Source organism: Kluyvera genomosp. 3 (assembly GCF_011765685.1).
Taxonomy (GTDB): Bacteria; Pseudomonadota; Gammaproteobacteria; order Enterobacterales; family Enterobacteriaceae; genus Kluyvera; species Kluyvera georgiana_A.
Genome location: NZ_CP050321.1, coordinates 452566 through 509665 on the forward strand (window position 1 = coordinate 452566; position 57100 = coordinate 509665).

Sequence of the window (57100 nt, forward strand, 5' to 3'; positions counted from 1 at the left end):
TGACTTCTTCACGCCACCGTCTGTTGTATGACTCAGACAAAGGATAGCTGGCTATTTATTTAACGCGGTGGTGTGTGTTGCGATGATACGGGTAACATGTGGAGGTTGAGAATAACCCTGTGCATTGAAATGTGAAATCTGCGACGGTAGTCAAATAATTGGTAGGGTTATTGCCGTTTTTCGGGCGGAAATTTGCGAGGAATGTTGCGCGGTAACATTACGCTATGGCGAAAGATTGTGCAGCCGGAGAGCAGAGAAAATCCCCGGGGTCGGCGTAAGCGCCTCGCCCGGGACGATCGCGAAACATCTTAGTAGTAAGAGTGCTCGCCGCGCTGGTGTTCGGTCAGATCGCGTACGCCTTTCAGGTCCGGGAACTCGGCCAGCAGCTGCTTTTCAATGCCATCTTTCAGGGTGACATCGATCATTGAGCAGCCGTTACAACCGCCGCCAAATTGCAGAATGGCATAGCCATCTTCGGTGATTTCCATCAGCGACACGCGACCACCGTGGCCGGCGAGCTGCGGGTTAACCTGTGATTGCAGCATGTACTCCACGCGCTCCATCAGCGGGGCGTCGTCGGACACTTTGCGCATTTTGGCGTTCGGTGCTTTCAGCGTCAGCTGAGAGCCGAGCTGGTCGGTGACAAAATCGATTTCCGCATCTTCCAGATACGGAGCGCTCAGCTCGTCGACATAGGCGGTGAGCTGTTCAAATTTCAGGGCTGTATCACTTGCTTCCACCGCATCCGGCGGGCAGTAAGAAACGCCGCATTCTGCGTTAGGCGTACCAGGGTTAATCACAAATACGCGGATTTGTGTCCCTTCTTCCTGATTTTGCAGAAGTTTGGCAAAGTGCGCTTGCGCAGTATCGGAAATACGGATCATAGCTTTGACCTAATAGTTGACTACTTTAGTTGGTTATAATACGCCCATCGCTGGGGGTCTACAAGGTGCGGCACAGACACCATACCTGAACGCTCGCCGCGCCGTTTCGCAAAAGCAGGCGGGAAATTTCAGCCACGGTACTCCCCGTCGTGACCACATCATCCACAATCACCATATGGCGCCCACGTATGGATAATTCAAGCTGGAAAGCATTTTTCAGGTTGTGCTTGCGCAACCGGGCGCTGAGCTGATGCTGGGTCGCCGTTGGGCGAATACGCGTAAGAGCCCGGGGCTGATAATCGGCGTGTAACCAGTGTGCCAGCGCACGACAGAGCAGCTCGCTTTGATTATAGCCTCGCCGCCAGTGACGGCGTTGCCACAACGGAACGCTGATAAGCTGCACAGGAGCGGGTAGGTCGGTTCGTTGACGAACGGCCAGCAACAGTAGACGCGCCAGCGTGGATGCCAGCTCTGGGTTACCGCTGAACTTGAAGCGGTGGATTAACTGACTGAGCGGAGGACGATAGTCGTTAATCGCCACCAGCCGCTGCCATGGCGGCGGTTTTTGCAGGCAGCGTCCGCAGGGGATTCCGGCGTTTTCTGCCGGCAGGCCGCACTGCGGACAATGGCTCCCTTGCGCAAACAGCGTTTTGGCGCAGCGCGAACAGATGCCCCACGCAGGCATCGCCAGCGGCATTTGGCATAGCCAGCACGCGCCGTGGACTGTTAGCATAATCCCTCCTTAAGCGAAGAAACGAGAACGATAGCTGATGAACGACATCTGGTGGCAAACCACGGGCGAAGGAAATTGTCATCTTGTGCTGCTGCACGGATGGGGGCTGAATGCACAGGTCTGGGATTGCATCACGCCGGAATTGAGCGCGTATTTTACGCTGCACCTGGTCGACCTGCCGGGTTACGGACGTAGCGGTGAATGGGGTGCCATGACGCTGGAAGCGATGGCGGAGAAGGTGCTGGAAAATGCCCCTGAACGGGCCATCTGGCTGGGCTGGAGCCTGGGAGGGCTGGTGGCGAGCCAGATTGCCTTGAATCACCCGACGCGCGTGCAGGCATTGGTTACCGTGGCGTCGTCTCCTTGCTTTAGCGCGCAGGATGAGTGGCCGGGCATTAAGCCGGAAGTGCTCAGCGGCTTTCAGCAGCAGTTGAGCGAAGATTTTCAGCGTACCGTTGAACGTTTCCTGGCGTTGCAAACCTTAGGCACCGAAAGTGCCCGACAGGATGCTCGTGCGCTGAAACAAGCGGTGTTATCGCTGCCGATGCCGTCGTCTGAGGTGCTCAACGGCGGCCTGGAGATCCTCAAAACCGCGGATTTACGCGAGCCGCTGACGGCGCTGGATTTACCGTTCCTGCGCCTGTATGGCCGACTCGATGGCCTGGTGCCGCGCAAGATTGTTCCGCAGTTGGATGCGCTGTGGCCTCGGAGCGAATCGCTCATTTTTGACAAAGCGGCCCATGCGCCGTTTATCTCTCATCCACAGGCGTTTTGCGCACCTTTGGTGGCGTTGAAAAAGCAAATTGAGAAATAATTCTGTGCGGACGTGGTAAAAAAGATATTCATAGCAATACTTAAGCTGTTGCGGCAGGTGATTATTTCGCGCACCCGCGCAGCGCAAATAACAACCCTAAGGAGAGTAGAGGCTATGAAATTTGTTACAGGTATTGTTGCATCTCTGGTGATTGGCTCCCTGTCGTTTGGTGCGTTTGCTGCTAAAGAGATCCAGAAGGAAGATGTTGCCAAGCTTAAGCTGACGAAAATCGGCAACATCACCACCTCGCGTACTACTTCGCCAATGGATGCGAAGCGCGATCTGTCGAAAAAGGCGGATGAGCTGGGTGGTAAGTATTATGTGATTATTGCGGGTGGGAAAAACGAAAAAACCGTCCACGGTAACGCGGACGTCTACAAGTAAGTTTTGCCTTTTACTCCCGACGCTGCTGACAGCGTCGGGGATAACCTCTTAACGTAGCGCCCACCACTCACGCAGGCACGCTTTGCCTTCCGGGCAGCTTTTGCAGCTACCGCTCAGGCAGCCATCAGCGTCTTCCTGAATTTTCACCACTTTTCCCATCGCTTCTAAGCGGCTCAGCATGGCGTCAACTAACGCTTGCGGCGTATGCAGTTGGGCGCTGAGCTGTGAGGCTTCCATGCGTCCTTGCAGGGCCAGCGTGTCGCGTATTTCGATCAATGACGCCATCATCGCTCCTTAGTGGCAATCGCCAGCCGGGCTGGAGCAGCAGGACGTCGGCGTTTTGCGCGTCGCCAGCAGGGAGACATCCACCCGGCTACGGGCGCGGCGCAGCAGACCGAGCACCACAATGTTGAACAGAATCACCGCCAGAATGCACACCAGGCTGTAGCGTGGATGCTGGCTGAAGCTGACTGTCTGGTAGTAGAGCGTGGACAGCGAGTAGGCGATATTCAGCCCCCACAGGATGGAGAACGTCATCCAGCCACGGCTCGATTCACGGGCTATCGCCCCCATTACCGAAATGCACGGAATGTAGAGCAACACGAAAATCAGGTAGCTGTACGCTGCCGCCGCGCTGCCGAATTTGCTGCCCATCACGCCCATTGCGCCGGTTTCCATCTCGCCATCGCCTTTGCTGGCTTCGATGGGGTTGGCCAGTACGCTGAGGCTGAAGGTGTCTTTCAGGCCTTGCCAGGTTTCATCGAGCGCGCCCAGCAGTTCATCACCGAGATGGAATTCCTGCGGGTTGAACGCTTCGTTCTGGATGTCTTCAGCGGTGTAGAGGGTGTTCAGCGTCCCCACCACCACTTCTTTTGCCATCGCCCCGGTAAACAGGCCGACGGTGGCTTGCCAGTTATCTTCATGCACGCCAATCGGTTTAAACACTGGCGTAATCGCGCGGCTGACAGAGGCCAGCGCCGAGTCGTTGATGTTGTCGACGATCTTGCCGCTGAACGAGAAGCTGTTCAGTGCGCTCAGGAAAATACTGACAATCACGATAACTTTACCGGCGCGCAGCACGAAGCCTTTCAGGCGCTGCCAGGTCTGGATGAACAGGCTTTTGATGTGCGGTACGTGGTAGACCGGCAGTTCCATGACGAACGGCGAGGCTTCGCCACGCATGATGGTGTATTTGAGCATCAGGCCGGTGAGGATGGCGATAACGATCCCCAACACATAGAGCGAGAAGACCACCAGCGCGCCGCCCTGGCCGAAGAAGGCCGCGGCGAAGACCGCGAAGATAGCCAGACGCGCGCCACAGGACATAAACGGCGCCATCATAATGGTCATCAGGCGTTCACGCGGGGCATCCAACGTACGGGCGCCCATCACCGACGGCACGTTACAGCCGAAGCCGACGATCAGCGGCACAAAGGATTTCCCCGGCAGACCAAGTGCCTGCATCAGGCGGTCCATGACGAAGGCGGCGCGAGCCATATAGCCGGAGTCTTCAAGGAACGAGAGGAACAGGTACATCATGCCGATTTGCGGCACCAGCGGCAGAACGGTGTTGATACCGCCGCCGAGCCCCTGCGCCAGGAATACGGTCAGCCAGTCCGGGAAGTGCAGGGTGTAGCCAATCCACTGAATACCGTGAATAAAGAGCGCTACCGAGCCGCCGTCGAAGATGGGCTGTAAGGCACCGCCGATATTAATCGCCAGCAGGAACATCAGGTACATCACGAACAGAAAGACCGGCAGCCCCAGCACGCGGTTGAGGACGATTTTATCCAGCGCGGCGGTAAAACGGCTTGGTTCGGCGGTCAGCGTATTGCTGACGGCGTCGCAGATAGCGGCGATGCTCTGGTAGCGAGCGTCGGCGATATGCAAAGCGGGATCGTCCAGCTCTTCGCTCAGGTGCGCCAGCGAAACGTCCAGCTTATGCGCCGCATCGCCGGCGTAGGCGCGGCTGTAGATATCGCCTTCCAGCATCTGCATACCCAGCCAATGGCGCTGGCGCTCCGGAATGTCCTGCGCCATCTCTTTGGCCAGATTATCGGCTTCACGCAGCAGCGGCTGCGGGTAGTGCACCAGCTCCAGCGGCTGATTGCCCTTGTGGCGATCAATCGCCATTTTCAGCGCTTCAATGCCGCGGGCGCGGGTCGATACCAGCGGTACCACCGGGCAGCCGAGACGAGCGGAAAGGGCGTCGACATCGATGCGAATCTGCTGTTTCTCGGCGATATCCAGCATGTTCAGCGCGACCACGCACGGAATGCCCAGCTCGAGTAATTGCAGCGTCAAATACAGGTTACGTTCCAGGTTGGAGGCGTCGACCACGTTAATCAGCAGGTCGGCATCGCCGCTGAGAATGTAGTGGCAGGCGATTTGTTCATCCAGCGAGGTTTGTGACGAGATAGTGGTCAGCGAGTAGGTGCCCGGCAGGTCGACAAGGGTGACCTGATGATCGGTGGTGGCGAAAGACCCTTCTTTACGTTCAACCGTCACACCCGCCCAGTTGCCTACGCGCTGGCGCGCGCCGGTCAGCTGATTGAATAAGGTTGTCTTGCCGGAATTAGGATTACCAATTAGACCGATGGTTAATTTTTTCATTTTTCAGACTCTTATTACCGGGCTGAAGTCATTGCGCGACAGGTTCTAATTCGATTAGCGCGAGATCTTTTTTACGCAGTACCAGGCTTACGCGACGGGTTTCAATATGAATGGGGTCACCCAAGGGCGCAACGCGAACGACATGGAATGATGAGCCAGGCAGCATGCCCAATGAGAGGAGTTTCTGCCGATAGGCTGGGCTAATTTCGCGGGAGAAACCAACAATCTTCCACGCAGTATCCGGTGTAAATTGCATAGAACCTACTTATTTTATCGCTAGCTGGACGAGGGAGTGCCCGCGTGCGGCCAGATGGCGGCAAGGGCATCGTCAACGAATAAAGAATAAAATGCACTGCAAATGATGATAATGAGAATGGTTTTTATCATCAATACATAATATGCGGTTGGTGGGAGTTTTGCGCACTATTTGCACTTTTTTTGATATTACTCAAGCAACGCATTGTAGCGATAAATCAATTAACCGATATTTACATCGCTTAATGTTTAATTAAGGTTTCATTGGTTAATAAAATAAAACGTGATGCAGTTTATTATTAAAAGTTGCGCGAAAATATTAATTACTGAGGGCGAGATAAGGCGCGAAGCGAATGCGTCACGGCTGGTGATGTAAAACGCCTTATCCCCCATGCAGGCTGGATAAGGCGTTTATCGATTAGCGTTTTTTACCCATTGCTGCGGCTAAAGCGTCCATCATGGCGCTGTTACCGGCAGGCTGAGCTTCGCGGCCGCGCGGCTTGGCCGCTTTCGCCGCTGGACGTCCGCTGTTCTGCGGACGGTCATTACCGCCGCCACGACGGGCGTTGGTTTCACCCGGCTGCTCATCCAGACGCATAGTCAGGGCGATACGTTTACGCTGCAAATCGACCTCCAGCACCTTCACTTTGACGATATCGCCTGCTTTCACCACGGTGTGTGGATCTTCGACGAATTTATCCGCCAGCGAGGAGATATGCACCAGGCCGTCCTGGTGCACGCCGATATCGACAAAGGCGCCAAAGTTGGTGACGTTGGTCACCGCGCCTTCGAGGATCATTCCCGGCAGCAGGTCGTTCATGGTTTCGACGCCATCGGCGAACTTCGCGGTTTTAAATTCCGGACGCGGGTCGCGGCCCGGTTTTTCCAGCTCTTTGATGATGTCGGTGACGGTCGGTACGCCAAAACGTTCGTCGGTAAACTCAGAGGCTTTCAGGCCGCGAAGTTCACTGCTGTTGCCCATCAGATCTTTCAGCGCCTGCTGGGTGGCCGCCAGAATGCGTTCAACCACCGGGTAGGCTTCCGGGTGCACGGTGGAAGCGTCCAGCGGGTTATCGCCGTGGTTGATGCGCAGGAAGCCCGCGCACTGCTCGAACGCTTTCGGCCCCAGACGACTTACCTTCAGCAACTGCTGGCGGTTCTGGAACTGGCCATTCTCATCGCGCCAGGCGACGATGTTCTGCGCCATCATGCGCGTCAGGCCCGCGACGCGGGTCAGCAGCGGCACGGAGGCGGTGTTCAAGTCCACGCCGACGGCGTTCACGCAGTCCTCGACGACCGCATCCAGCTTACGCGCCAGCTGCGTCTGGCTGACGTCATGCTGGTACTGGCCCACCCCGATGGATTTCGGGTCGATTTTCACCAGCTCGGCCAGTGGGTCCTGCAGACGACGGGCGATAGACACCGCGCCGCGCAGGGAAACGTCGAGATCCGGGAATTCCTGCGCCGCCAGTTCGGAAGCGGAATACACCGACGCGCCTGCTTCGCTGACGATCACCTTCTGCGCGGTGACTTGCGGGAACTGTTTCTGCACATCGAGGAAGAAACGCTCGGTTTCGCGTGAGGCGGTACCGTTGCCGATCGCCACCAGCTCCACGTTGTGTTTTTCGCACAGCGCCGCCACGGCGACCGCCGCTTTCGCCGCCTGCCCGGTGTGCGGGTAGATGGTATCCGTCGCCACCAGCTTGCCGGTGCCGTCCACCACCGCCACCTTCACGCCGGTACGCAGACCAGGGTCGAGGCCCATGGTGGCGCGCAGACCGGCTGGTGCAGCCATCAGCAGATCGTGCAGGTTACGGGCGAAGACGTTGATGGCTTCATCTTCCGCGCGTTCGCGCACGGTGCCCATCAGTTCGGTTTCGAGGTGCATCAGCACTTTGATGCGCCAGGTCCAGCTCACCACGCCTTTGCGCCAGCTATCCGCCGGGGCGTTGTTCAGGCGCAGGCCGAGGTGGTCGATAATAATCTGTTCGCAGTGGCTCTCTTTCGGCGGCTCGTCGAACTGCGGATCGGCGTTGAGCGAGAGTTGCAGAATACCTTCGTTGCGCCCGCGGAACATCGCCAGCGCGCGGTGGGAAGGGGTGGTTGAAATCGGTTCGTGATGGTCGAAGTAGTCGCGGAACTTCGCGCCTTCTTCTTCCTTACCGCTGACCACTTTGGCCACCAGGTGGGCGTTCTTCCACAGGTAGTCGCGCACTTTCGCCAGCAGGCCGGCATCTTCCGCGAAGCGTTCCATCAGGATATAGCGCGCGCCGTCGAGGGCCGCTTTGGTATCCGCGACGCCCTTATCGACATCGATAAATTTCGCCGCCTCGGTTTCCGGGTCGTGAGACGGTTCGCTCCACAGCAGATCGGCCAGCGGCTCGAGACCCGCTTCAATGGCAATTTGCCCGCGGGTGCGGCGCTTCTGTTTATACGGTAAGTAGAGGTCTTCCAGCTCGGTCTTGTTGAGCGTGCCGTTGATGGCTTTTTCCAGCGCTTCGGTCAGCTTGCCCTGCTCACCGATGGATTTCAGAATGACCTGACGACGGTCTTCCAGCTCACGCAAATACCCCAGGCGAGTTTCCAGATTACGCAGTTGCGTGTCATCCAGTCCGCCGGTGATTTCCTTACGATAACGTGCAATAAACGGCACGGTGTTCCCTTCATCAAGCAGGCGAACGGCGGCTTCCACCTGTTCGGCTCTGGCCTGAAGTTCACCCGCAATAATGCGGCAGAGCGAATCATTCATCATGGCTTGGTTTCACTGTTAGGTCATAAAATCAGGGGACAGTTATACGGATTGACTGGCAAAAATGCCAGTCATCAGCGGGGGCTTCGGATTGTTCCGGCGTTATTTTACGTAATCGATCGCATTTACGTACCAGCTGGCCTCACCCGCTGGCGTGTTGACGACCGCGAGATCGCCGACCTCTTTTTTCAATAGCGCACGGGCCATTGGCGAGTCGATCGAAATGTAGTCCTTGCGGCCAAAAATCTCGTCGTAGCCGACAATGCGAAAACGCTTGGTATCGCCGTCGTCGTTTTCAATCTCTACCCACGCGCCAAAAAAGACTTTGCCTTCCTGCTGCGGCGAGTAATCGACGATACGCAGATTTTCCAGACACTTGGTTAAATAACGAACGCGGCGGTCAATCTCCCTTAAGCGTTTTTTATTATACTGGTAGTCAGCGTTTTCACTGCGATCGCCAAGGCTCGCGGCCCAGGTCACTTTTTTGGTGACCTCCGGGCGCTCTTCGCGCCAGAGATAATCCATCTCTTGTTTGAGCTTTTCGTACCCTTCACGGGTGATCAACGGTGTTTTCATCTTACGTGCTTACCTGGCTGCCGAGGAAATATTGCGCACAATACGTATTACGTGAGCATACCGACAGAATAAATAATGTGTATTAAGATTCATTGTATACTTAACTCGCTGTTAAATATGCTTTGTAACAATTTAGCCTGGAATTTATACCAGATTTAGCTGGTCGCAAGCGCAGGCTTTTTTGAGAATACATGCTGATTAATTGTTGCGAACCTTTGGGAGTAAAAACAATGCAAGAGAATTATAAGATTCTTGTTGTGGATGACGACATGCGCCTGCGCGCGTTACTGGAGCGTTATCTGACCGAGCAGGGTTTCCAGGTTCGAAGCGTGGCTAACGCCGAACAGATGGACAGATTGCTGACCCGTGAATCCTTCCATCTGATGGTGCTGGATCTCATGCTGCCGGGTGAAGATGGCCTCTCCATCTGCCGCCGCCTGCGCAGCCAAAGCAACCCGATGCCGATCATTATGGTGACGGCGAAAGGGGAAGAAGTTGACCGTATCGTGGGCCTGGAAATCGGCGCCGACGACTACATTCCGAAACCGTTCAACCCGCGTGAACTGCTGGCCCGTATCCGTGCCGTGCTGCGCCGTCAGGCGAACGAACTGCCGGGCGCGCCTTCGCAGGAAGAAGCGGTTATTGCCTTTGGTAAGTTCAAACTGAACCTCGGTACCCGCGAAATGTTCCGTGAAGACGAGCCGATGCCGCTGACCAGCGGTGAGTTTGCGGTGCTGAAAGCGCTGGTGAGCCACCCGCGCGAGCCGCTGTCTCGTGACAAGCTGATGAACCTGGCGCGTGGTCGTGAATACTCGGCGATGGAACGTTCCATCGACGTGCAGATCTCCCGCCTGCGCCGTATGGTGGAAGAAGATCCGGCGCACCCGCGCTATATTCAGACCGTATGGGGTCTGGGCTACGTGTTTGTCCCGGACGGCTCTAAAGCATGAGGCGACTGCGCTTCTCGCCACGAAGTTCATTTGCCCGCACGTTATTGCTGATTGTCACCTTGCTGTTCGTCAGCCTGGTGACAACCTATCTGGTGGTGTTGAATTTCGCGATTCTGCCCAGCCTGCAGCAGTTTAATAAAGTCTTAGCCTACGAAGTGCGTATGCTGATGACCGATAAACTGCAGTTGGAGGACGGCACGCAGCTGGTCGTGCCGCCGGCGTTTCGCCGCGAGATCTATCGCGAACTGGGCATTTCGCTCTATTCCGATGAAGCCGCAGAAGAGGCTGGCCTGCGCTGGGCGCAGCACTATGAGTTTCTGAGTCAGCAGATGGCTCAGCAGCTCGGCGGGCCGACCGAGGTGCGCGTCGAAGTCAATAAAAGCTCCCCGGTGGTGTGGTTGAAGACCTGGCTGTCGCCCAATATCTGGGTGCGCGTGCCGCTGACCGAGATCCATCAGGGAGACTTCTCCCCACTGTTTCGTTACACCCTGGCGATTATGCTGCTGGCGATAGGCGGCGCATGGCTGTTTATCCGCATCCAGAACCGACCCCTGGTCGACCTGGAGCACGCGGCGCTTCAGGTCGGTAAAGGGATTATTCCCCCGCCGCTGCGCGAGTATGGCGCGTCGGAGGTGCGTTCGGTGACCCGGGCCTTTAACCATATGGCCGCGGGCGTGAAGCAGCTGTCGGATGACCGTACGCTGCTCATGGCGGGCGTCAGTCACGATCTGCGTACGCCGCTCACGCGTATTCGTCTGGCAACCGAGATGATGGGCGAGCAGGACGGGTATCTGGCTGAATCAATCAATAAAGATATCGAAGAGTGCAACGCCATCATCGAGCAGTTTATTGATTACCTGCGTACCGGTCAGGAGATGCCGCTGGAGTTTATCGATCTCAACACCGTTCTCGGTGAGGTGATTGCAGCGGAAAGCGGCTACGAGCGTGAAATCGCCACCAACCTGCTGGATGGCGATATCCCGGTGCGTGTGCATCCGCTGTCCATCAAGCGCGCGCTGGCCAATATGGTGGTGAACGCGGCCCGTTACGGTAACGGCTGGATTAAAGTCAGCAGTGGTCGTGAAGCGCATCGCGCCTGGTTCCAGGTGGAAGATGACGGCCCGGGCATCAAGCCCGAGCAGCGTAAGCATCTGTTCCAGCCGTTTGTGCGTGGCGATAGCGCCCGTACCATCAGTGGAACAGGGCTGGGGCTGGCGATTGTGCAGCGCATCATTGATAACCACAACGGACTGCTGGAGTTAGACACCAGTGAGCGGGGTGGGCTGTTGATTCGCGCCTGGTTGCCAATACCGGCAGGCCAGATGCCATCGGGCAGCAAAGAAAGCTAAAAAAAACCGCTGGGGAAAACCCCGGCGGTTTTTGCTTGTAGGCCCGGTAAGCATCGCGCCACCGGGCAATCTAACGGTACTTACAGCTGCGGCCCTGCACTGACCAGCGCGGCGCCAGCTGGCGTGTCGGTGTATTTCTCAAAGTTCTCTTTGAACAATTTCGCCAGCGTTTCGGCCTTCTCCTGCCACTGCTCCGGCGAACCGTAGGTATTACGCGGATCGAGGATGTGGGTGTCGACGCCTGGCAGCGCGGTTGGGATCTGCAGGTTAAACATCGGCAGGGTGAAGGTTTCAGCGTTGTCCAGCGAACCGTCGAGGATGGCATCAATGATGGCGCGCGTATTCTGGATGGAGATACGTTTGCCGGTGCCGTTCCAGCCGGTGTTCACCAGGTAGGCCTGAGCGCCCGCCGCCTGCATGCGTTTCACCAGCACTTCCGCATACTGCGTTGGGTGCAGCGACAGGAACGCCGCGCCGAAACAGGCGGAGAAGGTTGGCGTCGGTTCGGTGACGCCGCGCTCGGTGCCCGCCAGCTTCGCGGTGAAGCCAGACAGGAAGTGGTACTGCGTCTGGTCGGCGGTGAGGCGCGAAACCGGCGGCAGTACGCCGAACGCATCGGCAGTCAGGAAGATAACTTTGGTCGCGTGGCCCGCTTTTGACACCGGCTTGACGATATTGTCGATGTGATAAATCGGGTAGGAAACGCGGGTGTTTTCGGTTTTTGAGCCGTCGTCGAAGTCGATACTGCCGTCCTCACGCACCACCACGTTTTCCAGCAGCGCGTCGCGGCGAATGGCGTGGTAGATATCCGGCTCAGCCGCTTCCGACAGCTTAATGGTTTTGGCGTAGCAGCCGCCTTCAAAGTTAAACACGCCGTCGTCATCCCAGCCGTGTTCGTCATCGCCAATCAGACGACGTTTCGGGTCGGTAGACAGGGTGGTTTTCCCGGTGCCGGAGAGGCCGAAGAACACGGCGACATCGCCTTTCTCGCCGACGTTCGCGGAACAGTGCATGGACGCAATGCCCTGCAGCGGCAGCAGGTAGTTCATGATGGAGAACATACCCTTTTTCATTTCGCCGCCGTACCAGGTCCCGCCAATCAGCTGGATACGTTCCGTCAGGTTAAACGCGATGAAGTTTTCCGAGTTGAGACCCTGTTCTTTCCACTGCGGGTTGGTGCACTTCGCGCCGTTCATAACGATAAAGTCAGGTTTAAACGTCTTCAGCTCTTCATCGGTTGGGCGAATAAACATGTTTTTGACGAAGTGCGCCTGCCAGGCCACCTCGGTGATAAAACGGACGGACAGACGGGTGTCTTCATTAGCGCCGCAGAAGGCGTCAATGATAAACAGACGTTTGCCGGACAGCTGTTCTGACACCAGGCCTTTCAGATGTTGCCAGATTTCAGGTGACAGAGGCTTATTGTCATTTTTTCCGTTGCCCTTATCAGACCACCACACGGTGTCGCGGGTTGTGTCATCGCGAACAATGTATTTGTCCTTTGGAGAACGGCCGGTAAAGATACCGGTGTCGACAGAAATTGCTCCCAGGTTCGTCAGTACACCACGCTCATAACCTTCCAGGTTAGGATCGAGTTCTTCTTGATACAATGTATCGTAATCGGGGTTGTAGACGATATCCTGTACGTCGTTAATACCATAAGCCTTGAGGTCCTGCGGGGTTATACCGTTGCGCATTTCACTGCTCCTTAGCCAATATGTACTACCATAAATTCTATGGGTATTTTAGGGGTGTTGACCGCGACCAGGCTCATAGATTTACGTATCCCGACAAACGTCTTACTTACGAAAACATTGTGACTCCTGTCACGAAGCGACAGGGATTATGACAGGAAACACCGCGTATTTGGCACGAATGTTCTTAAATGGTTACAAAATGGTTTAATTGACAGCGTAAATGTGAATGTAATCGCATTTATGAAAGAAAATTACGTAATGCTTTCAGAACAAAAATCGATTCACCTCGCCTGTCGATACAGCGTATTTCGGTTCTGTTTCGTTCAATGAGATACTCTATTTACCCTATCCTGAAGCAGGGACACTGATATGGATACTGTGACACCGCTTTCCTCGCCAACCCGCTGGGGCATGGTGCTAACCGGCCTGGTACAAGGGTTGCTGTGCTACCTGCTGGTGACTGAGCTTATTCCTCACCCTGGTTGGTGGATATTTTATGGATTGCCCGGCAGCCTGGCATTATCTTCTGTGCTGCTGTTTAGCATCATCTCGTTTCGCCAGCGCGCGCTGTGGGGCTGGCTGGCCGTTATTCTGGCGGTCGTCCTCGCCATGAGCGGATGGCTGAAAAGCAACCTCAACGGCGATGATTCATGGCGGCAGTACGATGCCCTGTTCCGTTATGGTTGGTGTTTACTGTTGATGGCGCTAATGATTTTGCCGTGGATACAGTTTCAGCTCCACCCCCATCCGGGAAGCTATCGCTATGTGCATTTCTATGATCAACAGTGGCAGAACGCGCTGACGCTGCTGCTGATTGGCGTCGCTAATGGTCTGGTCTGGCTCATCTTCCTGCTGTGGAGCGGGCTGTTTGAGCTGGCGAATATTACCTTCTTCTCTCATCTGTTCTTTGAGACGGAATGGTTTATTTACCTCGTTATTGGCCTGGTAACGGCGCTGACGGTGATTCTGGCGCGGCAGAACGTGCGGCTGGTGAGCGCCATTCATAAGCTGCTGACGCTGCTTGCTACTGGCCTGCTGCCGTTAGTTTCGCTGCTGGCGATTCTGTTCCTCGTGACGTTGGCGTTTACCGGGCTGACGGTGATTTCGCAGCGCGTGTCCGCCGCACTGCTGCTGATCACCTTAGCGCTGAGTCAGCTGTTGCTGACGGCGATGGTTTGGCAGCCGCAGCAATCGCGATTGAGCTATCCACGGCCGCTGCGCTATCTCATCATTACGGCGATGGTGCTTACGCCGGTGTATGCGGCGATTGCCGGCTGGGCGCTGTGGATGAGAATCGGGCAGTACGGCTGGACGTCGGAGCGCCTGCACGGCACGCTGGTGGTGGTGGTCTTGCTGGTCTGGTCGCTGGGCTATGTGCTGAGTCTGCTGCGCCGCCGGGAAGATCCTTCGCCGCTGATGGGCCAGGTGCATCTGGTGGTCTCGCTACTGGCGCTGGCGCTGCTGGTACTGCTCTATACGCCGGTTCTCGACAGCTGGCGCATTAGCGTGAATAGCCATATGGCGCGCTATCATGAGGGCAAAATTAACGCCGATCAGGTCAGTCTGTATATGCTTTCACACAGCGGTAAACCGGGGCGTGAAGCGCTGCTTATACTGCAAAAAGATCCGGAATTTACCCAGGACGCCAGGCGACAGAGGCAACTGACGCGGCTGCTCAATGGCGATCTCACTCCGACAGAAAAACTGACGCCGCTGATGCTGGCGAAAAACGTCGTCGTGGCGCCTGGCAGCCAGTCACCGGACGCCGCGCTGTGGGCTGCGATTATAGAACGCCGCTATCTGGTGGAATCCTGCAGCGACATCGATAGCTGTGTGCTGGTCAGTCAGGATCTTAACGGTGACGGCCAGCCGGAACAGGTCCTGTACGCGTTTGGCGATCGCACCGTTCTGGTGTTTGGTCAGGGGGCAAAAGGCTGGGAGTTTAAAGCCAGCGCAACGCTGCCTGCGGGGGTAAATAAAGAGAAGCTGCTACGGGCGGCGGAAGAGGGCAAAGTGGGCGCGAAGCCGAAGGCGTGGCAGGATATGACGCTGGGGGATGAAACGGTGGTGCTGGAGTATCGGCGCTAAACTTATTCGATCAGAGTAGGCCTGATAGCGCTACGCGCATCAGGCCTACGTCCCGAACGGCAGAATTAATGCACCTGCGGATCCGCCGGAGAAGCGTTATTACGAATCTCGGAGATATCCATCGCGTTAAACACGTAGTGGCTACCGCAGTAGTCGCAGTGCATATCGATCTCGCCTTCTTCTTCCAGAATGCTGTTGATCTCTTCATCCGGCAGCGTTTTCAGCGCGCCTGCACAGCGTTCGCGAGAACAGGTGCACTTGAACTCTACGCCCTGCGGGTCGTACAGCGTCACCTCTTCTTCGTGGTATAAACGCCACAGCACATCGTTGGCCGGCAGCGTGAACAGCTCTTCGGCCTTGATGGTGTCGGTCAGCGCCGCCAGATGGTCGAAATCGTCCGCCAGGGCGTTCTGCGCGGGCATCACCTGCAATAACATACCGCCTGCGGCTGGTTTACCCTCAGACTCACCGGTACGGATAATCAGACGAGTAGGCAGCTGTTCGGAACGCTGGAAGTAATCTTCCAGGCATGCCGCCAGCGTATCGCCTTCCAGACCGACCACGCCCTGATAACGTTCACCTTCGGCTGGGGTAATGGTAATCACCAGATAGCCGTTGCCGATCAGTGTTTTCAGGTCGGCATCCGCTGGGATCTCACCCTGTACACGGGCTACGCCGCGCAGCTGCTGGTGGTTGTTACCGTTAATCACCGCCAGCGTCATCGGGCCATCGCCCTGCAGCTGAACGGTAATATCGCCTTCAAACTTCAGCGTCGCGGTCAGCAGGCTGGTGGCAACCAGCAGCTCCGCCAGCACGTTTTTTACCGGCTGCGGGTAGTTGTGGCCTGCCAGAATCTGTTCGAGCGTTTCGGATACGGTGACCAGTTCGCCACGTACGGCATAGTTTTCAAACAGATAGCGATGTAATTGATCGTGTTGAGTCATAATATTCTCTCTTGGGGTGGCAGTTATTCACTGTCGCCGTATTTAAATCTCATCAGGTCGCGCCGCTCTTTTTTATCCGGCCTTCTGTCCGGATGCGGCATGGTCAGCGCATTTAGCTTGCGCGCCAGAGCGACTTTTTCGCGCTTTTCGATACTTTCCGCCGTCTCTTCATACAGGGTGACGGCCTCCGTCGCGGGGCGGCGCTGCTCGGTAATGGCTTTCACCACTACGGTGCGTTCGTCATTTCCCTGACGTAGCGTCAATTGGGCGTTCAGTTCGACAACTTTACTGGGCTTGGAACGCTGCCCGTTATAATGAACTTTACCGCCTTCAATCATTTCGCGTGCCAGGGCGCGGGTCTTATAAAAACGCGCGGCCCAGAGCCACTTATCCAGCCTGACGCCGTCAGTGGGCTTCTCTTTCATGGTCACTCCTTCACGTGCAGTGAGGGGATCAGACGACGGTAATCGTTAAGTGCGGGATGACGCAGATACGCTTTTTCCGCCATGCCCGAATCGGGGTTAGTGACGCCGAGGCAATAGCGAATCCCAAAGCGTGCGGCGGCATCCAGAATCGCCTCGCTATCGTCGATGAACAGCGTGCGTTCGGCTTTCAGTCCCGTCTTTTCCGCCACAGCCTGCCATAACCGCTGATCCTCTTTCGGATAACCAAATGTATGGGTGGAAAGTAATAAATCAAGGTGTGCGTCGAGACCCGTGTGTTCCAGCTTCACCGCCAGGTTGTGTGGATGTGCGTTAGTCAGCAAGATACGGCGTTTGCCACTGGCTTTCAGCGCATTCAGGAAGGGGACGGTATCATCACGCAGCACCGCGCGCGGCCCCTGCTCGCTGGTCATCGAGCAGATATCCAGACCCAGTCGCTCGCTCCAGTAGTCCAGACAGTACCAGTTTAGCGTATGTTGCACCGCGTGGTACTCCTGGCGGATGGCTTCCTGCGCCGCCTGTACGCTGATGCCATGCTTAGCGCCGTAGGTTTCCGGTACCAGCTTTTGCCAGAAATAGCTGTCGAAGGCGAGGTCGAGGAGCGTGCCGTCCATGTCCAGAAGTACGGTATCAACCTCTTGCCAGGCGATGTCGAAATGCATGCTGAGTCTCCAGACGGAAGAAATGCGCGACAGAGTAACATAACTCTGTCGCGACGGGTGAGGCGGCTAGTGGGTCGGAAAATCGGACTTAAAGTCATCCGGTGACGAAAGCAGAACCGGATTGATGCAGCTTTCGTAGTATTTCTGGATTTCGGTCAGACGTTCCCGATGGCGATGGTAGCGGCGCAGCGCCTGAATGCCGTTGTAAATTGTGCAGACAATCATCGCCAGCATCAGCAGCGTGGTGGCCAGATAGTGCCACAACCCGCTGCTGTCCGGCATGCGGTGCAGGTTGATGTGCTGGGTGCCGTTGGCATCGGTATAGAGATTTGTCACGATACCTTCGGCGTGGAACGGGGTGTGCATCAGCATACCCGCCAGACGCTGGAACTCGTTCCACTGCTCGCGTGCAGGGTAGTCGTACAGGCTGGTGGTTGGGTACGGCTGGGTCACAAAGTCGCTGCCTTCATCGCTGGTGATGAGGAAACCGCCCGGCGCCGGGCTGTTGAGCGCCTGCGCCGCGCGCGCGGTTTCGCGCAGAATAAACGGGGCGGTAGAGGTCTCTACCAGGTTATCCAGCGATTCGGCGCTGACCGGGCGCAGCAGGACGTTAACGCCGTCGAGCTTACCGGAGTTGGCGCGCTTCACCAGCGCATCCCAGTCGCGGGTGTTGCCAAGGTTGACCAGCGCATTCTTCAGCCGCACGCAGTCGTCGGCCGCTGAGCACAGATCTTTCGTTTTCAGCACAATATCGGCGAAGTCATCCAGCAGGACCATCCCGGATTTCTGAATGGCGGAACGCAGCGCGGGGCTGACGCGGGAATCATCGTCCGCAGAAGGATGCAGTTGACGATTGACCGCTTGTACCAGCGCGGTGGCTTTACTGACGGTTTCGGATTCAGGCAGCGGCAGACGCGGCGCATCGTTCCAGATAATCTGCGAGCAGTCGAATGGCAGGAATGGCGAACTTTCCTGTGCCGTCCACGTACCGGGTGAGTGAATGTTGCACATCCCGATGCCGCTCAGTTGCAGCGTGTCGCCTACGCGTACGCCTGCCTGCGTCAACTGGCGAACGTCTTTGGCTTCTACGGTTTGCGCGCCTTTCAGCCATGAAATCGTAAACTTAAACGGCATATTCAGCGGCACGCTCACCCACATCATGATCGCCACCAGCAACGCGCCGCCAGCGATGACTGCGCTGCGCAGCCAGTGCTGTAGAGGGAAGTTTTTGACTTCATCATGCAGCGAGAGGAAACGCCCCTGACGGACAACGTGTCGGTCGAGGTAGATATCGATATCCGTTTTCTGCCCCAGATCCTGTGCCACAAAAGGCTGCCAGTGACGTGGGTAGATGAGGTCGATAATGCCGAGTGAGATGTTGTTGATCTGTTCCTGATCGTTTTCGCCAAACAGGCCCCAACGCTTGGGGGTGCCGCGCAGACAGTGGATCTCGCGCAGAGAGGATTTGGTAGGAGGAGCAAACAGTCCCCATAGCCCGCCCGCGAGCAGCAGCACCGCACCGCCCAGTACCCACGGGGTAAACACCGACGGGGCAATCAGGCTGCAGTAAAACAGCAAAAACGCCGCGGCAATGAGCAGCGCTTCGCGCAGCCCGTCGGGGCGGCTTAGCGCGTGTTCTTCATGGGTTTCCTGGCGAATGTTAAGTAGTTCAATTTGTTCGCTTTCTTCACCACGAATCGAGGCTTGCGTTGATGTGGTCGACTCCAGCGCGAAATTATGGCTCTCTTGCGAGTAGGACTTAAGTGAATGGCCGTTGAGCCCGATGACCAGTGGCATATCGTCGGTGACGATAAGCTCAATGCTGTTTTCATCGGTAATATGTTGTTCCCAGAATGGCGGCAGGTGTACTTCCACGGAGTCGAGGAAATAGCGCCATTTATTCGGGTCGTCGGTGGTAATACCGTAGCGCGTGATCGCGCGAGTCAGCGTGAACACGGTCCCGCTTTGCGCATTGAGCGTCAGCGCCGTAGGCGCGATCGTTGAGCCGGACGCCGGAACCTGCAAATCGCGGTTCAGATCGCCCAGATAGTTTTCAACGCCCTGGCGCTCTTCATCGGTCAGTTTCCGCGTGGTTGCGCCCGGAAAAAGGTGCAGCCACGGTAATTGAAGGCGTTTTGTTCTTTTACGCAAGAGCCAACCGACCAGCACGGCGCAGATCAGTATCGCTACGGTAAAGATCATCAATGTGCCCATGCTTTTCCCATCATACTTTTTCTTAGAGGTCTCTTGAGTCGCCCGCTTTTCTTATAAACCATCGGCACGTATTACAGAGGTACTATAAAGAGTTTATAGACTCTCGCAAAACGTAAGCATAACAAACCCATCCTCTGACGAGTATCAGTAAATTCTCAATTGCAATTCAAGCTCTTGACATTTATCCAGAAATGAGAGATGGGTGGATAAAGGTTGCAATGATGTAAATAAAACGCTTTATACATTGCCGGAACCTCATCGCTATCGCACAATGATAAAAGTCACCACTGCAAAGACCCGGCCCAATGAGCAAATCATTACAGAAACCTACCATCCTGCATGTTGAAACCGTGGCGCAATCTCGCCTGTTTAATGTGGAAAGCGTTGACCTGGAGTTCAGCAACGGCGTTCGTCGCGTTTATGAACGTATGAAACCGTCCTCACGTGAAGCGGTCATGATTGTGCCGATTGTCGACGACCATATTATTCTGATTCGTGAATACGCGGTGGGTACCGAATCCTACGAGCTGGGCTTTTCCAAAGGGCTGATTGACCCAGGCGAAACGGTGATGCAGGCGGCAAACCGTGAGCTGAAAGAAGAGGTGGGTTTTGGCGCGCATGAGCTAACGTTTCTGAAAAAACTGAGCATGGCGCCATCCTACTTCTCCAGCAAAATGAACATCGTGGTGGCGGAAAATCTGTATCCAGAATCGCTGCCGGGTGATGAGCCGGAACCGTTGCCGCAGGTACGCTGGCCGCTGGCTAACCTGATGGATCTGCTCGACGATCCTGACTTTAACGAAGCGCGTAACGTCAGCGCGCTGTTCCTGCTTCGAGAGTGGCTGAAGGCCCAGGGCAGATTGTCATAAAAAAGGCGCCAGCGGCGCCTTTTTTATTCGTCTGATGGACAGCGGAAATTCCGCCACGACATCAGAACAACTCGTGGGTTTCCCCGTTATCAATCACTTCAGTCCCCACCTCGTGAACCGCCTGTTGTGTCGGCTGCGTTCCGTCAATGAAGTACTCCTGGCGGCTGCTGCCACCGTTGGCAAGCTGCCCGGTGCTGCGGTCGATGTTGACCGTCACCACGCCCGGTGGCGGCGTCAGCGGCTGTTCCGGCACGCCCGCCAGCACCTGTTTCATAAACGCATCCCAGGCTGGCTGCGCGCTCTTCGCGCCGCCTTCGTAACCGGAAATCTGATCTTTGATCGCGCCAGAGGCGGTTGTGCGCCCCAGATCGCGACGATGATCGTCAAAGCCAATCCACACTGAGGTGACCACATCCGGCCCGTAGCCAGAGAACCAGGCATCTTTCGAACTGTTGGTGGTCCCGGTCTTACCGCCGATATCGTGACGACCCAGGTCGCGGCCTGCGCGCCAGCCGGTACCCTGCCAGCCCGGCTCGCCGAAGATGTTGGTATTCAGCGCGCTCTTAATCAGGAACGCCAGCGGGGTGTTAATCACGTGCGGCGCATACTCCTGACCGCCGCTCTGAGCCACCAACTGCTGGTTTGCCTGCTCCAGTTCCGGCATTGGAACGGTGGCGTTTTGCGGGGTCTGCGAGATGGCGACGTCTTCCACGTCCTGATTCTCCAGCACGTTCGACTTCGGCGTATCACCGTAGATTACCGGCAGGTTGCACTCGGCACAGGCAATTTTCGGCTTCGCTTCAAAAAGCACGCCGCCCTGATCGTTTTCAATTTTGCTGATGTAATAAGGATCAACCAGGAAGCCGCCGTTCGCCATCACCGCGTAGCCACGCGCAACCTGTAGCGGCGTGAACGAGGCGGAACCTAACGCCAGCGATTCGGTATGCACGATGTTTTCCGCCGGGAAGCCAAAACGCTGCAGATATTCTGCCGCATAATCCACGCCCATCGCTCGCATCGCGCGCACCATCACTACGTTCTTCGACTGCCCCAGACCCTGACGCAGGCGAATAGGGCCCGCGTACTCTGCCGGGGAGTTTTTCGGCTGCCAGTCTGAACCGGCGCCGGCATCCCAACGGGAGATAGGCACGTCGTTGAGCATACTGGCCAGCGTTAAGCCTTTATCCATTGCGGCGGTGTAGAGGAAGGGCTTGATGTTGGAACCAACCTGACGCAACGCCTGAGTCGCACGGTTGAACTTGCTCTGGTTGAAGTCGAAGCCGCCCACCAGCGCGATGATGGCGCCATTTTTCGGGTTAATCGACACCAGCGCGGAATTGACGTCCGGTACCTGCGCCAGCCACCAGCTGTCGCCGTTCTGACGGACCCAAATTTGCTGCCCAGCCTGTACCACGTCTGTCACCTTACGCGGGGTTGGGCCCTGCGCGGTGTCGGAACGATAAGGACGCGCCCAGCGCATACCTTCCATGCTTATCGACACCGAAGTACCGTCGGCCAGTTCTACCGTCGCTTCCTGCGGATTCGCGGCTGTCACCACGGCGGGCAACAGCGGGCCGTAAGACGGCAGCGGACGCAGCGAGGCACGAATTTTTTTACTGTCCCAGGGCGCTTCACCCGCTTTCCACAGCACGTTGGCCGGGCCGCGGTAGCCGTGGCGCATATCGTAATCCATCACGTTATTACGCAGCGCCTGCTGGGCCGCCTGCTGATTTTTGCGCGTGATGGTGGTGTAAACACGGTAGCCGTCTTCGTAGGCCTGTTCGCCGTATTGTTTCACCATATCCTGACGCACCATCTCGGTGAGATACGGCGCGGAGAAGGCGATTTCCGGCGCGTGATAGTTGGCGTCAATGGCTTCGCTGCGCGCCTGATCGTACTGCGCCTGAGTGATATAGCCTTCACTCAGCATACGCGACAGCACCACGTTGCGACGCGCGGTGGCGCGGTCCAGCGAATAAAGCGGGTTAAAGGTGGACGGCGCTTTCGGCAGACCGGCAATCACCGCCATTTCACTGAGGCTCAACTGGTCGGCTGGCTTACCGAAGTAAACCTGCGCCGCCGCCCCCACGCCGTAAGCGCGGTAGCCGAGGTAGATCTTGTTCAGATACAGCTCGAGAATTTCATCTTTGCTCAGCAACTGCTCGATGCGAATAGCCAGGAACGCTTCCTTAATTTTACGCATCAGCGTCTTTTCAGGGCTAAGGAAGAAGTTACGCGCCAGCTGCTGAGTAATGGTACTGGCCCCCTGAGAGGCGTGGCCGTTCACCAGCGCGACGCTGGCCGCACGGAAGATACCAATCGGGTCAATCCCGTGGTGCTCGTAGAAGCGGCTATCTTCGGTGGCAATGAACGCCTTCACCATCTGCGGCGGGATCTGGCTAAGTGTCATCGGGATACGGCGTTTTTCGCCGTACTGTGCGATGAGCTCGCCGTCTGCGCTATAGACCTGCATGGGCACCTGCAGGCGCACGTCTCTGAGCGTAGCGACGTCTGGCAGCTGCGGCTCAATATATTTGTAGAGGCCATAAATCGAGCCTGCTCCCAGCAGAATGCAACAGACTGCAAGGATGAATAAATACTTTACGAACTTCACCGGAGATTTCCCATTGAGTGTCATTTGGGCAGTTTATAAACAAACGCGCGGTAGTATAAAGGCAAGCCTGATTCATTGATATAGCTGTCACCCTGCGGTGACGTAAGGATAATCGTGAAATGGCTTTCAACTGTTGGCAAATGGGTCTGCATATTCAGCAAGATAATATTTTTATCGTTGCTCTCCAGCGCGCCCGTCAGGGCTGGTCGTTGCGCCGCTGGTGGCAACTGCCGCTGGCTTCCTCCGATGACGATGCGCTGTTCGCCGCCCTCTCGCCATGGCGCCATGAACTTCCCTGGCGGCATGCGGTAAGTATCGCGTTTCCTGCCAATAGAACGTTACAAAAAAGCCTGCCTCGTGCGGCGATCGCATTGCGAGAAAATGAGCAAAACCAGTGGATTGCCAGCGCGATGTCTCAGCAACTTGAGATGCCCGCGCAGGCGCTGTGCTTTGATTACCATCTGGCGGAGCCGCAGGGATGCTGGAACGTCACCGCCGCGCAGCAGCACGACGTCGCGCGATTACAGCATCTGGCGCGCCGCCTGCGTCTTCAGGTAACGGCGATTACGCCGGATGCCTGTGCGCTGCGATCTTTTATGCCGCTGCAAACGGAAGCGGATACCGTGCTGCTCTGGCGCAGCGACGGGCAGTGGCTGTGGGCCTGCGGGGAGCGGTGGGGAAGCTGTGCGCTGCATGAAGCCGCCATGCTGGGCGAACACCTCGAGATGACCACGCCTCGCCTGGTGTGCTGCACGGCTGAGGAAACGCAATACCCTTACTTTGACCCCTGGAGTGCCGTCACGCAAAAGCAGCCGCCGTTGCCTGCCGGCGGCGACGCGTTTGCGGTGGCGATCGGGCTGGCGATGGGGGCGGTGATGTGATGAACCAGACCGTTAATTTTCTACCGTGGCGACGGGTGCGATTTTATCGGCAGCTTCGTCGCTGGGGAGCGGGCGTGGCGGCATGCTGGCTGTGTGGCGCGGCTGTGGTGCTGTTCTGCTGGTTAAACGGGCAAGCCGTGCGGACGGTGAATGCTATGCATATTGCTGCGGAGCGGCAGATAGCTCAGCAGCTGGCGTTGCGCGAACGTGCGCAAGCTGAGCGGGCAAAGCAGCAGGCGCTAAACGCACAAAAGCACGCTCGCCGACAAGCAACACAGGCGTGGTCCGCTCGCCTCACGACGTTGGCAGAAGGCATACCTGCTCAGGCGTGGCTGAATGAACTGGATTATCGCGACCGCACGCTGTCGCTCTCGGCAACGCTGACGCGTTTTCCTGCCCTGACGGAGCTTGAACATCGCCTGGAGACCGTGCCCGGTTTTCAGCCCGCGAAGCCGGGAAAAATTCAGCGTGATAGTACCGGGCGCTGGCTGGTGCGCTATCAGCTTAATGAGGAGATAGCGCATGCGACTCCCTGATGGCTGGCGAGCGGTCTCAATGCTGAACGCGCTGCGTATCGCCGGGATAATGGCAGTGTTGGTGGGCATCGGACTGTGTTTTTACAGGATGACGCAGATCAGCCTGACGCTCGAGAAGGAAAGGGAAGCCCGCCAGCGGCAGCATGCGCTGTATGTGGCGGGCTGGCATCGGCTGATGTCTCTGCCTCGGCAGCAGGCAGGCGTGGAGTCGCCCGTCCCTCCCTCCGTCGCGTTCTCTCCGGCGGCGTTCCAGCGGGCCGGGGCCAGACTGGTGAGCTGGCAGCCTTCAGACAAGGGAGGGGAGCTGGTGCTCGATACGCCCTGGCCGCTGGTTGCTGACACCTTTTCACTGCTGGCGGAGCGCGATATGCAGGTGGCGGCGTTTGCTCTGGCTGGGGAAAACGGCACGCTGCGCTTTACCGTTCGACTGGTGCATGACCATGAACCTTAACATCCCACTGGGCATTCTACTTGCGCTTCCGCTGCTATGCGGTCTGCGTGACCCTTTCGCACCGGTCGACGATCCATGCCACAGCGCGCAGCTCAATCTCTGGCGCTTTGGTGGAACGATTGAAGCGGGGGGACGAACGATGGGCATCGTCCAGCGCGATGATGAGACATGGCAACGTCTGGAAAACGACACCCTACTGAAGACCGGGTGGCGTGTAACGGACATCACGCCGGATGAGCTGACGGTAGACGTTGGAACGGGCTGCGAGCCGCAGCGCTGGCAATGGAAAAGAGAAGGAACGAGCCATCATGAAAAGGATAAGTCTGCTGATACTGCTGCTTCTGCCGCTGCTGAGCCCGGCGAAAAACGTCACGCTGGTGGTGGACGACGTGCCGGTGGCACAGGTGCTGCAAAGCCTGGCCGACCTTGAACAGAAAAACCTGGTGATAGCTCCCGACGTGCAGGGCACGCTCTCGCTTCAGTTGCGTAATCTGCCGTGGAAGCAGGCGCTACAGACGGTCATCACCAGCAGCGGGCTGGTGATGACCCAGGAAGGAAGCGTGATCTACGTTTATTCGCAGCGCTGGCGTGAAGAGAAGCAGGCACGAGCGCAGGCGGAACAAACGCGGCGTCAGCAAACGCTGCCGCTGAGCCACAGTAGCATCGTGTTGCACTATGCCGATGCCGCTGAGCTGGCAAAGTCCGGAGGCAAACTCCTGAGTGCGCGTGGGACGCTGACCGTCGACAAACGCACCAACCGCCTGATTGTCCGTGACGATAGTGAACATCTGCCGGCGTTCAGCGCGTGGGCGAAAGAGATGGATATCCCCGTCGGTCAGGTTGAGCTGGCGGCGCATATTGTCACCATTAATGAAACCAGCCTGCGTGAGCTGGGCGTGAAATGGAGTCTTGCCGATGCGGAAGGCACCGTTGGCGCAGGTAAAATCACCACGCTAAGCAGCAATCTTTCGGTGGCTGACGCCACCACGCGCGCCGGGTTCAACATTGGGCGCATTAATGGTCGTCTGCTTGAGCTGGAGCTTTCTGCATTGGAGCAGAAACAGAAGGTGGATATTATCGCCAGTCCGCGTCTGCTCGCCTCGCACCTCCAGCCTGCCAGCATCAAGCAGGGGAGCGAAATTCCGTATCAGGTGTCGAGTGGGGAAAGCGGCGCGACGTCAGTGGAATTTAAAGAGGCGGTGCTGGGCATGGAGGTGACGCCAACGGTGTTACAGAACGGTCGCGTGCGGCTGAAGCTGCACATCAGCGAAAACATGCCGGGCCAGGTCCTACAACAGGCGGATGGCGAAGTCCTGGCGATTGATAAGCAGGAGATTGAAACGCAGGTGGAAGTAAAAAGCGGTGAGACGCTGGCGCTAGGCGGTATTTTTTCCCAAAAGAATAAAAATGCCAGCGACAGCGTGCCTTTTCTTGGGGATATCCCGTTGTTGGGCCATCTTTTTCGCCGTGACGGTAAGGATAATGAACGACGTGAACTGGTGGTGTTTATCACGCCACGTATTATTTCTGCGCAATAGCAGAGAAGAATCAGGCGAATTTCAGCGGGAAGGCGTGTCCCGAGTTTGACGTGGGGCCAGATTTAGCATACAAGGAGTACCGATTTGAGTGTCAGTACGCACCGCTCCTTCTCCTGTAGTCTGCTGATTTAATCTGTTGCCAAACCAGCCGGAGTATTGAGATAATTTTCAGTCTGACTCTCGCTCTATTGCATAAGAGGTTTCAGTTCATGTCCAGCGACGCGCGATGTTCTGCGGCGCGGATTTATCATTAACGAATAGTCTTAGTAGTACCAAAAAAATGGCAGAGAAACGCAATATCTTTCTGGTTGGGCCCATGGGTGCCGGCAAAAGCACTATTGGGCGCCAGCTGGCTCAACAGCTCAATATGGAATTTTACGATTCTGATCAAGAGATTGAGAAACGAACAGGCGCTGACGTGGGCTGGGTCTTTGATGTCGAAGGCGAAGAAGGTTTCCGTGACCGCGAAGAAAAAATCATCAATGAGTTAACGGAAAAGCAGGGTATTGTTCTGGCGACAGGCGGTGGCTCTGTAAAATCACGTGAAACGCGCAATCGTCTCTCCGCTCGTGGTGTCGTCGTCTACCTGGAAACGACCATTGAAAAACAGCTAGCGCGCACTCAGCGTGACAAAAAACGCCCGCTGCTGCAGGTCGAAACGCCGCCGCGTGAAGTACTCGAGGCGCTGGCTGACGAACGTAATCCGCTGTACGAAGAGATTGCTGACGTCACCATTCGCACTGACGATCAAAGCGCAAAAGTTGTCGCCAACCAGATTATTCATATGCTGGAAAGCAACTAATACTGGCCAGAAAAGTAGAACGCCAGCGAATATAAGTCACTAAGGTGGACGTCGCGTTATGGAGAGGCTTACAGTAACTCTCGGGGAACGTAGTTACCCGATTACCATCGCGGCTGGTTTGTTTAACGATCCAGCTTCCTTCTTACCGCTCAAGTCTGGCGATCAGGTTATGCTGGTCACCAACGAAACGCTGGCACCGCTTTATCTGGACCAGGTTCGAACCGTGCTCGAGCAGGCTGGCGTGAAGGTTGATAGCGTCATTCTGCCGGACGGCGAACAGTATAAAAGCCTGGCTGTGATGGATACCGTCTTCACCGCGCTTCTGCAAAAGCCACACGGTCGTGATACCACTCTTGTCGCCCTGGGCGGCGGTGTGATTGGCGACTTAACCGGTTTTGCGGCAGCGAGCTATCAGCGCGGCGTGCGCTTTATCCAGGTGCCTACCACTCTGCTTTCGCAGGTGGACTCTTCGGTTGGCGGCAAAACCGCGGTCAACCATCCTCTCGGCAAAAACATGATTGGCGCATTCTGGCAGCCGGCCTCTGTGGTGGTTGACCTGAATTGCCTGAAAACATTGCCGAAACGTGAACTTTCTTCCGGCCTCGCTGAAGTCATTAAGTACGGCATCATTCTGGATGCCCCGTTCTTTGATTGGCTGGAAAATAACATTGATGCGCTGATGGCGCTGGATGAAAAAGCAATGGCGTACTGTATTCGCCGTTGTTGTGAGCTGAAAGCCGATGTTGTCGCTGCCGACGAGCGCGAAACCGGGTTACGTGCTTTACTCAATCTTGGGCATACGTTTGGCCATGCCATTGAAGCCGAAATGGGCTATGGCAACTGGCTGCACGGCGAGGCCGTGGCGGCGGGTATGGTGATGGCGGCTCATGCCGCTGAGCGACTGGGCCAATTTGACGCTCAGGATACTCAGCGTATCATCGCGCTGCTCAAGCGAGCGGGTCTGCCGGTCGCCGGTCCGCAGGAGATGACGGCGCAAGCCTATCTGCCGCATATGCTGCGAGATAAAAAAGTCCTGGCTGGCGAAATGCGCTTAGTGCTGCCGTTGGCTATCGGGAAAAGTGAGGTACGCGGTGGCGTATCCCACGATGTGGTTCTTGGCGCTATTGCTGATACTCAGCAGGCGCAACTATAAGAAAGGTCTAGCCGCGTTCGCGCGGTGTTTTAACTTCAGGTGATGTGCAATTGTCGTGGCATAAGCCTTTTAGTGGGGTGTTAAATGGATGAATTTAAACCAGAAGACGAGCTGAAACCCGATCCCAGCGATCGTCGCACTGGTCGCTCTCGTCAATCTTCCGATCGTGACAACGAGCCACAGATCAACTTTGATGATGTGGATCTCGATGCGGATGAGCGTCGTCCGTCCCGTAGTCGCAAAGCACGTGAAGAAGTTGAACCGGAAGACGAATACGAGGAATCTGACGAAGCCGACGAGGGTGATGCAGAAGAAGTCGTAGAGCGCCGCCCGCGTAAACGTAAAAATGTCGCACCGCGTAAGCCGGCTTCCCGTCAGTACATCATGATGGGGCTGGGCGTCGTCGTGCTGCTGGTGCTGATCGTCGGTATCGGTTCGGCATTAAAAGCGCCGTCTTCAAACGATCAGAGCGCCTCTGGTGAGAAGAGTATTTCTCTGTCTGGCGGCGATAACGTCGATCAGGCCAATGTCACCCAGAGCCAGCCTGCGCCGGAAGCGAACCCGCAGCAGGACGTTTCGCTGCCGCCCATTTCCTCTACGCCGACCCAGGGCCAGCAAACCGCTGCGCCGGACGGACAGCAGCGCGTAGAAGTGCAGGGCGATCTGAATAATGCGCTGACTCAGCAGCAGGGCCAGATTGATAATGCTGTGGTCAATTCCACGCTGCCGACTGAACCTGCGACCGTCGCACCTATCCGTAACGGCGCGCGTCCGGCGGTAACGGCGCCGGAAACCCCACGCCAGACTGCGACTGCTCCGCGTCCGGAACGTAAGCACACGGTCATCGAAGCCAAACCTCAGCCTGTTGCCCCTGCGAAAACGCAGACGACGACTGCGCAGAGCAAACCTGCTGAAGCGAAGCCGGTTACGACCGCGCCGAAGCAAACCGTGACGGCCGCAGCGCCAACTAAAGCGCCGGCAGCCGAAACGGCGAAACCAGCGGCCACTACCACTGCTCCTGCTGCTACCGCCGCCACGACGGCAGCCCCTGCAGCGGCAACCGGTAAGTCCGCAGGCGATGTCGGTTCGTTGAAATCAGCTTCAGGCTCGCACTACACTCTGCAGCTCAGTTCCTCTTCTAACTACGACAACCTGAACGGTTGGGCGAAGAAAGAGAAACTGAAAAACTACGTGGTGTATGAAACCTCTCGTAATGGCCAGCCGTGGTATGTTCTGGTCAGCGGCATCTACGCATCGAAAGATGATGCCAAACGCGCCGTGACCACGCTGCCAGCCGACGTACAGGCGAAAAACCCGTGGGCGAAACCGCTGCATCAGGTTCAATCTGACCTGAAGTAATCGCCGTTTCGTTAGCAACCGCCCCGCTTGTACCATTGGGTATGAGCGGGGCGTAGAAGCGCAGGATGCTGTCGGAGCTTTCTCCACAGCCGGAGAGAGTGTAAGTAGTCAGGCCGCATGAAAAAAAATCGCGCTTTTTTGAAATGGGCAGGGGGGAAGTACCCACTGCTCGATGAAATTCAAGGCCATCTGCCGAAAGGTGATTGCCTGGTTGAACCCTTCGTTGGTGCTGGATCGGTATTCCTGAATACCGATTTTTCGCGTTATATTCTGGCTGATATCAACAGCGACCTCATTGAGCTCTATAAAATCGTTAAAACGCGCGCCGATGAGTACGTTGAGCAGGCGCGGATGCTGTTTGTGCCCGAGAGCAATAACGCTGAGCGCTACTATCAGTACCGCGAAGAGTTTAACGCCAGCACCGACTTGTTCCGTCGCGCGGTGCTGTTTTTGTACCTCAACCGCCACGGCTACAACGGCCTGTGCCGTTATAACTTGCGCGGTGAGTTTAACGTCCCGTTTGGGCGCTATAAGAAACCTTACTTCCCGGAAGCCGAGCTACGCCACTTTGCGGAGAAAGCGCAAAATGCCGAGTTCTACTGCGAGTCTTATGAAGACTGTATGAAGCGCGCCGGGAAGAATGCTGTGGTCTACTGCGATCCGCCGTACGCGCCGCTGTCGGCGACGGCGAATTTTACGGCTTACCACACCAATAGCTTTAGCCTGCAGCAGCAGGAAGTTCTGGCGCAGAAAGCGGAAGAACTGATGGCGAAGCGAATACCGGTGCTTATCTCAAACCACCGTACGCCGCTAACGCTGGAATGGTATAAAAACGCAACGCAGATGCACGTCGTGAAGGTTCGACGCAGCATTAGCCGCAACGGCGGCACGCGTAAAAAGGTGGACGAGTTGCTGGCGCTGTATCGCCTGCCGGATAAAAAACAACGTTAAAGACCCTAATGGATAGGCTCTGAGGAGATGCGGATGAAACAGTACCTGATTGCCCCTTCAATTTTGTCGGCCGACTTTGCCCGCCTGGGAGAAGACACGGCGCGTGCGCTGGCTGCCGGGGCGGATGTGGTTCATTTCGATGTTATGGATAACCATTACGTGCCGAACCTGACCATCGGGCCGATGGTGCTGAAAGCGCTCCGTGACTACGGTATCACCGCCCCTATCGATGTACACCTGATGGTGAAGCCAGTGGACCGTCTGGTTCCGGACTTCGCCGCCGCAGGCGCCAGCATCATCACCTTCCACCCGGAAGCCTCCGAACACGTTGACCGCACGCTGCAGCTGATTAAAGAGCACGGTTGCAAGGCGGGGCTGGTGTTTAACCCGGCCACGCCGCTGAGCTATCTCGACTACGTGATGGATAAGCTGGACGTTATTCTGCTGATGTCGGTGAACCCGGGCTTCGGCGGCCAGTCCTTTATTCCGCATACGCTGGAAAAGCTGCGTGAAGTGCGTCGCCGTATTGATGAATCTGGCTATGACATCCGTCTTGAAGTCGACGGCGGTGTTAAAGTGAACAACATTAGTGAAATCGCGGCGGCGGGAGCGGACATGTTCGTTGCCGGTTCGGCGATTTTTGGCCAACCTGACTACAAAAAAGTCATTGATGAAATGCGCAGTGAGCTGGCAAAGGTAAGTCATGGATAAATTGCAAAGCATTCGCGGCGTCGCGTTTGACCTCGATGGGACGTTAGTCGATAGCGCGCCGGGGCTGACGGCGGCGGTGGATAGCGCGCTGTACGCGCTGGAACTGCCGGTCGCCGGTGAAGACCGCGTGGTCACCTGGATTGGCAACGGTGCCGATGTACTGATGGAACGAGCGCTGAACTGGGCCCGTCAGGAGCGTGCGACTCAGCGTGCGGCGCAGGGCAAACCGTCCGTCGATAGCCACGATATTCCTCAGGATGAGCAGCTTCGCGTGCTGCGTCGCCTGTTCGATCGCTATTATGCTGAATTTGCGGAAGAAGGCAGCTTCCTGTTCCCGCACGTTGCGCAGACGTTGGCCGCGCTGCACGCCAACGGCCTGCCGCTGGCGGTCGTGACCAACAAGCCGACGCCGTTTGTGGCGCCGATTCTGGCGTCGTTGGGCATCGACAGCTACTTCTCCGTGGTGATTGGCGGCGATGATGTGCAAAACAAGAAGCCGCATCCGGAGCCGCTGCTGAAGGTCGCTGAGAAGCTCTCCATTACGCCGCAAGCGCTGCTGTTTGTTGGCGATTCACGCAACGATATTCAGGCCGCAAAAGCGGCGGGCTGCGCCTCCGTCGGCCTGACCTACGGATATAACTATGGCGAAGCTATCGCGCTCAGCGAGCCGGACGTTGTCTTCGACCACTTTAACCAACTTTTGCCCGCTCTTGGGCTTCCGAACAGTGAAAATCAGGAATCAGAACATGACTAAGCCCATCGTATTTAGCGGCGCACAGCCGTCAGGTGAACTGACCATCGGTAACTACATGGGTGCGCTGCGTCAGTGGGTCAATATGCAAGATGACTATCACTGCATCTACTGCATCGTTGACCAGCACGCGATTACCGTTCGTCAGGATCCGCAGGCGTTGCGTAAAGCCACGCTCGACACCTTAGCGCTGTATCTGGCCTGTGGTATCGACCCGGAGAAAAGCACCATCTTCGTACAGTCTCACGTGCCGGAGCACGCGCAGTTGGGCTGGGCGCTGAACTGCTACACCTATTTCGGTGAGCTGAGCCGTATGACTCAGTTCAAAGATAAATCCGCGCGCTATGCGGAAAACATCAACGCCGGTCTGTTCGATTATCCGGTGCTAATGGCGGCAGATATCCTGCTGTATCAAACCAACCAGGTACCGGTAGGCGAAGACCAGAAGCAGCACCTTGAGCTGAGCCGTGATATCGCCCAGCGTTTCAACGCTATCTACGGTGACGTGTTTAAAGTCCCAGAGCCGTTTATTCCGAAGTCTGGCGCACGCGTGATGTCACTGCTTGAACCGACCAAGAAAATGTCCAAGTCTGATGACAACCGCAACAACGTGATTGGCCTGCTGGAAGATCCGAAGTCGGTCGTTAAGAAGATCAAACGTGCGATGACCGATTCCGAAGAGCCGCCGGTAATTCGCTATGACCTGAAAGAGAAAGCGGGCGTGTCTAACCTGCTGGATATTCTGTCTGGCGTCACCGGTCAGAGCATCCCAGAGCTGGAGAAACACTTCGAAGGCAAGATGTATGGCCACTTGAAAGGGGAAGTTGCCGAAGCGGTTTCCGGGATGCTGAGCGAGCTGCAGGAGCGCTATAACCGCTACCGCAATGATGAAGCCTTCTTGCAGAAGATCATGAAAGAGGGTGCGGAAAAGGCCAGCGCGCGTGCTTCCGAGACGCTGAAGGCGGTGTACGAAGCGATTGGTTTCGTGAGCAAGCCGTAAGCATAGGGCATACCCGGCGTTGTGTTGTCTGGCCGGGCGAGAGAATAAAAAAACCGGGATTATCCCGGTTTTTTTGTGTTAGTGATTTGAGAACCAGTTTAGCTGTTCGCGTAAGGCCACCACTCGGCCAACGATAATCAGCGCCGGGCTGGCCATCTGCTGCGCCAGCTCGCCGAGCTGTGTCAGCTGACCGTCGACGACACGCTGGTTAACTGCCGTACCGTTCTCCACAATAGCGACCGGCATATCGGCCTGCATGCCGTGTTCAATGAGCTTCTGCTGGATGGTAGTGGCCTGATTCAGCCCCATATAAAACACCAGCGTTTGTTTCTCTGCCGCCAGATTTTCCCAGTCCAGCTCGCCGCCGGTTTTCAGGTGGCCGGTGACCAGACGTACGCTCTGGGCGTAGTCGCGGTGGGTGAGAGGAATGCCGGAGTAGGCCGAGCAGCCGGACGCCGCGGTGATTCCCGGTACGACTGAGAACGGAATACCCGCCTGGCACAGGGTTTCCAGCTCCTCACCGCCACGACCAAAGATGAACGGATCGCCGCCTTTCAGACGTACCACGCGTTTGCCTTGTTGCGCTTCACGCAGCAGGATCTGGTTGATTTCGTCCTGCGGTACGCAATGGTAGCCCGCGCGTTTGCCGACAAATACGCGATCGGCGTCGCGGCGTACCAGATTCATAATATCGTCGGAAACCAGACGGTCATACACGACCACGTCCGCCTGCTGGATCTGCTGTAGCCCCTTAAGCGTCAGCAATCCGGCGTCCCCCGGCCCGGCACCCACGAGCACCACTTCACCGCGATGGTCCAGCGGGGTATTCAGCAACTGTTCGGTTTCGTCTTCTACTGCCTTCTGATCCTGGTTCGCCAGCGACTGCGCCAGACGATCGTTCACAAAGAGTTTTTCCCAGAAACGGCGGCGTTCACCCATCGTAGCGAACTGCTTTTTCACCCGCGCGCGCAGCTGGCCGGCATAGTGCGCCACCTGGCCCAGATGTTGAGGTAGCATCGCCTCGAGCTTTTCGCGCAGCAGACGCGCCAGCACCGGGGAAGTGCCGCCGGAGGAGACGGCGACCATCAGCGGCGAGCGGTCAATAATCGATGGCATGATAAAGCTTGCGGCTTTCGGGGCATCGACCACGTTACAGAAAATACGGCGTACTTCCGCTTCGTCGCTCACCTGCTGGTTTACCGCGTCGTCGTCAGTGGCGGCGATCGCGAGCCAGCAAGGATCAAGTAGCGCTGGCTGGAAGTCGCCCTCGACGAGCGTCAGCATCCCCGCATCTGCCCAGACGTGGAACTGCGGAACGTAATCCCGCGCGTTTACCGTCAGGCGCGCGCCCGCGTCCAGCAGCAGACGCGCCTTGCGCTCGGCAACATCGCCGCCGCCGACCAGCAAACAGTCGCGATCGCGCAGTTGGCAAAAGATGGGTAAGTGATCCACGGGGCAACCTCACGGAATTAACAATAGAAATGCGGGGAATGAATAATGCGGGTAAGGATAACAGCAGACATCGTATGGAATACACGATTTTTCCTGCTGTTACCCCGTTAAGGTCATAAGTTTTTGCTATTACTTATGCCGAAAACGCTCAGGCCTTTAGCTGTACCAGACCGTCTTTGACGCGCACGTCGTAATGGGCGACGGAATGGCTTTCGTCTTCCATACACAGGCCGTCACGCAGGCGGAAACGCTGTTTTTTCAGCGGGCTGGCGACCCACAGTTCGCCCTGATGCTCGGCAATCAGGCCGCGGGACAGCACGCTCGACTCGAAGAACGGGTCGATGTTGCTGATGGCGAACACCTGATTATCGGCGTAGGGGCGGAACACCGCCACCTGCTGGTCGCCCAGCAGGGCGCAGACGCCGGTGGCTGGCACAATCGCGTCAATCTTGCAGATATTTACCCACTGGCTCATGCGTTTTCCTCCACCAGAGTTACCGGAATGCGTTCGTACGGCGTGGCCGGGCGGTGCTGGGCACGTTCAGGAACCACCTGCACGTTCGGGTCACGCTGCTCGCTGTTGATAAAGTGTTTGAAACGAACCTGAGCGGCCGGGTCGTTGACCGTTTCGGTCCATTCACAGGCAAACGCGTCGCGCAGGCGAGCGATCTCTTCTTCCAGATGTTCGTTCAGGCCCAGCTTGTCGTCGATGATCACGGAACGCAGGTAGTCGATACCGCCTTCCATGTTATCCAGCCACGGCGCGGTACGCGTCAGCTTATCGGCGGTGCGGATGTAGAACATCATAAAGCGGTCGAGGTACTTGATCAGCGTGTCGCGATCGAGGTCCGCCGCCAGCAGATCCGCGTGGCGCGGTTTCATGCCGCCGTTGCCGCAGACGTACAGGTTCCAGCCTTTTTCTGTCGCGATAATGCCGACGTCTTTGCCCTGCGCTTCCGCACACTCGCGGGTACAGCCGGAGACGCCAAACTTCATCTTGTGCGGCGTACGGATGCCCTTGTAGCGGTTTTCCAGCTCAACGCCGAAGCCGACGCTGTCGCCGACGCCGTAACGGCACCAGGTGCTGCCTACGCAGGTTTTCGCCATACGCAGCGCTTTGGCATAGGCGTGACCAGTTTCGAAGCCGGCTTCAATGAGCTGACGCCAGATTTCCGGCAGGTCGTCTTTCTGCGCGCCGAACAGGCCGATACGCTGGGAACCGGTGATTTTGGTGTACAGGTTGAATTCACGCGCGATACGGCCCACAGCTACCAGACCTTCCGGGGTGATTTCACCGCCCGCAGAGCGCGGAATAACGGAATAGGTGCCGTCTTTCTGGATATTGGCCAGGAAGTTGTCGTTGGTGTCCTGCAGCGGCGTATGCTGCGGCTTCAGGATGTATTCATTCCAGCAGGAGGCCAGCAGGGAACCGACGGTTGGTTTACACACTTCACAACCGTAGCCTTTGCCGTATTTCGCCAGCAGTTCGTCGAAGGTTTTGATGCCTTCTACACGAATCAGGTGATACAGCTCCTGACGGGTAAACGCGAAGTGTTCACAGAGGTTGTTGTTCACTTCGATGCCCTGTTTCGCCAGTTCGGCGTTGAGCACCTGGGTGACCAGCGGGATACAGCCGCCGCAGCCGGTACCGGCTTTGGTTTCGGCTTTCAGCGCCGCGACGGTATGGCAGCCTTTGTTGATGGCGGCGACCAGGTCGCCTTTGGTCACGTCAAAGCAGGAGCAGATTTGCGCGCTGTCCGGCAGTTTATCCACGCCGATAGACGGCTTACCGCCGCTGGCATGCGCGGGCAGAATCAGCGCGTCCGGGTTTTCCGGCAGCTCAATCGCGTTCAGCGCCAGCTGCAGCAGGTTGCCAAAGTCGCTGGTGTCGCCCACCAGAACCGCGCCGAGCAGCGTTTTGTTGTCCTGGCTGACGATCAGGCGTTTGTAGACCTCTTTGCTTTCATCGAGATACACGTAGCTGCGTGCGCCCGGCGTACGGCCATGCGCATCGCCAATGCCGCCCACGTCAACGCCCAGCAGCTTCAGCTTGGCGCTCATATCTGCGCCCTGGAAGCTGTTTTCGCTGCCGAGGATGTGGTCAACGGCAACCTGAGCCATTTTGTAGCCCGGTGCAACCAGACCGTAGACGCGGTTTTTCCAGCTGGCGCATTCGCCGATAGCGTAGATATCCGGGTCGGAGGTCTGGCAGCGGTCGTTAATCATGATCCCGCCGCGCTGGGCGACTTCCAGACCGCACTGGGTAGCCAGTTTGTCACGCGGGCGAATACCGGTGGAGAAAACGATAAAGTCGACTTCCAGCTGGCTGCCGTCAGCGAAACGCATGGTTTTACGCGCGTTTTCGCCTTCCTGAACGATCTCTTTGGTGTTTTTGCTGGTGTGAACCTTCACGCCCATGCTTTCGATTTTGCGCTTCAGCTGCTCGCCGCCCATCTGGTCGAGCTGTTCGGCCATCAGCATCGGAGCGAATTCGATCACGTGAGTTTCGACGCCGAGATTTTTCAGCGCGCCAGCCGCTTCGAGGCCAAGCAGGCCGCCGCCCACTACCGCGCCGCGTTTGCTACGGCGCGCGCAGGATTCAATGGCGTTAAGATCTTCAATCGTACGGTAAACGAAGCAATCCTGAGTTTCAGACCCTTTGATAGGCGGGATCCACGGGTAGGAGCCGGTTGCCATAATCAGTTTGTCATAAAAAACGGTACGACCCGCGCTGGAATGGATCACCTTCTCTTTACGGTTGATGGTGATGGCGCGCTCGCCGACCAGCACCTTCACGCCGTGCTTCTCATAGAAGCCTTCGCGCACCAGCGACAGCTCTTCCGCCGTGTGGTGTGAGAAGTAGGAAGAGAGGTGTACGCGGTCGTAGGCGATGCGGGGTTCTTCACAGAAGACGGTAATATCAAACTGGCTGGCGTCGGATTTATCGAGAAGATCCTCGATAAAGCGGTGGCCGACCATGCCATTACCGATAATTGCGAGTCTGACTTTGCTCATTTTTGCCTCGATTTCTATTCTAATACTGCCTACCTTAACGATTCAGCTAGTGGGATTATTGATTCAAATCAATTTAGCCTTTGCCTACCACTTAATGAGTAGGGTGATGATTTTTAAGTGTTTTTGTAAGTTGCGGAAAATACTCAACTTTATTTGCTGTTTGTTTTTTGTGCGGAAAGGGTAAATAAACGGCGATTTGGCAGGCGCGGAAAACGAGGACAAGAAGCGCCCCTTTTCATGGTGAAAAGGGGCGAAGCGGATTAGTGAGAGGCTGACGCCGCGTGCTGGCGATGACGGCTCACAAAGCCGAGGATTAGACACATGACGAACACCACGGCGTACAGACCGTTTGCGGTCGTCAACGCCGCCAGCGGGCCGCTATGGGCAACGATAGGCCCGGTAACCACGAAGGTCAGCATGGTGCCGATGGTGCCGCAGGTCAGCACAAAGTTAACCAGTTTTGGTGAGGCGACTTTGGTCTGCAGGGAGCCCAGCGTAATAATTGAGGTGTAGATAGCGCTGGAGAAGAAGCCCAGAGTCAGGATAAACCATGCCAGGTGCTGCGGTTCGCCGTGGTTGAACAGGTACATCATCACGGTGGCAATACCGGCCAGCACGGTCAGGATGCGCTGCAGATCGAAGAAACGCAGGATAAAGCTGAAGGCCCACATACCAAACATGTAAGACATCCAGAAGTCGCTGACCAGTTTGCCGGCATCGTTCAGGCTCATGCCCAAACCTTTGGCGTATTCAGGTACCCAGGAGATAAAGCCCAGCTGGCCGAGGATGTAGCACAGCGCGGCGATGGACAGGAACAGCACGCCAATGCCCCACTTCTCTTTCACGATCGGCTGGTCGTTGTTCTGCGCTTTTTTACCCAGAACCGGGAAGTCGCAGCCGAGGGTCAGCACGAAGATAGCCACGTAGATCAGGCCAATGCAAGCATATACCCAGTACCACTCAATGGTACGGGCCAGCAGCCAGGCGGCGAGCATTGGGAAGATCATCCCCGCCATGCTGAAGAAGGAGTCGGTAAACAGCAGACGCGCGCCGCGCTGACGCCCTTCATACATGTGGGTGATGAGGAAGGTACCAATCGACATGGTGATCCCGCTGACCAGCCCCAGTACGAACATGGCGGCGGAGAACAGCGCCAGGCTATGGCTGGTCATCAGACCAATGACCGCCAGCACCATCAGGATAAAGCCAAAACGCAGCTGCGTTTTCAGCGGAACGATTTCCATCAACCAGGCGTTGAGGAAAATCGAGATCAGGATCCCAGCGTTCAGGAAGGTAAAGGTGTTACTCATGCTGGAAACGGGCAGATTGAAGTAATCGGCGATGTTTCCCATCACCATCCCGGTGACGATCACCAACGCACCGGTAAGGGCGTAGGAGAAGAAGCTGATCCATGTGAGCTTGATACGATTGCTGTTAGTCATGACTGGCCTGTGAATAGTTGTGTAAAGCGCGTTGACACTGCGCTGAGCGGGCAGATTTTAGTCACTGAGGTGATGTATTCATAGTTTTATTACGCAAACGTTGGCGTATTACACTTTTCATTGTGATCTGGATCACAAAATCAAGCTCGTGAATTCTTACCCTGCTCATTATGAGCGTTACATCCGCGTAAACTTTGGTAAAGCACTGGCCTGAGGGGCTATCCCTCTTTAGAATCAAGCCACTCGCTTTCTCTACTGCACCTGTTAAAGGAATTCTCATGCTCAAATCAACTCTGGCGGCCGTGGCGGCTGTTTTTGCTCTCTCGGCGATGGCTCCTGCGGCTTTTGCAGCCACTACGAATCCGCACGTGCTGCTGACCACCTCTGCAGGCAATATCGAGCTGCAGCTGGATAGCCAGAAAGCGCCGGTTTCCGTTGAAAACTTCCTGAACTACGTTAATAGCGGTTTCTACAACAACACCACCTTCCACCGCGTGATCCCGGGCTTTATGGTGCAGGGCGGCGGCTTTAACGAGCAGATGCAGCAGAAGCAGCCTAACGCGCCGATCAAAAACGAAGCCGACAACGGCCTGCGTAACACCCGTGGCACCATCGCGATGGCGCGTACTGCGGATAAAGATAGCGCAACCAGCCAGTTCTTCATTAACGTGGCCGACAACGCCTTCCTTGACCACGGCCAGCGTGATTTTGGCTACGCGGTATTCGGTAAAGTGGTGAAGGGCATGGACGTGGCAGATAAAATCTCCCAGGTGCCGAGCCACAACGTTGGGCCGTACCAGAATGTGCCGACCAAACCGATTGTGATCCTGTCGGCGAAGGTGCTGCCGTAAGTCAGGCCGGGCGGCGTCAGGCATGAGGCTGCCGCCCGTATCGCTAAAGCACTCCACACTCGGTAGAATGGCGGCAGATAAATGACCGGAGCCGCCATGATCCTGCTGATTGATAATTACGATTCCTTTACCTGGAACCTCTACCAGTATTTTTGCGAACTGGGGGCCAGCGTGGTGGTCAGACGTAACGATGACATCACCCTTGATGACATCGAGCAGCTGGCGCCTGAAAAAATCGTGATCTCACCCGGCCCCTGCACGCCGGACGATGCCGGTATCTCTCTTGATGTCATCCGCCACTACGCGGGCATCCTTCCTATCCTCGGTGTTTGCTTAGGCCATCAGGCCATCGCGCAGGCGTTTGGCGCGCGTATCGTTCGCGCACAGCAGGTCATGCACGGCAAAACGTCGCCAATTACCCATCAGCAGCAGGGCGTTTTTCGTGGTTTGAATAACCCGTTGACCGTGACCCGCTATCACTCTTTGCTGATTGATCCCGATACGCTGGCCGACTGCTTTGAGGTCACCGCCCGCAGTGAAAGCGGGGAAATCATGGGCATTCGTCATCGCGAGTGGGATCTGGAAGGCGTTCAGTTCCATCCGGAAAGCATTCTTAGCGAACAAGGGCACCAGCTACTGGCCAACTTTCTCCAGCGATAGTAGTTGCTATGATGTGATTTTTTATGCATATTTTGTGGATAGATTTTCACACTCATTGCTGCATCGTTTGAAGAAGGGCATGACATGGTAAACAAACAACCTGCGATCACCCGCGCGACCTTCGATCAGGTCATTTTGCCAATCTATGCACCGGCGGAGTTTATTCCGGTGAAGGGAAAAGGCAGTCGCGTCTGGGATCAGCAAGGCAAAGAGTACGTTGATTTTGCTGGCGGTATCGCGGTGACGGCGCTGGGCCACTGTCATCCGGCGCTGGTTGAGGCGCTGAAAACCCAGGGCGAAACCCTGTGGCACACCAGCAACGTGTTTACCAACGAACCGGCGCTGCGTCTGGGCCAGAAGCTGGTTGACGCCACATTCGCCGAGCGCGTGGTGTTCATGAACTCCGGCACTGAAGCCAATGAGACCGCCTTTAAACTGGCGCGTTACTACGCTTCAACCCGCCATAGTCCGTATAAAACGAAAATTATCGCCTTCCATAATGCCTTCCACGGGCGTTCGCTGTTTACCGTCTCCGTCGGCGGTCAGCCAAAGTACTCCGACGGTTTCGGCCCTAAACCTGCCGATATCGTTCACGTGCCGTTTAACGATCTGCACGCGGTGGAAGCGGTGATGGATGATCACACCTGCGCGGTGGTGGTGGAGCCGATTCAGGGCGAAGGCGGCGTGCAGGCGGCGACACCTGAATTCCTCAAAGGGTTGCGCGACCTGTGTGACAAGCATCAGGCGCTGCTGGTCTTTGATGAAGTGCAGAGCGGCATGGGGCGTACCGGTTCGCTGTTTGCTTACATGCACTACGGCGTGACGCCGGACATTCTGACCAGCGCTAAAGCGCTGGGCGGCGGCTTCCCGGTGAGCGCCATGTTGACGACCAACGACATTGCCAGCGCTTTCCACGTCGGTTCGCACGGCTCTACCTACGGTGGTAACCCGCTGGCCTGCGCGGTCGCCGGTGCCGCCTTCGATATTATCAACACGCCGGAAGTGCTGAACGGCGTCAATGCTAAGCGCGAGCGCTTTGTTCAGCATCTGCAACAGATTAACGCGAAATACGATGTCTTCAGCGATGTGCGCGGGATGGGGCTGCTGATTGGCGCCGAGTTGAACGCGAAGTACAAAGGCCGCGCGCGGGACTTCTTGTATGCGGCAGCAGATGTTGGTGTGATGGTATTGAATGCCGGCCCGGACGTGATGCGCTTTGCCCCCTCGCTGGTGGTGGAAGAGGTGGATATCGACGAAGGTATGCAGCGCTTTGCCCAGGCCGTCGCGAAAATTGTTAGCTAGTTTGCCGCTTTAACCAGCCGCCGTGCCGTGGGCGCTGGCGCCAGGCCACCGACGAAATGGTGTGCATGGTGTTCAGGTGCCCCAGAATTCGCTGGAGATGCTGTTCCATGGTGCTTAACGGCCCGTGGGACAGTGAATCCGGCGCTTCCATAATGTTGACCTCGCCACTGCTCCCCGCTTCATCGTATTCCAGACGCTGCTGACAGCGTTGTAGAGCAATCTCACACGACTCCAGGTACTGCTGCGCCAAATCAGGCGTCAACATATTGTGCTCGCGCGCCAGCGTCGTCATGGCATTGATGTGCTCGACGATAAACTGGCTGTGGGTCACCCACAGTTTCATATCTTCAAGATAACGTGAATTAAAGCCCGGCTCCTGCATCGCCTGGTTCAGCGTGTTGTACAGCGTGTTGTGTGCCTGGTTGACGCGCATGCGCTGGTAGGCCAGCTTCGGTGCCTGTGGGTCGGGGCTGAGGATCAGGCGGATAGCGTCCTGATCGGCCTCCAGCGCCGCCTGGGCGTTCTGGCGCAGCTGGCCGCTCTGCCACTGCGGCCATAGCCAAATCATGCCGCCAAAGGCGATCAGGCAGCCAATGATGGTGTCGATAAAGCGGGCGACAATAAACTCTTCGCCATTAAGCGTCAGGATTTGCAGGGTGTACACCGCGGTGATGGTAAAGCCGACGGTCGCCCAACCGTAGCTGCGACGAATAATCAGGTAGCTCACTAACGTCACTATCAGCATGCCCGTTAGCGCCCAGCCCTGCGGCGTATGGAAGTGCAGGGCCACGGCGGCAATCACCAGACCGGCAAGGGTGCCCGCCGCTCGGTGGAAAATTCGCACCCGGGTCGCGCCGTAACCGTTTTGCGTGACCAGCAGCACCGTCATCAGGATCCAGTACGGTTTCGGCAGGTGCAGCGCCGCGCCCATCAGGCTGGCGATGCTCAGCATCACGCTGAGACGCGCGGCGTTACGCAGGGCGGGAGAGCGCAAAGAGAGGTAGCTTTTTAACGCCGGGAACAGCGGCAGACGGCGTTCTTTGTCGGCCATCAGGTTACGCGGGTACAGCGGGCGCTGGGAGCGTAGCACGCGGGCAATGCGGCTGAAGTGCCAGGCACAGAACTGACCTACCGGGTTGTCCGGGTGCTGGTCGGCAATTTTCTCCAGCGCGCCAATCTGTTTATCCATGTTGAAGCGGGTAGGGTAGCGGTGATAGAGAATATCGTCCGCCAGCACGCGCAGGCGTGCGGCTACCGTCTGGGCATTCCAGCGGATTACCGCTTCCGCATGGCTGCGTTCAACCAGCTTCTGCACCTCTTCCGGCTGGTGCAGGCTGACGGAGATATGCTCCTGCAAATCCAGCCCAACCTGGAAAGCGCGCAGCAGCCGCTTGTAGTCATTGTGCTGGTTCGCCGCCAGCATGTGCAGTTGCTGGTAGCACTGGGAAATCAGGTCCACCACCTTTTGCTGGCGAGTCAGCAGCGGCGGCAGCGCGGTGGTGGGATCGGTATGCTGGGTGAGCAAGCTGTATTTGGCTTCGCAGTAGTCGGCAAGCTGACGGTAAAGCAGGCTGAGCGACTCGCGTAGCGGCTGCTCGCGCCACATCCAGAACCACCACCAGTTGAATAGCCCGTACCATAATGTCCCCAGCGCGTAGATCAATAATGGCTGCCAGATGGGCATATTCCCTGCCAGGCTGAGGGTAAAAATGGAGGCAATTAGCGAGGCGGGCAGCAGTCGTCCGTGTAGCGCGCTGATCTCTGCCGTGACGCCAAGCAGCAGCGCTAGCCCGGTCAGAATCAGTGGCAAAGGCACATCGCGCGCCAGCAGCAGCTGAACGGCGAGGCTACATCCGGCGAACAGGCAGCCGCCGATGATCAGACGCTTGAAGAAACGCTTATGCGGGGTATCAAGCCCGGCAATATTGCAGCAGGCAGGCACCAGCGAGAACAGCAGGCCCTGCTGGAGGTGGCCGAGCAGTAGACCAATGGCAACGGGCAGACACAGCACCAGCGTTTGCCGCAGTGCATAGTTGACTTCCGGGTGGTAAATCAGCCTGCGCCACATAGGGGGAAAACAAAAACGGCGTACTGCATGACGCAATACGCCGTTTGGGCTAGATTAGCGGGTACCGTAAACGACAATGGTTTTGCCGTGTGCGGAGATCAGGTTCTGATCTTCCAGCATCTTCAGGATACGGCCCACGGTTTCACGAGAGCAGCCGACGATCTGGCCGATTTCCTGACGGGTGATTTTGATCTGCATCCCGTCCGGGTGGGTCATTGCGTCAGGTTGTTTTGCCAGGTTCAGCAGGGTCTGAGCGATACGACCGGTGACGTCGAGGAACGCCAGGTTGCCGACTTTCTCAGAGGTAACCTGCAGACGACGCGCCATTTGCGAAGAGAGACGCATCAGGATGTCCGGGTTAACCTGGATCAGCTGACGGAATTTTTTATAAGAGATTTCAGCAACTTCACAAGCGGTTTTTGCCCGTACCCACGCGCTGCGTTCCTGGCCTTCTTCAAACAGGCCTAACTCACCGATGAAATCGCCCTGGTTGAGGTAAGAGAGGATCATCTCTTTCCCTTCTTCGTCCTTGATGAGTACTGCCACTGAGCCTTTTACGATGTAATACAGCGTCTCTGCTTTTTCACCCTGGTGAATCAGCGTGCTCTTCGATGGGTACTTATGAATATGGCAATGAGACAAGAACCATTCGAGAGTCGGGTCTGTTTGCGGTTTGCCAAGCACCATGCGCGGTTATCCTCTGTTATAAGCTCTTCCCGGCGGCAAAAGCATTGCGGCCACCGGTTGCAATAGTATCCTTCCCGTTACCTGGGAAGTCGGCTGTCGAATACTGTCGCAGCCTGTAATGTGATGTCCTCTGCATACATGCAGTACGTTTATGTATTACCGTAGCATCCTGACTGTTTTAGCATAGCTTTAGCCGTGTGTCTCCTGGTGTCTCGCTTCAGCATGACGTCGATCGCCTTCCATTGCGAGAATTGTTATGTGCGCGTAATCTGAGAAGAAAATTGCAACCTTGGAGTTAAAAATTATGCAAGCGCGTGTGAAATGGGTTGAAGGGCTGACCTTCCTCGGTGAGTCCGCTTCTGGACACCAGATCCTGATGGACGGCAACTCTGGCGATAAAGCGCCAAGCCCAATGGAAGTGGTGCTGATGGCCGCGGGCGGCTGTAGCGCCATCGACGTGGTGTCTATCCTGCAGAAGGGCCGCAACGACGTGACCGACTGCGAAGTGAAGCTGACCTCCGAGCGTCGTGAAGAAGCGCCGCGCCTGTTCACCCACATCAATCTGCATTTTATCGTCACCGGTAAAGGGCTGAAGGATGCGGCGGTTTCCCGCGCGGTGGATCTGTCTGCCGAGAAGTACTGTTCTGTTGCGCTGATGCTTGAAAAAGCGGTGAATATCACCCACTCCTACGAAGTGATCGAAGGGTAATTCCTCGCACGCAGCGAATCCCTCGCCCCTGTGGGGTGAGGGTTCGTGCATTACATTAGTTTCGCCCTTCCATCATACGCTGCACCAGCGGTGTCATGATCAATTCCATCGCCAGCCCCATCTTCCCGCCGGGAACCACCAGAGTATTCATATGCGAGATGAATGAGCCTTGCAGCATGGCTAGTAGCCACGGATAGTCGATGTTGTCGAGATTGCGGAAGTGAATCACCACAAAGCTTTCGTCCAGCGACGGAATGCCCTTGGCGGCAAACGGGTTAGAGGTATCGACCGTCGGCACGCGCTGGAAGTTGATATGGGTGCGGGAGAACTGCGGCGTGATGTAGTTGATATAGTCTTCCATCGAACGCACCACGGAATCCATCACCGCTTCGCGGGAATGTCCGCGTTCGCTGGTGTCGCGGATCATCTTCTGGATCCACTCAAGGTTAACGATTGGCACCACGCCTACCAGTAGATCGACGTGGCGGGCGACATCATGCTGTGGCGTCACTACGCCGCCGTGCAGCCCTTCGTAGAACAGCACGTCGGTCGGTTCTGGCAGCGGCTGCCAGGGGGTAAACGTGCCGGGTACCTGATTCCACGGTACCGCTTCGTCGTAGGTATGCAGATATTTACGCGACTGCCCTTTACCGCTCACGCCATAGTCGCGAAAGGTTTGTTCCAGCAGGCCGAAGTCGTTGGCATCCGGACCAAAGTAGCTAATATGGCGGCCCAAATCACGGGCTTTACGAATGGCCATATCCATTTCCGGACGGGTATAGCGGTGGAAGCTGTCGCCTTCCACTTCTGCCGCGCGCAGGTTGAGTTGAGCAAAGATTTTACGGAAGGCGAGGCTGGTGGTGGTGGTCCCCGCGCCGCTGGAGCCGGTAACGGCAATAACCGGATGTTTGGCAGACATGCGAATAACTCCCTGAAAAGACGACAAGGGAAGCGTGGTAAACGCCTCCTGCCGTTAGAGTATAGTTAACCGCGAAATTGGTTACGGGGCATGATGTTGACGGTCTCATGAAGCTCAGACCAGACCAGCACCGCTTCGCCTGTTTGTAGCTGGTGTTTTACGTCGGCGACCTTTTGCGCAAGTGAACGTTCATATTCACCATAATCAGTGCCTTCGCGCAAGACAAAGCTTTCAATCAGGTTGTCCAGCGTCTCCGGGTCGATATCCTGCCAGGGAATAATCATGCTTTTGCTCCCAACCAGCGCATCAACCAGGCGGGAATGCGTTTTTCCAGCCACATTTCCGGGTGGCGCAAAGTGCCGCCGATAAAACCTACGTGACCACCGTATTCCGTCAACTGGTACTCCACGTTCTCCGGCAGCTCTTCCTGTGCGGGGATGGAGTGGTGATCCATAAACGGATCGTCCTTTGAGTGGATGATCAGCGTCGGCTTGGTGATTTTGCTTAAGATCGGCATCGCGCTGCACTGGCGGTAATAGTCGATGGCATCGGCAAAGCCGTGGATCTTCGAGGTAATCGAATCATCGAACTCGCGGATGCGGCGCATGCTTTTCAACTGACGCAAATCGACCGGCAAAGAGCCGGGATAGGCCTTCAGCTTGCGGGCGGCGTTGCCTTTTAGCAGGTTGAGCAGATAGCGCTGATAAACGCGTGAAAAGCCTTTATCCATGTGGTAGCTACAGGCTTCCAGCATAAACGGCGCCGAGACAATCACGGCGGCATCGATGGGCACTTCGTCGCCTTCTTTGGCGAGCAGGCAGGCCAGCATGTTGCCGCCGAGCGAGTAGCCCACTGCCGCAGTCGGGGCGTGACCATATTCGCGCGCCAGCCAGTGCAGGAACCAGGTGCCGTCTTCCGTTTCGCCGGAGTGGTAGATGCGGTTCAGACGGTTAGGCTCGCCGCTACAGCCACGGAAATGCATCACCACGCCCAGCCAGCCCTGCGCTTTCGCTGCATTGATAAGGCCGTGCGCGTACGGGCTATACAGGCTGCCTTCCAGACCGTGAAACACCACCAGACGCGGCTTATGGCGCGCGGCCTGCGGATCTTCGCTCCACGCCAGATCGACAAAGTCGCCGTCCGGCAGTTCAAGGCGCTGCCAGTGCGGCGTGAACTGCACCTTACGGCGGATAAGACGCGGCAGCATGGTCTGCAAATGACGATTGCTGACGCCGCGCATCGGCACGAAGTCGGCGCTGCTTTGGGTGTCGATGTTGAGATCGTGGTGGGTGGTTTCAGTCATGTCTACGTGATGTTTACTCGTTAATCTGCCGCCTACTATACCGTCACTTTGCCATTGTGTTTATGAAAATGAGGCACAGGTAGTCGTTTTTATCCCTTTGGGTTCTGATCCTTATCACAAATTGTTACTTCAATTATTACTCTCAAGCTAATGATTCTCTCCTACGCTTAATTGATGACTTTCTCACCAGGGTTCACACTCTTAGCTGTGTTAAGCAATCAAAATGATTAGCTGAATCAGGAGGTTAATAATGTTATCTGGGCAAACGCCAGCACGAGTCTGGAACACCCGCCGCACGGAAAAACAGCGCCGTCTGGCTTCCGTTCCGGTGCAGGGTAAGGTGCTGCCGACCGCAGACCTGACCGCGATGCTGGAAAAACTGATCGCGCCGGGTGACCGCGTGGTATTAGAAGGGAATAACCAAAAGCAGGCAGATTTCTTGTCCCGTATGTTGGCTGAGGTGAACCCGCAGATTGTGCACGACCTGCACATGATCATGCCAAGCGTCGGGCGCAGCGAGCATCTGGATATCTTTGAAAAAGGCATCGCCCGCAAGCTGGACTTCTCCTTCTCCGGCACCCAGAGCCTGCGCATCTCGCAGCTGCTGGAAGATGGTCAGCTGGAAATCGGCGCCATCCATACTTACATCGAACTTTACTCCCGTCTTTATGTTGACCTGGCCCCGAACGTGGCGCTGATTGCCGGTTATAAGGCTGACCGTAAAGGCAACCTCTACACCGGGCCGAGTACCGAAGATACCCCGGCGCTGGTGGAAGCCGCCGCGTTCCACGATGGCATTGTCATCGCGCAGGTGAACGAACTGGTGGATGACGAATGCGACCTGCCGCGCGTGGATATTCCGGGTTCCTGGATTGACTACGTGGTTGTCGCCGACAAGCCGTTCTTTATCGAACCGCTGTTTACCCGTGACCCGCGCCTGATTAAACAGGAACACATCCTGATGGCGATGATGGCGATTAAAGGCATCTACGCGGAACACCAGGTGCAGTCGCTGAACCACGGTATCGGCTTCAACACCGCGGCGATTGAACTGCTGCTGCCAACCTACGGCGAACAGCTGGGTCTGAAGGGCAAAATCTGTAAACACTGGACCCTGAACCCGCATCCGACGCTGATCCCGGCGATTGAAAGCGGCTGGGTAGAAAGCGTGCACTGCTTCGGCGGTGAGCTGGGGATGGAAGAGTACATCCGCGCCCGTCCGGATATCTTCTTCACCGGTTCCGACGGCTCCATGCGTTCCAACCGTGCTTTCTGCCAGCTGGCAGGTCAGTACGCGGTGGATATGTTTATCGGTTCCACCTTGCAGGTTGACGGCTACGCCAACTCCTCCACGGTGACCCGCGGTCGCCTCTCCGGCTTCGGCGGCGCGCCGAACATGGGTCACGATCCGCACGGTCGTCGCCACGCTACCCCAGCCTGGCTGAACATGATCACCGAACCGGATCCGATGCAGCGCGGTAAAAAACTGGTGGTGCAGATGGTCGAAACCTTCCAGGCCGGCGTGAAACCAACCTTCGTTGAGAAACTGGATGCGGTGGATGTCGCAAAAGCCTCCGGTATGCCGCTGGCGCCGGTAATGATTTACGGCGACGACGTGACCCACGTGCTGACTGAAGAAGGTATCGCCTACCTCTACCGTGCCAAAGATCTGGAAGAACGCCGCGCGATGGTCGCTGCGGTTGCCGGTATCACCGATATCGGTCTGGGCGTTGACGCGAAACGCGTTGCTGAGCTGCGTCAGAGCGGCAAAGTGGTCTACCCGGAAGATATGGGCATTCGTCGTACTGACGCCACCCGTTCGCTGCTGGCAGCCGGTAGCGTCGCTGACCTGGTGGAATGGTCCGGCGGTCTTTACAACCCACCTGCGAAATTCCGGAGCTGGTAATGAAACTTCTGCCCCAGATTCAGGTTGAAGGCGGTGCCGAATGGCTGGCGCGAACCGCCACGCAGTGTCTGATTGACGAAGCACGATTAAGCCCGAAACCCGGTCTGGTGGACAGTCGGGGGAACGGCGCGCACCACGATTTATCGCTTGCGTTAATGGAGCGCTCCGCGCACAGCCTGACCCCCACGTTTCAGGCGCTAGCGCTGCAAAGCTGGCAGCGTCCAGCCGATATCGCGCTGAGACAAACCGTAGGGCGACTTGGCCGAGAAGGCGAGAAACAGATGATGGCCGCCACCGACGGCGTGAATACCCACCGCGGCGCGATTTGGGCGCTGGGGCTGCTGGTCAGCGCGGTGGCGATGCACGGCGGCGTGGGCAGCGCGCAGCAGGTGGCGATGACCGCCGCCGAGCTGGCAAAACTGCCGGATGCCGCCGCGCCGAAGGTCTTCAGTAAAGGGCTACGCGCCACTCACCGCTATCAGGTGCCGGGTGCCCGGGAAGAAGCGCAGCAGGCGTTTCCGCACGTGATGCAGCGTGCGCTACCGCAGCTTCGCTTAAGCCGCCTTAACGGCAGCAGCGAAACGCACGCCAGGCTCGATGCGCTGATGGCCATCATGACCTCGCTGACCGATACCTGCGTGCTGTCCCGCGCGGGGCTGGAAGGGCTTGATGCCATGCAAGACGGCGCCCGCGCCGTGCTGAGTGCAGGTGGTAGCGCCCATCCAGCAGGTCAGGCGGCCTTAGCGGCGCTCGATAGCCACATGTTGGCGCTGAACGCCTCGCCGGGCGGCGCAGCCGACTTGCTTGCCGCCACGCTGTTTCTCGATCGCATCGAATCGCCCTATTTCAAGCATTAAGAGGATGTTATGGAACACATTACGTTAACCGTACCGGCCAGCCGCACCTTAAGCGGCAAAGCGCTGGCAGGCGTTGTGGGCTCCGGGGATATGGAGGTGTTATTCACCGCCGACCAGGGCCAGACGTTAACCATTGATATCACCACTTCCGTCGATAACAGCCGCAGCCGCTGGGAAGCGCTGATTAACCGTCTGCAGACGGTCAGCAGCCTGCCGGCAGGCCAACTGATCATCCACGACTTCGGCGCGACGCCGGGCGTGGCGCGCATCCGTATCGAACAGGTTTTTGAAGAGGTGAGCTATGCGTGATGACCGCAGTTTTATCGAATTAAAAGCGCGTCAGCGCGCGCAGGCGCTGCTGGACGAAGGCAGCTACCGTGAACTGCTCGACCCGTTTGAAGGCGTGATGTCGCCGTGGCTCGGCGCGCAGGGCATCGTCCCGCAGGCCGATGACGGCATGGTGGTGGCGAAAGGCACCATTAACGGCAAACCAGCTGTTGTTGTAGCGATTGAAGGCGCGTTCCAGGGCGGCAGCATGGGCGAGGTGTCCGGCGCCAAAATGGCGGCGGCGCTTGAGCTGGCGGCGGAAGATAACCGCAACGGTATTCCGACTCAGGCGGTACTGAGCCTGGAAACCGGTGGCGTGCGTTTGCAGGAAGCCAACCTGGGCCTGGCGGCGATTGCCGATATTCACGCGGCGATTGTTGACCTGCGCCGTTATACCCCGGTGGTCGGCATTGTCGCCGGGACCGTCGGCTGCTTCGGCGGGATGTCTATCGCCGCCGCACTGTGTAGCTATCTGATTGTCACCCGTGAAGCGCGTCTCGGCCTGAACGGCCCGCAGGTTATCGAACAGGAAGCCGGGATTGAAGAGTACGACTCCCGTGACCGTCCGTTTATCTGGAGCATGACCGGTGGCGAAATTCGCTACCAAAGCGGGCTGGTGGAAGCGCTGGTCGGCGACGGCGTCAACGCGGTGAAAGCGGCGATGAACGATGCGCTGGCTAAAGGCGTTCCGGCAAAACATCGCACCGATAACTACGACTGGTATCTCGAACGCCTGACCAACTTCGACACGCGTAAACAGGCCGATACCGAACAGATTCATGCGCTCTTTGCCCGGGAGGTGAAATGATGAGTAACGCAATGAGCCGTGGCCAATTATGGCTGGAAACCCTGGCGCCGAACGCTAAACGTATCGAGGGTCTGTGTCCGTCCGTCCAGGCTGCCGACGGCGAGCTGAACGGTGAAACGGTGCGTTTTATTGCCGTGGTGCCGGACGCGAACAACCACTACCCGCGTGCTGCGAAAGGCGAAGTGGGCCTGCTGGAAGGCTGGACCCTGGCGAAAGTGGTAAGCGAAACCATCGCCGCCGATGCCGATAAAGCCGTGAAGCGCCCGATTGTGGCGGTGATTGACGTGCCGAGCCAGGCCTATGGTCGTCGTGAAGAAGGCTTTGGCATTCACCAGGCGCTGGCCGGTGCCGCAGCGGCGTATGCCAACGCGCGTCTGGCAGGCCACCCGGTGATTGGCCTGATTGTCGGTAAAGCGATGTCCGGCGCGTTTCTGGCGCACGGCTACCAGGCAAACCGCCTGATCGCCTTTAACGACAAAGGTGTGCTGATCCACGCGATGGGTAAAGAGTCGGCGGCGCGCATCACCCTGCGTACCGTTGAGGCGCTGGAAAAACTGGCGGCAACCATTCCGCCGATGGCGTATGACATCAGCAATTACGCCACCCTGGGGCTGCTGGAGAATCTGCTGGATATCAGCAATCCGGATGCCCCGTCTGCTAACGATCTGACGCTGGTGTTAAACACCTTGCAACAGGCCATCAACGACGCTCGTCAGGACCCGACGCTGAAAAGCCGTCTGGGTGCCGACAATCGCCGCAGCTCTGCCCTCGTACGCGAACGCATGCGAGCAAGCTGGTAAGTAAAAAAGAGACCTGCAGGATGTACGGCTCCGTGGGCGCATACGCTGCGCCCGCGTGGGTCACTGCATCTGAAAAAATAATAATCATCGCGCCAGTGCTAACTTTTTTTCATTACAGGTGAAATATGACTTACGTAATTGTTCATGCTCTTGCTCCGATTTTCGTCATTATGTTGCTGGGATTCTGGGCCGGGAAGGCCAAAATGGTGGATAACAAGAATGTCTCCCTGCTCAATATCTTCGTGATGGACTTCGCGCTGCCCGCCGCGCTGTTTAGCGCCACGGTACAAACACCGTGGGCCGGCATCGTTGCGCAGTCGCCGCTGATTGTGGTGCTGACGCTGGCAATGTGGATTACCTATGCCGCCATCTACTTTATGGCGACCAAACTCTTCAATAAATCGCCACAGGATGCCGCCGTGCTGACCCTGACCGTTGCGCTGCCAAACTACGCCGCGCTGGGTCTGCCGATTCTGGGTAGCGTGTTGGGTGAAACCTCTTCCACCTCGCTGTCCGTTGCCGTTTCCATCGCCTGCGGCTCTGTGCTGATGACGCCGTTCTGCCTGCTGATCCTCGAACGTGAGAAAGCGCGTGCGGAAGGCGGTAACTCCGGTTCTACGCTCTCCATGCTGCCGGTACTGATGTGGCGCTCGATTAAAAAACCGATCGTGATGGGGCCGCTGTTGGGGGTTATCCTCTCTGCCATTGGTATTAAAATGCCGGAACTGGTGCTGGCGGCTATTAAACCGCTGGGTCTGTCCGCGACTGCGGCCGCACTGTTCCTGACCGGTGTGATCCTCTCTGCGCGTAAACTGCAGATCAACACCGTGGTGATCACCTCGACCATTGCCAAGCTGCTGATTCAACCAGCAATTGCCTGGGGTATCGTGCTCATCTTCGGCCTGCATGGCTCCGTAGCGATTACCGCTATCCTGATGATTGCGCTGTCTGCCGGTTTCTTCGGCGTGGTGTTCGGTAACCGCTTTGGCGTGCAGTCGCCGGATGCAGAAGCCGTGCTGCTGTTGAGTTCGGTACTGTGTATCCTGTCGCTGCCGCTGTTTATCTCGCTGACTTCAGGAATCTAAATCATGAGCACAACATTACGCCCACACGACTTAATCTGGCTGAACGCGCGCGACGCGCTCGAAGATGTCACGGAATCCTGGGTGGATACCGTCTGGCATAGCGGCCTGCCGGTAGTGGTGCGGCGTGATGTTGATGCGCAGGGGCGCATTCCCGTGGGTGTCCGCGGGATGAAACGCGAGCAGCGCGCCGCCGGTTGGGTAAAAGCGGAGGCGGTCGTTCGCGTCTGCTCGCCGGAATCTCTGGTGGATGCGCAGTCGCTGCTGCGTTCGCCCTTTATCTCTCAGCCACCGGTTCAGGTGGCTTTGTTATTGGCGCAGCAGGCGTGGCCGTGGACGTGGGGTATTACCGGGAGTACCGGCTATGCGTTGGCGACCGGGATCCCGGTTATCCACGCGGCAAGCGATTTGGACCTGCTGATCCGCGCGCCGCAGCCGCTCTCCCGTGAGGCGCTGGAGAAGTGGCAGCAGCAGCTGGCAGGCGGGCTGTGCCGGGCAGATACCCAGGTGGATACCCCGCGCGGCGGCTTTGCCCTCAATGAGTGGCTGCGCGATGGAAAAGCGCTGTTAAAAACCTCACAGGGGCCGCAGTTGGTCCGCGACCCGTGGGGCAGGGAGGAGTCATGAAAATTCTGTTTACCTTTCCGGGGCAGGGGACGCAGCACCCAGGGATGCTGCAAAACCTTCCGGGGACGGAGCTGACCCAGGCGCGTGACGTGTTGGGGGCCGAGGTGGATACGCTGGATAGCCCTGAAGCGTTGAAACATACCCGAGCCGTTCAGCTGTCTCTACTGATTGCCGGCGTTGCCTGGGCGCGTGAGCTGGAACGTCGTGGCGTAGCGCCCGATATCGTGAGCGGGCTGTCGATCGGCGCTTATCCGGCAGCGGTTATCGCGGGTGCGCTGGAATTCAGCGATGCGCTGCGGCTGGTGGCGCTGCGCGGTGATTTGATGGAGCAAGCGTACCCACACGGTTACGGTCTGACGGCCATTATGGGGCTGACGCTCAATCAGGTGGAAGCGCTGGTGGCTGATAGCGGTACTTACATCGCCAACCTGAATGCGGAAACACAGATTGTGATTGCCGGTACCGATGAAGCGATGGCTGAAGTGGCAAAACGCGCGATGGCAAAAGGGGCAACTAAAGCGCCTCGCCTGGCGGTGAGCGTGCCATCGCATTGTGAACTGCTGGCCGAGCCCGCGCAAAAGTTGGTTGAGGCGTTCAGCCATGTGATGCTTTCCCGCCCACGCTACGCCTACCTGAGCGGCAGTACCGGGCGCGTGCTGTGGCAGCCGGAACGCATTGCCGACGATCTGGCGATGAATATGGCGCGCACGGTGCGTTGGCAGGAGGCGGTTATCTCCGCTAACGAACGTGAAGCGCGGCTCGCGATTGAAATGCCACCCGGTGGCGTGCTGACCTGCCTGACGCGTCAGGCTGCATGGGAAGGGGAGTCTATCGCCCTGGAACGCAGCGGTATGGATGTGGCCGTGCACCTGGCGAAACGGCTTCGTGCGTGATGTGATTGCCCGATGGCACTGCGCTTATCGGGCCTACGGCTCGCACCTGATGTAGGCCGGATAAGACGCGTAGCATCGCCATTCGGCAATCAGGCGTTCTGGTTCAGCGTCCTGGCGTACATGCGCCCTTCGGCGGCCAGCGCTAACAGGCTTGGGTCGCGCTCGCGGTTGCGGGCAAAGACGATGGCGATAAGCTGCTGCATCTGATACGGCTCAGCCAGTTTTTGTAGCTTCACGGTATTTTCATACATCTTCTTCATTCGCCCCGGCATCAAACAGAAACCCACCCCTGCCTGTACCAGACTGAGCATTGAGAAGATATCGTTCACGCGAGTGACAATCTCCGGCTCGAACCCGGCGATATGAAACGCTTCCTGGAAACCGGCGTAGGTCGCAAACCCTTCCGCCAGCGAGACAAACTTTTCATGGCGATAGTGGCGCAGGTCCGCCTTCGCGGTGGTATCCAGCGCGGCGGACATCGGCGCGGCGAGGTAGATATCGTCGTGGAACAGGGGGAGCACTTCGAGGCTGTTGCGGTCGATTTCGCTTTCGGAAATGGAGATGAGGATGGCATCCAGAACGCCGTCTTCCAGCATTTTCAGCAGCGCCTCGTTAGATCCCATGGTGAGGTCCAGCTCCAGGTCCGGACGGCGCAGCTTCATCCCCATAATCAAGTGCGGCACCGTCTCCAGCGTCAGCGAGTAGAGCGTGCCCACACGTAAACGGCCCTGGCCCACGCCTGCCGTTTTGCGCGTCTCTTCCAGCCCGCGCTCCATCAGCTGCGTGACTTCCTGACAGTATTCCAGCAGCGTCCACGCCGCCGGTTGGGCAATCAGGTTGCGGCCTTTATGGACGAACAGCGGACAACGAACGTTCTCTTCCAGCGTATGCAACGCCCGGTGCACGCTGACGCCGCTGATATTCAGCGCCTCGGCGGTACGGGCGATGTTGCCCTTCTCCATAAAGGTCATGAAGATGGTGAGCTTGCGGAAGGTAATGTCATCGGTGATTGACAGGTTCATCGTCCGCCCCGTGCGTTAGTCGTTCTGCATCATTTGCTCAAGCTGCTCCTGCGCCTCAAGCCATGCCATTTCACACTCTTCCAGCCCGGATTTGGCGCTGGCCTGCAGTTGCAGACACTCGGTCATCTCCGCTTTACGGCTTGGGTCATACAGGCTGCTGTCGCCAAGCTTCTCTTCTGCTTTTGCCAGTTGGGCATTGAGCTTCTCCATCTCTTTTTCCAGACGGGTAATCTCTTTACGCAGCGGCTGCGTCAGAGTGCGTAGCTCGGCTTCGCGACGCTTCTGATCTTTGCGTGACTGGGCGCTGTTGGCGTTGTTTTCCTTCGGCGCGTCGTCGGCCTGGTTTTCCTGCTTCTGCACGTCGCTCAGCCACTGCTGATAATCTTCCAGGTCGCCGTCGAATGGTTCGACCTTCTTATCATGCACCAGGTAGAGATCGTCGGTGGTGGAGCGGATCAGGTGACGATCGTGCGAGACGACAACCAGCGCGCCTTCGAAATCAATCAGCGCTTCGGTGAGCGCCTGGCGCATGTCGAGATCCAGGTGGTTGGTCGGTTCATCGAGCAGCAGCAGGTTTGGACGCTGCCAGACGATCAGCGCCAGCACCAGGCGAGCTTTCTCGCCGCCAGAGAAGCGGGCGGTCTGTTCGGTGACTTTATCGCCCTGGAAGCCGAAGCCGCCGAGATAGTCGCGCAGCTTCTGCTCCAGCTCCTGCGGCGCCATGCGCGCCAGATGTTGCAGCGGGGATTCATCCGCGCGCAGGAACTCCAGCTGGTGCTGGGCGAAGTAGCCGAGCTTGATGCCTTTGGCGAGGCCAATCTCACCGTGTAGCGGCTCCAGTTCGCCCGCCAGGAGCTTAATCAGCGTCGACTTACCCGCACCGTTACGGCCCAGCAGGCCGATGCGCGAACCCGGCACCAGGTTCAGCTTGATAGATTCAAGGATTGTGCGATCGCCATAGCCCGCGCTGACCTTTTCCATTTTCAGCAGCGGGTTTGGCAGGCTTTCCGGCGCGCGGAAGCTGAAGTGGAACGGGTTGTCGACATGAGCCGGGGCAATCAGCTCCATACGCTCAAGCATCTTGATACGGCTCTGCGCCTGCTTGGCCTTGGTGGCCTTGGCGCGGAAACGATCGATGTAGCTTTGCAGATGCGCCACGCGCTCCTGCTGGCTTTCGTACATTGCCTGTTGCTGAGCCAGGCGAGTGGCACGCTGCACTTCAAATGAGCTGTAGTTGCCGGTGTACTCGAACATCGTTTCCTGTTCGATATGAATAATTTTGTCCACCACCGGGTCGAGGAAGTCGCGGTCGTGGGAAATCAGAATCAGCGTGCCCTGATAGCTTTTGAGCCATCTTTCCAGCCAGATCACCGCGTCAAGGTCGAGGTGGTTAGTCGGT

At 57.1% G+C, this 57100-nt stretch carries 54 protein-coding genes (1 of these 54 cut by a window edge); 30 read left to right on the plus strand and 24 right to left on the minus strand.

Annotation, left to right across the window (positions count from 1 at the left end):
- Positions 1-308 precede the first annotated feature (308 nt).
- Both nfuA and gntX read right to left on the minus strand, forming a co-directional pair.
- Positions 309-884: a Fe-S biogenesis protein NfuA gene (gene nfuA, locus GY169_RS02075; protein ID WP_064541454.1), complete on the minus strand. Its 576-nt coding sequence runs from the start codon at positions 882-884 to the stop codon at positions 309-311.
- Positions 885-942: 58 nt separating this feature from the next.
- Positions 943-1617: a DNA utilization protein GntX gene (gene gntX / locus GY169_RS02080; RefSeq protein WP_167574902.1), complete on the minus strand. Its 675-nt coding sequence runs from the start codon at positions 1615-1617 to the stop codon at positions 943-945.
- Positions 1618-1654: 37 nt separating this feature from the next.
- Here gntX and bioH point away from each other — a divergent pair, with 37 nt between their 5' ends.
- Together bioH and GY169_RS02090 are read left to right on the plus strand one after the other, a co-directional pair.
- Positions 1655-2431 carry a pimeloyl-ACP methyl ester esterase BioH gene (gene bioH, locus GY169_RS02085; protein WP_167574903.1) on the plus strand — a complete coding sequence of 259 codons (777 nt, stop codon included), beginning with the start codon at positions 1655-1657 and terminating at the stop codon, positions 2429-2431.
- A 114-nt stretch (positions 2432-2545) separates the two neighbouring features.
- Positions 2546-2815, plus strand: a complete 270-nt coding sequence (locus tag GY169_RS02090) for a YdgH/BhsA/McbA-like domain containing protein (RefSeq protein ID WP_064541463.1) — start codon at positions 2546-2548, stop codon at positions 2813-2815.
- 48 nt (positions 2816-2863) lie between these two features.
- Here the strand turns inward: GY169_RS02090 and feoC are convergent, their stop codons facing one another.
- The 5 genes from feoC to greB form a co-directional block, all read right to left on the minus strand.
- A complete protein-coding gene (gene feoC, locus GY169_RS02095) occupies positions 2864-3100 on the minus strand; it encodes a [Fe-S]-dependent transcriptional repressor FeoC (protein WP_163446722.1) in 237 nt (78 codons plus the stop codon).
- A 9-nt stretch (positions 3101-3109) separates the two neighbouring features.
- Positions 3110-5428, minus strand: coding sequence for a Fe(2+) transporter permease subunit FeoB (gene feoB / locus GY169_RS02100; protein ID WP_167574904.1), 2319 nt, complete (start codon positions 5426-5428; stop codon positions 3110-3112).
- A gap of 28 nt (positions 5429-5456) precedes the next feature.
- Positions 5457-5684 carry a ferrous iron transporter A gene (gene feoA / locus GY169_RS02105; RefSeq protein ID WP_167574905.1) on the minus strand — a complete coding sequence of 76 codons (228 nt, stop codon included), beginning with the start codon at positions 5682-5684 and terminating at the stop codon, positions 5457-5459.
- 417 nt (positions 5685-6101) lie between these two features.
- On the minus strand, positions 6102-8435 hold the full coding sequence (locus GY169_RS02110) for a Tex family protein (RefSeq protein ID WP_167574906.1): 2334 nt from the start codon (positions 8433-8435) through the stop codon (positions 6102-6104).
- A gap of 99 nt (positions 8436-8534) precedes the next feature.
- Positions 8535-9008, minus strand: coding sequence for a transcription elongation factor GreB (greB, locus tag GY169_RS02115; RefSeq protein WP_064541476.1), 474 nt, complete (start codon positions 9006-9008; stop codon positions 8535-8537).
- Between the two features lie 230 nt (positions 9009-9238).
- Here greB and ompR point away from each other — a divergent pair, with 230 nt between their 5' ends.
- Both ompR and envZ read left to right on the plus strand, forming a co-directional pair.
- Complete coding sequence (ompR, locus tag GY169_RS02120) at positions 9239-9958, plus strand: two-component system response regulator OmpR (protein WP_001157751.1); 720 nt, start codon at positions 9239-9241, stop codon at positions 9956-9958.
- Positions 9955-11307: a two-component system sensor histidine kinase EnvZ gene (envZ, locus tag GY169_RS02125; protein WP_163446716.1), complete on the plus strand. Its 1353-nt coding sequence runs from the start codon at positions 9955-9957 to the stop codon at positions 11305-11307. Before ompR ends, envZ begins: the two co-directional genes overlap by 4 nt.
- Before the next feature lie 80 nt (positions 11308-11387).
- On the opposite strand, the gene pckA is transcribed toward envZ, so the two are convergent.
- Positions 11388-13004, minus strand: coding sequence for a phosphoenolpyruvate carboxykinase (ATP) (gene pckA / locus GY169_RS02130; RefSeq protein WP_064541482.1), 1617 nt, complete (start codon positions 13002-13004; stop codon positions 11388-11390).
- 369 nt (positions 13005-13373) lie between these two features.
- Here pckA and GY169_RS02135 point away from each other — a divergent pair, with 369 nt between their 5' ends.
- Positions 13374-15092 (plus strand): DUF4153 domain-containing protein, encoded by a 1719-nt coding sequence (locus GY169_RS02135; protein ID WP_167574907.1) that lies wholly within the window; start codon positions 13374-13376, stop codon positions 15090-15092.
- 65 nt (positions 15093-15157) lie between these two features.
- Here GY169_RS02135 and hslO read toward each other — a convergent pair whose 3' ends face one another.
- From hslO to GY169_RS02155, 4 genes are all read right to left on the minus strand, one after another.
- Positions 15158-16036: an Hsp33 family molecular chaperone HslO gene (gene hslO, locus GY169_RS02140; RefSeq protein WP_167574908.1), complete on the minus strand. Its 879-nt coding sequence runs from the start codon at positions 16034-16036 to the stop codon at positions 15158-15160.
- Between the two features lie 23 nt (positions 16037-16059).
- Positions 16060-16461, minus strand: a complete 402-nt coding sequence (gene hslR / locus GY169_RS02145; RefSeq protein WP_163446710.1) for a ribosome-associated heat shock protein Hsp15 — start codon at positions 16459-16461, stop codon at positions 16060-16062.
- Positions 16462-16463: 2 nt separating this feature from the next.
- Positions 16464-17141, minus strand: a complete 678-nt coding sequence (gene yrfG / locus GY169_RS02150; protein WP_163446708.1) for a GMP/IMP nucleotidase — start codon at positions 17139-17141, stop codon at positions 16464-16466.
- 66 nt (positions 17142-17207) lie between these two features.
- Positions 17208-19355 carry an intracellular growth attenuator family protein gene (locus GY169_RS02155; protein WP_167574909.1) on the minus strand — a complete coding sequence of 716 codons (2148 nt, stop codon included), beginning with the start codon at positions 19353-19355 and terminating at the stop codon, positions 17208-17210.
- A gap of 305 nt (positions 19356-19660) precedes the next feature.
- Between GY169_RS02155 and nudE the strand changes: the two genes are divergently transcribed.
- Positions 19661-20224, plus strand: a complete 564-nt coding sequence (gene nudE, locus GY169_RS02160; protein WP_064541497.1) for an ADP compounds hydrolase NudE — start codon at positions 19661-19663, stop codon at positions 20222-20224.
- Between the two features lie 61 nt (positions 20225-20285).
- Here the strand turns inward: nudE and mrcA are convergent, their stop codons facing one another.
- Positions 20286-22838 (minus strand): peptidoglycan glycosyltransferase/peptidoglycan DD-transpeptidase MrcA, encoded by a 2553-nt coding sequence (gene mrcA, locus GY169_RS02165; RefSeq protein ID WP_163446705.1) that lies wholly within the window; start codon positions 22836-22838, stop codon positions 20286-20288.
- 119 nt (positions 22839-22957) lie between these two features.
- Here mrcA and GY169_RS02170 point away from each other — a divergent pair, with 119 nt between their 5' ends.
- The 12 genes from GY169_RS02170 to trpS all read left to right on the plus strand — a co-directional run bounded on the left by GY169_RS02170 (position 22958) and on the right by trpS (position 32971).
- On the plus strand, positions 22958-23719 hold the full coding sequence (locus GY169_RS02170) for a pilus assembly protein (RefSeq protein ID WP_167574910.1): 762 nt from the start codon (positions 22958-22960) through the stop codon (positions 23717-23719).
- Positions 23719-24255 (plus strand): PilN domain-containing protein, encoded by a 537-nt coding sequence (locus GY169_RS02175; protein ID WP_167574911.1) that lies wholly within the window; start codon positions 23719-23721, stop codon positions 24253-24255. The genes GY169_RS02170 and GY169_RS02175 overlap by 1 nt, the downstream gene beginning before the upstream one ends.
- Positions 24242-24706: a hypothetical protein gene (locus GY169_RS02180; RefSeq protein ID WP_167574912.1), complete on the plus strand. Its 465-nt coding sequence runs from the start codon at positions 24242-24244 to the stop codon at positions 24704-24706. Before GY169_RS02175 ends, GY169_RS02180 begins: the two co-directional genes overlap by 14 nt.
- Complete coding sequence (locus tag GY169_RS23340) at positions 24696-25136, plus strand: HofP DNA utilization family protein (protein ID WP_163446696.1); 441 nt, start codon at positions 24696-24698, stop codon at positions 25134-25136. The genes GY169_RS02180 and GY169_RS23340 overlap by 11 nt, the downstream gene beginning before the upstream one ends.
- Positions 25024-26244 (plus strand): DNA uptake porin HofQ, encoded by a 1221-nt coding sequence (gene hofQ, locus GY169_RS02185; RefSeq protein WP_223882165.1) that lies wholly within the window; start codon positions 25024-25026, stop codon positions 26242-26244. The genes GY169_RS23340 and hofQ overlap by 113 nt, the downstream gene beginning before the upstream one ends.
- Before the next feature lie 280 nt (positions 26245-26524).
- A complete protein-coding gene (gene aroK, locus GY169_RS02190; protein ID WP_035892101.1) occupies positions 26525-27046 on the plus strand; it encodes a shikimate kinase AroK in 522 nt (173 codons plus the stop codon).
- Positions 27047-27104: 58 nt separating this feature from the next.
- A complete protein-coding gene (aroB, locus tag GY169_RS02195; protein WP_163446694.1) occupies positions 27105-28199 on the plus strand; it encodes a 3-dehydroquinate synthase in 1095 nt (364 codons plus the stop codon).
- Positions 28200-28283: 84 nt separating this feature from the next.
- Positions 28284-29558 (plus strand): cell division protein DamX, encoded by a 1275-nt coding sequence (gene damX / locus GY169_RS02200; protein ID WP_167574913.1) that lies wholly within the window; start codon positions 28284-28286, stop codon positions 29556-29558.
- Between the two features lie 117 nt (positions 29559-29675).
- Entirely contained in the window at positions 29676-30509 is an 834-nt protein-coding gene (dam, locus tag GY169_RS02205; protein WP_163446690.1) for an adenine-specific DNA-methyltransferase, read from the plus strand.
- A gap of 33 nt (positions 30510-30542) precedes the next feature.
- Positions 30543-31220, plus strand: coding sequence for a ribulose-phosphate 3-epimerase (gene rpe / locus GY169_RS02210; RefSeq protein WP_163446688.1), 678 nt, complete (start codon positions 30543-30545; stop codon positions 31218-31220).
- Complete coding sequence (gene gph, locus GY169_RS02215; protein ID WP_163446686.1) at positions 31213-31974, plus strand: phosphoglycolate phosphatase; 762 nt, start codon at positions 31213-31215, stop codon at positions 31972-31974. Before rpe ends, gph begins: the two co-directional genes overlap by 8 nt.
- Complete coding sequence (gene trpS, locus GY169_RS02220) at positions 31967-32971, plus strand: tryptophan--tRNA ligase (RefSeq protein WP_163446684.1); 1005 nt, start codon at positions 31967-31969, stop codon at positions 32969-32971. The genes gph and trpS overlap by 8 nt, the downstream gene beginning before the upstream one ends.
- Before the next feature lie 78 nt (positions 32972-33049).
- On the opposite strand, the gene cysG is transcribed toward trpS, so the two are convergent.
- The 4 genes from cysG to tsgA all read right to left on the minus strand — a co-directional run bounded on the left by cysG (position 33050) and on the right by tsgA (position 38880).
- Entirely contained in the window at positions 33050-34423 is a 1374-nt protein-coding gene (cysG, locus tag GY169_RS02225; RefSeq protein ID WP_163446682.1) for a siroheme synthase CysG, read from the minus strand.
- Between the two features lie 148 nt (positions 34424-34571).
- Positions 34572-34898, minus strand: coding sequence for a nitrite reductase small subunit NirD (nirD, locus tag GY169_RS02230; protein WP_163446680.1), 327 nt, complete (start codon positions 34896-34898; stop codon positions 34572-34574).
- A complete protein-coding gene (gene nirB / locus GY169_RS02235; protein ID WP_167574914.1) occupies positions 34895-37438 on the minus strand; it encodes a nitrite reductase large subunit NirB in 2544 nt (847 codons plus the stop codon). The genes nirD and nirB overlap by 4 nt, the downstream gene beginning before the upstream one ends.
- Positions 37439-37698: 260 nt before the next feature.
- Complete coding sequence (gene tsgA / locus GY169_RS02240; RefSeq protein WP_163446676.1) at positions 37699-38880, minus strand: MFS transporter TsgA; 1182 nt, start codon at positions 38878-38880, stop codon at positions 37699-37701.
- A gap of 278 nt (positions 38881-39158) precedes the next feature.
- Here tsgA and ppiA point away from each other — a divergent pair, with 278 nt between their 5' ends.
- From ppiA to GY169_RS02255, 3 genes are all read left to right on the plus strand, one after another.
- Entirely contained in the window at positions 39159-39731 is a 573-nt protein-coding gene (gene ppiA / locus GY169_RS02245; RefSeq protein ID WP_163446674.1) for a peptidylprolyl isomerase A, read from the plus strand.
- A gap of 96 nt (positions 39732-39827) precedes the next feature.
- Positions 39828-40391 carry an aminodeoxychorismate synthase component 2 gene (gene pabA, locus GY169_RS02250; RefSeq protein WP_167577235.1) on the plus strand — a complete coding sequence of 188 codons (564 nt, stop codon included), beginning with the start codon at positions 39828-39830 and terminating at the stop codon, positions 40389-40391.
- Between the two features lie 84 nt (positions 40392-40475).
- On the plus strand, positions 40476-41693 hold the full coding sequence (locus GY169_RS02255) for an aspartate aminotransferase family protein (RefSeq protein ID WP_167574915.1): 1218 nt from the start codon (positions 40476-40478) through the stop codon (positions 41691-41693).
- Here GY169_RS02255 and GY169_RS02260 read toward each other — a convergent pair.
- Positions 41686-43761 carry a YccS/YhfK family putative transporter gene (locus tag GY169_RS02260; protein ID WP_163446670.1) on the minus strand — a complete coding sequence of 692 codons (2076 nt, stop codon included), beginning with the start codon at positions 43759-43761 and terminating at the stop codon, positions 41686-41688. The genes GY169_RS02255 and GY169_RS02260 overlap by 8 nt on opposite strands.
- A gap of 54 nt (positions 43762-43815) precedes the next feature.
- Positions 43816-44448 (minus strand): cAMP-activated global transcriptional regulator CRP, encoded by a 633-nt coding sequence (gene crp / locus GY169_RS02265; protein WP_000242758.1) that lies wholly within the window; start codon positions 44446-44448, stop codon positions 43816-43818.
- Positions 44449-44752: 304 nt separating this feature from the next.
- Between crp and GY169_RS02270 the strand changes: the two genes are divergently transcribed.
- Positions 44753-45157, plus strand: a complete 405-nt coding sequence (locus GY169_RS02270) for an OsmC family protein (protein ID WP_064541617.1) — start codon at positions 44753-44755, stop codon at positions 45155-45157.
- A gap of 55 nt (positions 45158-45212) precedes the next feature.
- Here the strand turns inward: GY169_RS02270 and GY169_RS02275 are convergent, their stop codons facing one another.
- From GY169_RS02275 to GY169_RS02285, 3 genes are all read right to left on the minus strand, one after another.
- A complete protein-coding gene (locus GY169_RS02275; RefSeq protein ID WP_163446668.1) occupies positions 45213-46076 on the minus strand; it encodes a phosphoribulokinase in 864 nt (287 codons plus the stop codon).
- Positions 46077-46141: 65 nt separating this feature from the next.
- A complete protein-coding gene (locus GY169_RS02280; protein ID WP_035894385.1) occupies positions 46142-46360 on the minus strand; it encodes a YheU family protein in 219 nt (72 codons plus the stop codon).
- Positions 46357-47379: a hydrolase gene (locus tag GY169_RS02285; protein WP_163446666.1), complete on the minus strand. Its 1023-nt coding sequence runs from the start codon at positions 47377-47379 to the stop codon at positions 46357-46359. Before GY169_RS02285 ends, GY169_RS02280 begins: the two co-directional genes overlap by 4 nt.
- 250 nt (positions 47380-47629) lie before the next feature.
- Here GY169_RS02285 and mdcA point away from each other — a divergent pair, with 250 nt between their 5' ends.
- From mdcA to mdcH, 8 genes are all read left to right on the plus strand, one after another.
- Positions 47630-49285, plus strand: coding sequence for a malonate decarboxylase subunit alpha (gene mdcA, locus GY169_RS02290; protein WP_038634792.1), 1656 nt, complete (start codon positions 47630-47632; stop codon positions 49283-49285).
- Complete coding sequence (locus tag GY169_RS02295) at positions 49285-50142, plus strand: triphosphoribosyl-dephospho-CoA synthase (RefSeq protein WP_163446663.1); 858 nt, start codon at positions 49285-49287, stop codon at positions 50140-50142. Before mdcA ends, GY169_RS02295 begins: the two co-directional genes overlap by 1 nt.
- Before the next feature lie 9 nt (positions 50143-50151).
- Entirely contained in the window at positions 50152-50451 is a 300-nt protein-coding gene (gene mdcC, locus GY169_RS02300; RefSeq protein ID WP_065356471.1) for a malonate decarboxylase acyl carrier protein, read from the plus strand.
- A complete protein-coding gene (locus tag GY169_RS02305; protein ID WP_163446661.1) occupies positions 50444-51277 on the plus strand; it encodes a biotin-independent malonate decarboxylase subunit beta in 834 nt (277 codons plus the stop codon). Before mdcC ends, GY169_RS02305 begins: the two co-directional genes overlap by 8 nt.
- Positions 51277-52077: a biotin-independent malonate decarboxylase subunit gamma gene (mdcE, locus tag GY169_RS02310; RefSeq protein WP_167577236.1), complete on the plus strand. Its 801-nt coding sequence runs from the start codon at positions 51277-51279 to the stop codon at positions 52075-52077. The genes GY169_RS02305 and mdcE overlap by 1 nt, the downstream gene beginning before the upstream one ends.
- Positions 52078-52202: 125 nt before the next feature.
- The gene (locus GY169_RS02315; protein WP_137397991.1) at positions 52203-53162 is read left to right on the plus strand and encodes an AEC family transporter; all 960 of its coding nucleotides are present in this window, start codon (positions 52203-52205) and stop codon (positions 53160-53162) included.
- A 3-nt stretch (positions 53163-53165) separates the two neighbouring features.
- Positions 53166-53786, plus strand: a complete 621-nt coding sequence (locus tag GY169_RS02320; RefSeq protein ID WP_163446659.1) for a malonate decarboxylase holo-ACP synthase — start codon at positions 53166-53168, stop codon at positions 53784-53786.
- Complete coding sequence (mdcH, locus tag GY169_RS02325; RefSeq protein ID WP_167574916.1) at positions 53783-54679, plus strand: malonate decarboxylase subunit epsilon; 897 nt, start codon at positions 53783-53785, stop codon at positions 54677-54679. The genes GY169_RS02320 and mdcH overlap by 4 nt, the downstream gene beginning before the upstream one ends.
- 89 nt (positions 54680-54768) lie before the next feature.
- Here the strand turns inward: mdcH and GY169_RS02330 are convergent, their stop codons facing one another.
- Positions 54769-55701, minus strand: a complete 933-nt coding sequence (locus GY169_RS02330; protein ID WP_167574917.1) for a LysR family transcriptional regulator — start codon at positions 55699-55701, stop codon at positions 54769-54771.
- A gap of 15 nt (positions 55702-55716) precedes the next feature.
- Positions 55717-57100, minus strand: the 3' portion of a protein-coding gene (locus tag GY169_RS02335; RefSeq protein WP_167574918.1) for an ABC transporter ATP-binding protein. The gene runs 524 nt beyond the window's last position; only the last 1384 of its 1908 coding nucleotides appear in the window; the start codon falls outside the window, past its right edge; the stop codon is at positions 55717-55719.

Bases quoted from the DNA above. Each gene is read 5' to 3' on its own strand.
- nfuA (WP_064541454.1), bottom strand. From the start codon at position 884: ATGATCCGTATTTCCGATACTGCGCAAGCGCACTTTGCCAAACTTCTG.
- gntX (WP_167574902.1), bottom strand. From the start codon at position 1,617: ATGCTAACAGTCCACGGCGCGTGCTGGCTATGCCAAATGCCGCTGGCG.
- bioH (WP_167574903.1), top strand. From the start codon at position 1,655: ATGAACGACATCTGGTGGCAAACCACGGGCGAAGGAAATTGTCATCTT.
- GY169_RS02090 (WP_064541463.1), top strand. From the start codon at position 2,546: ATGAAATTTGTTACAGGTATTGTTGCATCTCTGGTGATTGGCTCCCTG.
- feoC (WP_163446722.1), bottom strand. From the start codon at position 3,100: ATGGCGTCATTGATCGAAATACGCGACACGCTGGCCCTGCAAGGACGC.
- feoB (WP_167574904.1), bottom strand. From the start codon at position 5,428: ATGAAAAAATTAACCATCGGTCTAATTGGTAATCCTAATTCCGGCAAG.
- feoA (WP_167574905.1), bottom strand. From the start codon at position 5,684: ATGCAATTTACACCGGATACTGCGTGGAAGATTGTTGGTTTCTCCCGC.
- GY169_RS02110 (WP_167574906.1), bottom strand. From the start codon at position 8,435: ATGATGAATGATTCGCTCTGCCGCATTATTGCGGGTGAACTTCAGGCC.
- greB (WP_064541476.1), bottom strand. From the start codon at position 9,008: ATGAAAACACCGTTGATCACCCGTGAAGGGTACGAAAAGCTCAAACAA.
- ompR (WP_001157751.1), top strand. From the start codon at position 9,239: ATGCAAGAGAATTATAAGATTCTTGTTGTGGATGACGACATGCGCCTG.
- envZ (WP_163446716.1), top strand. From the start codon at position 9,955: ATGAGGCGACTGCGCTTCTCGCCACGAAGTTCATTTGCCCGCACGTTA.
- pckA (WP_064541482.1), bottom strand. From the start codon at position 13,004: ATGCGCAACGGTATAACCCCGCAGGACCTCAAGGCTTATGGTATTAAC.
- GY169_RS02135 (WP_167574907.1), top strand. From the start codon at position 13,374: ATGGATACTGTGACACCGCTTTCCTCGCCAACCCGCTGGGGCATGGTG.
- hslO (WP_167574908.1), bottom strand. From the start codon at position 16,036: ATGACTCAACACGATCAATTACATCGCTATCTGTTTGAAAACTATGCC.
- hslR (WP_163446710.1), bottom strand. From the start codon at position 16,461: ATGAAAGAGAAGCCCACTGACGGCGTCAGGCTGGATAAGTGGCTCTGG.
- yrfG (WP_163446708.1), bottom strand. From the start codon at position 17,141: ATGCATTTCGACATCGCCTGGCAAGAGGTTGATACCGTACTTCTGGAC.
- GY169_RS02155 (WP_167574909.1), bottom strand. From the start codon at position 19,355: ATGGGCACATTGATGATCTTTACCGTAGCGATACTGATCTGCGCCGTG.
- nudE (WP_064541497.1), top strand. From the start codon at position 19,661: ATGAGCAAATCATTACAGAAACCTACCATCCTGCATGTTGAAACCGTG.
- GY169_RS02170 (WP_167574910.1), top strand. From the start codon at position 22,958: ATGGCTTTCAACTGTTGGCAAATGGGTCTGCATATTCAGCAAGATAAT.
- GY169_RS02175 (WP_167574911.1), top strand. From the start codon at position 23,719: ATGAACCAGACCGTTAATTTTCTACCGTGGCGACGGGTGCGATTTTAT.
- GY169_RS02180 (WP_167574912.1), top strand. From the start codon at position 24,242: ATGCGACTCCCTGATGGCTGGCGAGCGGTCTCAATGCTGAACGCGCTG.
- GY169_RS23340 (WP_163446696.1), top strand. From the start codon at position 24,696: ATGAACCTTAACATCCCACTGGGCATTCTACTTGCGCTTCCGCTGCTA.
- aroK (WP_035892101.1), top strand. From the start codon at position 26,525: ATGGCAGAGAAACGCAATATCTTTCTGGTTGGGCCCATGGGTGCCGGC.
- aroB (WP_163446694.1), top strand. From the start codon at position 27,105: ATGGAGAGGCTTACAGTAACTCTCGGGGAACGTAGTTACCCGATTACC.
- damX (WP_167574913.1), top strand. From the start codon at position 28,284: ATGGATGAATTTAAACCAGAAGACGAGCTGAAACCCGATCCCAGCGAT.
- dam (WP_163446690.1), top strand. From the start codon at position 29,676: ATGAAAAAAAATCGCGCTTTTTTGAAATGGGCAGGGGGGAAGTACCCA.
- rpe (WP_163446688.1), top strand. From the start codon at position 30,543: ATGAAACAGTACCTGATTGCCCCTTCAATTTTGTCGGCCGACTTTGCC.
- gph (WP_163446686.1), top strand. From the start codon at position 31,213: ATGGATAAATTGCAAAGCATTCGCGGCGTCGCGTTTGACCTCGATGGG.
- trpS (WP_163446684.1), top strand. From the start codon at position 31,967: ATGACTAAGCCCATCGTATTTAGCGGCGCACAGCCGTCAGGTGAACTG.
- nirD (WP_163446680.1), bottom strand. From the start codon at position 34,898: ATGAGCCAGTGGGTAAATATCTGCAAGATTGACGCGATTGTGCCAGCC.
- nirB (WP_167574914.1), bottom strand. From the start codon at position 37,438: ATGAGCAAAGTCAGACTCGCAATTATCGGTAATGGCATGGTCGGCCAC.
- tsgA (WP_163446676.1), bottom strand. From the start codon at position 38,880: ATGACTAACAGCAATCGTATCAAGCTCACATGGATCAGCTTCTTCTCC.
- ppiA (WP_163446674.1), top strand. From the start codon at position 39,159: ATGCTCAAATCAACTCTGGCGGCCGTGGCGGCTGTTTTTGCTCTCTCG.
- pabA (WP_167577235.1), top strand. From the start codon at position 39,828: ATGATCCTGCTGATTGATAATTACGATTCCTTTACCTGGAACCTCTAC.
- GY169_RS02255 (WP_167574915.1), top strand. From the start codon at position 40,476: ATGGTAAACAAACAACCTGCGATCACCCGCGCGACCTTCGATCAGGTC.
- GY169_RS02260 (WP_163446670.1), bottom strand. From the start codon at position 43,761: ATGTGGCGCAGGCTGATTTACCACCCGGAAGTCAACTATGCACTGCGG.
- crp (WP_000242758.1), bottom strand. From the start codon at position 44,448: ATGGTGCTTGGCAAACCGCAAACAGACCCGACTCTCGAATGGTTCTTG.
- GY169_RS02270 (WP_064541617.1), top strand. From the start codon at position 44,753: ATGCAAGCGCGTGTGAAATGGGTTGAAGGGCTGACCTTCCTCGGTGAG.
- GY169_RS02275 (WP_163446668.1), bottom strand. From the start codon at position 46,076: ATGTCTGCCAAACATCCGGTTATTGCCGTTACCGGCTCCAGCGGCGCG.
- GY169_RS02280 (WP_035894385.1), bottom strand. From the start codon at position 46,360: ATGATTATTCCCTGGCAGGATATCGACCCGGAGACGCTGGACAACCTG.
- GY169_RS02285 (WP_163446666.1), bottom strand. From the start codon at position 47,379: ATGACTGAAACCACCCACCACGATCTCAACATCGACACCCAAAGCAGC.
- mdcA (WP_038634792.1), top strand. From the start codon at position 47,630: ATGTTATCTGGGCAAACGCCAGCACGAGTCTGGAACACCCGCCGCACG.
- GY169_RS02295 (WP_163446663.1), top strand. From the start codon at position 49,285: ATGAAACTTCTGCCCCAGATTCAGGTTGAAGGCGGTGCCGAATGGCTG.
- mdcC (WP_065356471.1), top strand. From the start codon at position 50,152: ATGGAACACATTACGTTAACCGTACCGGCCAGCCGCACCTTAAGCGGC.
- GY169_RS02305 (WP_163446661.1), top strand. From the start codon at position 50,444: ATGCGTGATGACCGCAGTTTTATCGAATTAAAAGCGCGTCAGCGCGCG.
- mdcE (WP_167577236.1), top strand. From the start codon at position 51,277: ATGAGTAACGCAATGAGCCGTGGCCAATTATGGCTGGAAACCCTGGCG.
- GY169_RS02315 (WP_137397991.1), top strand. From the start codon at position 52,203: ATGACTTACGTAATTGTTCATGCTCTTGCTCCGATTTTCGTCATTATG.
- GY169_RS02320 (WP_163446659.1), top strand. From the start codon at position 53,166: ATGAGCACAACATTACGCCCACACGACTTAATCTGGCTGAACGCGCGC.
- mdcH (WP_167574916.1), top strand. From the start codon at position 53,783: ATGAAAATTCTGTTTACCTTTCCGGGGCAGGGGACGCAGCACCCAGGG.
- GY169_RS02330 (WP_167574917.1), bottom strand. From the start codon at position 55,701: ATGAACCTGTCAATCACCGATGACATTACCTTCCGCAAGCTCACCATC.